Genomic DNA, 57,671 nt, shown 5'->3' on the forward strand with positions numbered 1-57,671 from the left:
TTTGATGACCGTTTCAATCATCGGTCTTGCTCTTGGAATCACGGCAGTTGGATACGGAGACAGGATAATATCATCAAAAACCGTGCCTATCCCTTCTGTAAAACTGCCTTTTAAATCATTTATAGCAGGAACAGGGATCGTAGAAGCAGAGAGTAAAAATATTACCGTTGGCTCTCCTGTTTCCGGTCTCATTCAGAAAGTCTATGTGCAAAGCGGAGACAAGATACAGAAGGGAACACTTCTTTTTGAAATAGACGATACGCTTCTTCAAAGCAGAATAATGGTTTCCAAAGCCGAAATAAAAGCTGCCAGGGCAAAGCTGACACGTATAAAACACCACTTCGAACTGATAGAAAACTTCAAAAAAGTCTCTCCTCAAATGGTTACGAAAGAGCAATACATACAGGCACAGGACCGCTACAAAGAGGCACAAGAGATGTTTGAAATCTCAAAAGTGAAACTATCCGCCTTGCAGGAACAATTAAAACGCTATAAGATCTACAGTCCTATAGATGGCACAGTATTAAGGTCTAAGATCAGCAAGGGAGACTTTTTTGACAACCGAAGCAACGCACTTATTATCGGTAGCGATAATGTGAATGTACGCGTTAGCATCAATGAATATGATATTTCAAAGTTCAAACCGGGTACAAAAGCAGTGGCATATATGCGGGGCAACCATAAAGAGAAGATCGAATTAAGCTATAGATATACGATCCCTTACGTTATGCCCAAAACCAACTTGACAGGGAGAAGTACAGAGCGTACCGATACACGTGTGCTTCAAGTCGTCTACGCTGTAAAAAGAGCAACAACCTTCCCTCTTTATGTGGGGGAACAACTGGATATCTTTATCCAAACCCCCAGGCAGGGAAACTAAAACATGTTTGAAGTAGCGGTCAAAATGCTGATGCATGACAGAACCAAATTTCTTGGACTTTTTACAGGTATTGGCTTTACTGCATTTTTAGTGACATTTGCCATGGCATATTTTGCAGGATTTATGACAAGAGGTTTTGCACTGGTGAGTGAAAATCCCTCTGGCAATGTCTGGGTAATGGACCCTGCTGTCAACTCAACAGAAGCAACGATCAACATGAGTGATGCGTCTCTGGGACTTGTTCGCAGTGTCAAAGGGGTAAACTATGCTGTCCCTTTCTATATAAGTAACGTAACAGCCAGGTTTCCAAATGGACATTTTCAGTCATTTCAGATGATCGGTGTAGATGACGCTACATTGAGCGGTACCCCAGAACCGGAAAACGGCTTAAATGCTGCCCTTCTGCATATGCCAGACAGCATCATTGTCGACAGTGGCGGAAGCAGTGGCAAGCTTCAGACACCACTGCATCAAAAAGATATATGGCCGTATGACGGGGCACACCTTGATGCACCTACACGAAAACTAAGATATGGAGACGAGTTGCTCATAAATGACAAAAGGGTGGTAATAAGAGGTCTCTCCTCAACTATTCCAAGATTTCCGCCAAGACCATTGATCTATACAACACAGTCAAACTTCAAGCGACTCAATCCCGGAGAAAACAGGTACATCACTTTTATTATGGTAAAGGGAGAAAAAAATATTTCAGCCAGTACTTTAGCCGATAATATCTCTAGGCAGACAGGACTAAAGGCCATTACCAGTGATGCATTCAAAAGAGAGACCGTCCTGTGGTTTCTTGTTAACTCCGAAGATGTAGGCGATATGATCAACATGATTATCCTTGCAATGCTTGTAGGTTTTGGAGTCACCGGTGTCATGCTCTATATGTTCACCTATGAAAATCTCAGACAATATGCTGTTCTAAAAGCGATGGGAGCATCCAGTAAGCAATTGGTGACTATGGTGTTCACACAGGCTTTTATAGGTGTAATAATCGGAAGCGGTACAGGTATAGGAGTATCTGCTTTATTAGGTGGGAGTGCAGCCAGTGCAGATTTTCCGTTTCGCATGATGTGGTTTGCCCCTTTGCTTGGCTTTTTGGGCGTTCTGATCGTAAGTATTACTGCAGCTTTTATCAGTGTAAGAGCGATTCTGCACATGGAACCGGGTATTGTATTTTCCCAAAGATAATAGATCACTATTAGCCTGTATCTTTGGAATACTTGTCTCTTCCACCTTTCCAAATAATCTTGTTATTATCCTGAATACCGATAAATGACAGAATCATAATCATATTTGTCTCTAACTCTCTGTATCATTATTCGTCAGCTGTACTTCCTTCTGGTGGTGTATAGGTCTATGATTCTTTAATTCGTCTAAACGATCATTATCACCATTTTCTTTAGCCTCTTTAATCTCTTCACGCCAGGACTTCATCTTTTCATGATACACTTTGTTAGCTTCTCTTTTAGCCTGACGTTCAGAAAGACGCTTTTCTTTTTTCTCCTTTTGTTCATAGTAACGCTCCAAAGCTTCAGAGCCGCGTTCTCGTGCTAATGCTTCTTTATGTGCCTCTGCTCTTTCCAGAAAATCTTCTTTGGAATCATCTTTTTTATCCATATCAGACAATATAGCATATTCGTCATTTTTTAAAACAGGCATGGCAGGTTTTAGAGATTTTTCTTTGGGCTTAGGAGTCTGTATCTTCTGTTTGCTGTCAGTTTCTGTAATCTCATTTTGTACGACGGTCTTTTTTGTTGCAGCAAGCTCTTCCTTTTTGTCCGATAGTGATATAAAAACAGCTAAAGCTGCGATAAAAAGAAAAACTCCTGCAATACGCCCTATACGTGTATTCATTTTTCACATACCCTCTATTTCGTAATATTTTTTCAATATTCTGATCAATACTATATTATTTGTTTAGAACTGATCAGAATATGAAGTAGAAAGAGACAGATAATCCGTCTCTTTCAGCAACATCGTTTTTTTAATTAAGTATGCCGCTGATCGGCGTTACATTGACAAAATCAAAGTAGATATCGCCGACATTACCCACTGTTCCGCTTCCACCGATTCCTGCAGAAACATCAATCACAGATGCCGTATTGGTCGTATAGGTGATTTCAGACAGAAGATCTACGTATCCACCATCACTGTTATCTGCTGTACCATTGGAAGCACCGCCATTAAAGTAGAGATCTCCACTGTTAGTTACTTTGCCTCCTGCATACACATACAGGTAACCAGAGTCATCACCTTGAGCATTAAGCCCCGTACCGTTACCGCCGGTTGCTATAATAGCACCACTGTTAAGTATATCATAGCTGGAGTACATTTCTATAGAGTCATCAGCCCCTTGACCGGCAGTAGAAGTACTTCCTTCAGCATCTCCACCCAGTGCAATAATTTCACCACTGTTCTCAACCGCATCATGACCGTAGAAGTAAAGACCACCACTGTTTCCTCCATCCAGACCAAGTCCTCCGGAGATATCAATGGCTCCACTGTTAAGTACTTTGGTCGTACCAACATAGAATTCACCTTCTGCCTCAAACTCTATATAACCTCCTCTACCGCCGGTCCCGTTTTCAGCATAACCACCTCTTGCGATGATCTGTACTTCATTAATAATGGAGCCAACCGGAACAGCAGTATAGTCATCTCCTGTCCACGCATCTTCTGTATAAGCTTCCACATTTCCTGCATGCCCACCGCTGATATTGCCGTCACCTCCAGAAACATCAAATGAACTGTAGCCAAGAAACTGAATTTTACCGACAGGAGGAAAATCTATATCTGAATAAGATGTTTCAACCTCTACATTACCCCCGTAACCACCATTAGTGTCACCATCACCACCATTCACTTCAATATTGCCGCTGATCTGTACAACTCCTGAAGCAACCTCTTCACCGTATCCATAATCATCTCCTTCACCATCGAGATATACATACACATCACCGGCATCTCCTCCATTTCCAGATACACTTAGGAGTATTCCACTGTTCGCAGGAATAATACCGGAGCTTTTGGCATTTCCACCATTGGCATAGATATTACCGGAGGTTCTGGTACTTCCACCTCCATTAAGATAAAGATATACAGTCGATCCGTTTCCGGCATTTCCGTTTCCGGCATCACCCCCATTAGCATAGATATTACCTGAGTTAAGCAGCTCTCCCACATAGCTTCCCTCTCCGGGATAGAAATCAATGTCACCGGCATCTCCCCCATTGGTACTTCCGTCACCTCCGCTGGTATTGATATCTGCAGAGTTATAAATGCTTGCCACATAAGATTCTATGTATATATAACCACCTTGTCCGCCATTACCTGCAGAACCATTACCTCCTATGGCTAAAATTGGAGCGGTATTGTAAAAACCTGTTTCTGATTCAAGAGAAAGCTGACCAGCATTTCCACCTATAGCACCATTTCCTCCACTTGCATTGATCGCTTGACTTCCGGTATGAATAAACACACCATCATACGCACTTATATACACGTGACCATAACCACTCCCTGGTTCTACAGCAGCATTTCCGCCATCTCCGCTTCCAACACCATTTCCGCCACTGGCATCAATAGCACCATTTACTTGAACCAAAGCATAATACACATTGATTCTTACATAACCACCATCTCCACCACGTTCATTTCCACTGCTTCCATTATCTCCGGATGTATCGACTGAACCATTGGCTCCAATGATCACTGAATTGTCATTAGGAAGATAAAGGTATAAAGCACCTTTGTCCCTTACTGTCGCAGGAGCACTATGTCTCGTATCAATTGTACCACCTGCTGTTGTCAATGCTGCAGTTTTAAGTGTCCCGTTTATGATCAAGTCACCATATAATTTAAAACGGGCCTGATCCTGACCTGTAGAATCATCATTGTCAGCATCACTGTTATCATCATCAACATTAAGCCCCAATACTACTGTTACTCCTTCATCAATTTTAAGGCCTGTGACACGATTTGTAATGTTATTATCACAGGTATCACCACTGTTTACAGCCTCACAAAGATATTGAGTATTTCCATTTATCAAATAAAGAGTACCTGCTGTTGTCGGTTCATTTCCACTATCTACTGTGGTGATATTGGTATCAACTGAAATTATCTTACCGTTAGTGCCCAAGTTATCTTCATGCGGATAGCTCGGAACAGTGAATGCAGTATCAACAGTACCACTTGTAAGAAATTCTACATTCATATATCCATCAGCATAGATTGCAGAACTATCAGCATTGCCACCGCTACCACTCATTCCATTCCCCCCTTTTGCCTGAATAGTAAATTCCCCGACTGTAACAACACTACTACTGTCACTGCTGCTACCGCCACCACACGCAGTTAATGCCAATACTGCCGCTGTAGCTGCGAATAGTGCTATCGGGTTTCTGCTTCCCTTTAAAAAATAACTCTTCATCTTTTTCTCCTTTTAAACTTCAATGTTTATTAACCTTTCGGCACAATATTTATCCTCTTATCAAAAGTATAGACTTTAAAAGTGACTTATAAATTAATTTTCATTATAAAATTTATTTTTATTTATATTTTAAGTTTTTTAGTTATTATGGATTATAGTGACGTACAGAGTGAAGGAAACTACATAGATGAAAATCCTGATCATTAATCATGAATACCAGTCGAATACAGAGATTGAAAAAGAATTAAAGCACAGAAGTTTTTCTACAAATTATCAAATTTTTGCTACCTTTAACAAAAATAAAACAGATATGTCAAGTTATGACCTTGTCTTGCTGGATGTACCTCTTATGAGTGATGAGAGCTATATGATCATAAAAAAAATAAGAGCTTCAGACAAACATATTCCCATTATTGTACTCAGTCCTTTCTATCAGATAAGAAATATAGAAAAGTGCTTTATTTTTGGGTGTAATGACTATCTTAAAAAACCTGTTGTCATAGATGAACTGATCTTCAAACTAAACTTTTGGCTCAATTTTAAAACATATCAGAATACTCAGACAATCCGTTTAAAGAATGGATTTTCCTATGATCCCGGACATCATGAACTGCTAAAAGATAAAATACCCATTTCTTTAACTGCCAAAGAAAAACTCTTTATAGAGATATTGGTCAAGAATAGAGGATGGTTCGTCCCTACTCCTACTATCATCCGGTATCTATGGGACAATTATGCTGCCCCTAACCAGTTAAGGGTCCTTGTATACAAATTACGTCAAAAAGCAGGTAAAGAACTGATCACTTCTATGAAGGGGATAGGCTATAAGATAGATCCGGAGAGTGTAAAAAAAACCATCTGGAGAGCAGAGCGAAGAAAACGTTCTGCTGCAGTGTTTCCGCATAAAAGATAACTGAACTATCTATCAAAAGCAGAAAACGCAACTTCATTCCAGTCAACATTAACGGGCTATTCCAATGCAGAGTGTGCCTCTTTTACCGGAGCTGTCTCCCGGGGGGGGAGGAGTATTTAGAGTTTTTTCAGAAACTCCGTTTTCAGAAAGATCATCGTACCGTTGACCTTTCCCTGAATGTGTGTCGGATCATCCGCTACCATTCTGATGTTCTTCACTGTTGTTCCCTGCTTCGCGGTAAAACCGGCACCTTTGACAGGAAGGTCTTTTATGATGCTGACCGAATCACCTTCGTTCAGTACAGTCCCGTTACTGTCACGTACAACCGGTACATCTGCACTGACCAGTCCAGCCTCAGCCCACTCTCTGATATCATCTTCAAGATACATCATATCAAGCTGATCCTGTGCACCGAGTCTGGTAAGCAGTCTGTATGCTACCACCTGTACAGCGGGTTCTGTACTCCACATACTCTCATGCAGACAGTTCCAGTGTTTCTCATTTTGTGCAGGATCTTCAATACTCGCTGCACAGGTGCTGCAGATCGTAATGGTCTCATCTTTGGGAGCTACAGTATATTCAACCAAGCCTTCCGTACTGTTACAAAGATCACATTGTGTACTCATAATCATCCTTTAGAAAAATTACCGTATTTTACTCTATTAGTTTTAATCTACCCAAAAGTCCTGCTGTGGTGGTATAGCCTACCTCAGCAAACCTCAGCTTCCCTTCTGCATCATAGATAAAGGTAGTAGGGAAAACCCGTATATGAAACTGTTTCGCCCAACTTCCGTTCTCATCGTTCAATACCCTGAAATGCAGACCGTTCTTTTCCATATAGGCATTGACCGCCGCATTCTCTCCGGAATTCACCGCAACAGTCAAGACTTCATACTCTTTGGAAAGGGTCTCAATATTGGACGCTTCGATCTGACACACCCTGCACCATGTTGCCCAAAAATGCAGAAGAACAGGCTTCCCTCTTTTCAACGTGTACAGACTGCCGTCAAGGAGTGTCACAGTTACCGGAGGAAGTTGTTCAGAGGAGAGGTCCGGCTTTCGAAGATAACTTATAATATTAGATAATATAAATAGAACTGTCATGCCTATTGCGATCTCTCTGAATATTTTTTTCAGTTTCAATTCTCTGACCCTACACCTTCAACGTTTTCAGACACTGTTCCAGTGCTCCGACATAAGAGCTGCCGTAAAATGCAGCATACACCAGCAAAGAATAGATCTGATAAAGCGGTATTTTCACGTCCTCAAAAGCCTTGCTGAGGAAATACACTCCGGTACAGTATTCAAAAAAGACCTCTCCAAAGGACCCCGTGAGACTGTAGTCTGTTAAATTCTATTTTTATATTTTGTTCCATCTTGGAAGTTTACTACAGAACCTCTGAATAACCCAAGGAGCCTGTTTTCTTCCTTTTTGGATTTTGATATACTGTTGTCAGCACTGTAGCAAGTAGCTAAAATAAAAATTATTGATTTAATATTGATATACAATACCATCGGCTCCCCATCGCTTATCATCTTGATTCTAAAGTCTTTTTCGGTTAAAATTTTGAAGGTTTAGCATCGTAATATGGTGAAGTATTGCACTTGTACTTATATCTTTATCCATGATTCACAAGAGCTTTCAACATCCAACTTGAACCCTCTAATCAACTCCAGGAGTTTATCGGACCCATGCTCAATTGACTATAAAAATCCATCTTTTAGATATCTTTGTGTATTTTTTCATTAAATAGCCATAACTATTGACCCTCAAAGTCCAAAAACTACCTAAAAATCTGGATTTTTCGCATCAACCAGATAAGTTCAACAAACTCCCAAACATCCAGAGAGTTCAGATTAGCAAAAAAGGACATAACTCATGAAAAAACTTCTCCTCTACGCAACTATAGCTGTCGCGACATCTATACTTTGGGGACGCGCTGAGCCTGCTGCACACCACAACTCACTTATCTCAAGCATCTTTCATCTCAATAACAGCCTTCGGGACAGCAAGGGTGTTATCTCTGACCTAAAACTGAGCGGCTCTGCCAGCTTTGATGACAGTAATCTGGACTGGATGAACAACCCTTCTGGTTCCGCACTGAAATTTAATGGTGTGAATGACCAGGCCGATGTCATCTTCAGAGTTGACCCCTACCTTACAGAAGGCTGGAGTGACAAGGATATTGCCGAAGTAAGCCTCGAAGGCTGGTTCTATTTTGACGCCATTGACCCTAAAGATGACAACAAACTGGAACTTTTATATATGCGCCAAGGTTGGGAATATGGTTTTGAAATCATCCGTCACCCATGGACAAACAAACTAAGTGTTTATTTGGGAAGCCATGAAGATTCCGGAGAGACGGTTAATAATGCCCTTAGTCTCAGACAGTGGCATCACATCAAAATCATCCACAACCGCACATACTATCTGCTTTATATAGATGGGAAAGAACTCCTCAAGGTAGCACATGGACGAGAAAAGTTAAATCTTTATAATGCCCAGCAAGATATCCGTCTAAGTTTTGGTGATTTTCACGGATGGGCAGACGAGATCCGTTTTAATCTGGATTTTGACACTGACAATGATGGTATCCCCAACAAGCGTGACCCAGACGATGACGGCGATGGGGTCAACGATAAGCAGGATGCTTTCCCACTCGACAGCAGTGAGTGGTCAGATAACGATAATGATGGTATTGGTGACAATGCAGATCATGATGACGACAACGACGGTATCGCCGATGAACGGGATTTGCAGCCGCTGAATGCAAGCAATGCCAATGCCGATACGGACGGTGATGGTTTTAGTGACCTTGTAGAGTATCAGAGTGGCTCTCTGCCAAATGACGCAAGCTCTTCCCCGGAAAGTACTCTTCCGGACAGAGGAGTCTCCCCGGTACTAAGTGACAGGCAGCATCGATCCCTGGAGTCTCTAATTCAAATGCAGAAGCCGGGTGAAGTGCGTATACATGCTGTTTCCAAAGAGTGGCTACGCTTGACCCTGGTCCCGGAACGAAATGAAAACAGTACAGAATTTATCCGCCAACCGGTTGACATCACCAAGGCAGAAGACCCTGCCATGTTTACTGTCAAAGATGAACAGAACAATTCCCTGTCCATAGATAAAACCGGATTAAAGAGACGCACTTTTTACGCTCCGCGTCGAGTAGGCGACCTACGGATTGCCGAGAACATCTTCATTCATCTAAACCAGCCACTTATAGCAGGGCAGCCATATACATTGAATGTCGATACCAACCTCACAGGAACTTCTATTCATACCACTTTCCGCTTTGAACCGGAATCCCAACTGAGTGACCTGTTACATGTAGACCCTTACGGATTTCGTCCTGCAGACAAAAAGAAAGGTTACCTTGGACTGATGATGGGTAGCGCCGGCGAATATGAACCCACCGATCTAAATTTTGAAGTAGTGCGCAGCAGTGACAATCAAGTGGTTTTCCAGGGTACAGGTACACTGGAAATCTCAGAAGGCTGGCGTGATACCTTTACGAACCATCCCTATCACAAAGTTTATCAGCTGGACTTTTCGGAACTGACTACAGCAGGTGAGTATTACCTGCGCCACAGTACCGGGATCAGCCAGCCATTTGTCATTCACAGCAACGTCTATCGCAATTGCATGAATACACTGGCACTGGGCATGTATCACCAGCGGAGAGGTGAAGCATTGGTTGAGCCCTTTACCCGCTTCACCCACAAAGCAACCATCGAAGATCAAACCTATGTCTACGACAGCAGTGACCTCGATCCTTTTCTGACCAGCTTGCGTAACTGGGGAGACGGCATCAAATACCCTACTACACTGGAGGGTCAACATATCGATATCAGTGGTGGTCATATGGATGCAGGAGACTATTCGCCCTATACCTGGAACAGCTCCATGACAGCATGGACACTCATTACTACACTTGATGTATATGGTGAGCGGGTTCAGCATGACAATCTGGGTATACCGGAATCTGGTGATGGCATCCCTGACCTGCTACAGGAATTCCTCATCGAGATCAACTGGCTCAAGGATATGCAGGACCCTGTAGATGGTGGTGTATTTGGCATGAGTAAGCCCAAAGGTATGAGCTACCAATACACCATGCCGGGCGAGATGGAGGATCTGACCCGTTATCTATCACCAAAGGACACTACCGTTACCGGTGGCTATGCAGCAGCATTAGCAAGAGCAGCCCGTAGTCCGATATTGAAGCAATACGATCCAGCACTGGCGGAACTACTCAAGAAACGTGCTATTAAAGCATGGGAGTGGCTTGAAGCCAACCCGGGGATGCATGGCTACCACCACTACGGTATCGCTTCTGCCAGTGAAGGTGATGAGGGGCATGAACATGCTCGCGCATGGGCAGCCATTGAACTGTATGCATTGACCGGGGACGAACGTTACCACAATGCTTTTATGGAATATCACAAACCCCTGTTACGTGATGATGGTGTCTATTTAATGAATAAAGGCTATGGCTATGTCAACCGTACTTTAGCCTTATGGGAGCACGACCAGATCGCTTACCCAGTAGATGCTGATCTAAAACAGACTTCAGTGAATCGCTTTCGGGAAGCAGTGGATCAATATGTAAGTATAAGCAATAAAACTCCTTATGATTTGGCTGTCAACGATGTAGTCAAACGATGGAATATCATCGGCTGGTTCTTTCCAGTCAGTGATTTTGGCTGGGACCTTCTGCTTGCACATGAGCTCTATGGTGATCTGGATTACCTGGAAACAGCACAGGACCAGATTCATTTCACTCTGGGTGGCAATCCCTCTAATATGAGCTATATTACCGGTATGGGATACAAACGCTTACGCTCCATTGTAGATCAAGAGTCCTATTATGATGGTATTGAGGCACCTGTCACCGGCCTACCTGTTTCACCAATGGTCACTGGGTACACATGGAGCAACACTTACACACGGGATATTAGTCAATATTCCTGGCCGCTGGACAACCCGGACCGGAATAGTGAAAGTGAAGTTTATGGTCTTCTTGAAACCGCTTATGACGGCTGGAATATCAATGGGGAATTCACCATTGAAAAGATGGCAGGGATGTTGACAAGCATGGCCATATTAACCCCTCACAACAATAAGCAATATACTTACCCTGAGTTCACTCTCACTGTAGAATCATTGGCAAACGGACTGTTTCAGCCAAAACTGAACTTCAAAGACGGGGAACCACAAAACTACAGCATCCTCTGGAGTGAGAACGACCAACATGTCAGTGCCGATCCGAATTATCTACTGCAACAGGATTTCAGCAAGCCTGTATGGAAACTTTCCGCCGAGGTCGTCACCCATGAAGGGCGACGCTGGTATGCCGAAACTCGCATCAATACCCGTGATTATACGAATACAGATATCCCATTGGAAGCCTTTTCCAATGAGAGTGTTTCTACCCTTTTTCATCTAGACGGCAGCCTCAGTGACAGTAACAGTATCATGGCAGATCTGAACCTGATGGGCAATGCCCATTTTGACAACCATAACCTGTACTGGATGCAGACTCCTTCTGGTTCGGCACTAAGATTTGACGGCTTTGGTGATGAGGCGAAGACAACTTTTTATGTAGAAAACTACCTTTCTGAAGGGAAACGCTTTGAAGATATTGCCGAAGTGAGTATAGGCGGTCTCTTTTTCTTTGACACTCTAGGACCTGTAAACGAGAATGCCTTATTTCTTTTTAGTTTACAACAGTCTTGGGCTAACCGTACAGAACTGATACGCTATGCCTGGACCAAACAGATACTGGCAGCTCTAGGTAAAATACAAGATGAACGAGATGATATCAATGAGGCACTAAGTCTGCATAAATGGCACTATATCCAAATGATATATAACCGCACTCACTACATCCTAAAGGTCGATGGCAAAGAGATCGTCAAGGTTACACATGATAATGGAGAGAAACTCCTTGATCATCGTATTGTGGCTCTGAAATTCGGTAACTTCTACGGATGGGCAGATGAGATCTACTTTAGTATGAAGTTTGATGATGGAAGCATCATTACACCTTCCAACTAGAATATCAAGCATGGCATGAAACCCTTTTTGGTTTCATGCCAACTAACAAGTGACCAGATCAGTTTACACTGGTATGGAGAAGACGATATACAATGCGTTATCACTCTTGTGTACTTTATTGACCTATTTCCAGTTATGATTTTTCACTAAGAGCAAAATAACAAATTCACAGATAAGAATGAAGAAAAGATCATCAAGAACAATGAATACCCCGTCTTTATAGATTTCAATTTCCCTACCCTACACCTTCAACGCTTTCAGACGCTGCTCCAGTGCGCCGACATAAGAGCTGCCGTAAAGTGCAGCATGCACCAGCAAAGGATAGATCTGATAGAGCGGTACTTTCACATCCTCAAAATCCTTACTGAGGGAGTGTACCCTGGTATAGTATTCAAAAAAGGTATCTCCAAAGGTATCAAAAAGCAGAATGAATGCCAGCTCCATCTCCCTGTCTCCAAAATAGATCGCAGGATCGATCAGTACTGTATCTTTAATATTAAACAATATGTTTCCACTCCACAGATCTCCGTGAAGCAGTGAGGGAGTGATGGCGGAGATATCGATACGCTTGTAAAGATCCCGACATAAACCGTCAAGCCTATCTGTCATCTCCTTGGAGATCACCCCTTTCTCATAACATATCCTGACCATAGGCATGATACGCATCTGCCCAAGGAAAAGTGCCCAGTTGTACTGTGTCTGTTCATTGATCTGCCCAAACGGTCCTATTGTAGTATCGTAATAGTAGCCGTACATTCTGCTTTCATTTGTGATACTGTGAAGACGTGACAATACTTTTGCCGCTTCAACCTCCTGTGTACACCGGGGTACCCTGCTCTCTTCGATGAATTCCATCAGCAGGTGTTGTTCGGAAACATCAAAGAGTGTGGGAACCCGTATTTCATATTTGTTAATATCTGACAACATCTTTGCCTCTGTATAGAGTCTTGAGGTAGGTTCAGAGGTTTTTAGGAGATATTTATGCATGGAGGTTTGCAAAGTATAAACAGGACCTATCTGGCCCTGGGTCAAAAAATCTGTAGAGACTATCTTATCATTAAGAAGATCTTGAAAATATGCTGTATCTATCTGCACCTTTTACCTTTACACATCCTTTTGGTACGTTAGAGTAATCTGCACCCTGCTTCGTCTATCAAAGCGTTTCAAAGATGAGCGTACAGCCAAGCTCCACAATAGTACGCTTCACTTTTGATACTGGTTTTCAGCCTATGTCCAGGCCGTCCCAGAACTCATCATAATCCAAATTGGTCATCGAGGCATCCTCTTCGATCCCTTTTTCAATAAGCTTTTGCTGTTCTTCTTCAAAATAGCGCTGCAGTGCTTCCTCGAGCATCGTATTGATATCTTTCTTCAGAAGTTCAGAAAAGGCCTGAAGATTCTCTACTGTATCCGGTTTAAGTTCTATAGTGAAACTGTCCATTATCGTTTTGCCTTATTTAACATTTTTTCCCGTTCATCAGGTTCAAACCCTTCGGGTATCGGTACCTGTTCGAGAATAATATTGACGATATCATCTTTCGTCCTCTTATTGACCTGAGAGTGTTCACTTGCAATCATTCTGTGGCGAAACACATCATGGATGACTGCCTGAACATCCTTTATGTCTACTTCATCTCTGCCTTGCAGCCAGGCATGTGCCTTTGCACACTTTTGCAGAGCGATGGAACCGCGGGGACTTACACCGATCTCGATCATCACACTAAGCTGTTTACTGTAACGCATCGGATAGCGTGTTGCAAATACAAGTTCCACAATGTAGTGCCCCAGAGCATCATCTACTTTGACCCTGGCAACCTCTTTTTGTGCTGCAAAGATAAGTTCCTGCGGCAACTTTTCTTTGACGACGGAAGAGTGGTACTTCTCCTCCTGTACCAGTTTGAGGATTTTAAACTCCGATTCCATATCGACATACCCGATCTCTACATGCATCAGAAAACGGTCCTTCTGTGCTTCCGAGAGAGGGTAGGTCCCCTCCTGTTCAATAGGGTTCTGTGTTGCCATGACAATAAAAAGCTGAGGAAGCCTGATCGTCTGTCCTGCAACAGTGACCTGATGCTCCTCCATCGCTTCAAGCATTGCTGACTGAACTTTTGCCGGAGCCCGGTTGATCTCATCTGCCAATATAATATTTCCAAATATTGGACCTCTGTGGAAACGGAAGTGCTTTTTACCGTTTTCTTCGTAAAGACGCTCCTCCCCTATAATATCTGAAGGTGAGAGGTCCGGCGTGAACTGTATGCGTGAGAATTTCGCATCGATCACATTGGCCATTGAACGCACTATCCTTGTTTTTGCAAGTCCTGGAAGTCCTTCTACCAACAGGTTCCCGTCAGCAAGCAGACCAATGATAAAACGGTCGACAATATGCTTTTGCCCTATTACCGCATCATTCATGCGTTCCCGCAAAAGCTGTATACCTTCTCTTGCTGTCATACTACTCCTTCTAAAAGTAAAGATATTGTAACATAAATCACAATACACTACTGCAATAAATCGCTTCTCTTTACAGGCTTCTGCTCTTCATTCCCACTCGTTCCATATCTCCCGATATGGAACGCATATCAATATCCAAACTACCAAAATCTTTCCACTTCGATCAACCCTGCTATGCCTTTATAATCCCTTGCAGAACTATATCGCCAATGTACCGCTTCGTCGACATATCCCCTTTTGACTGGATTTTGATGAATATACGCTATCTTGGATATCATCATGGCATCTGTCTGTATCAGTTTTGGCTGATATCCCTCTTCCCATACTTGATAATTTGTTGCTTTATGATGTGCTTTTTTATAAAACTGAAATTGCTCTAAAATAGTTTTGGCATTCTCTTTTTTCAATAGCTCCAAAAGTGCTTTTGCTGTATATTGTTTGAACGATTTCATACTTTTTTCGACATCATCACTTTGTATTACATAAGCATAGAGTTTTAAGTGATCTTTTTTTTGTAAAAACCGAAGAGAATCTATGACGATTTGTACACTCTCTTTGCGTGTAAAAAGTGGCAACCAATGAAGCACTGTACATGTCACAAAATGTGGATGCGTCGGTTCATATACTTTGTATCTGCTTCTTCCCATGATTTTATTCTATCGATATTGGGCTTATTGGTTTATTGAATTTGAGGTATGCATTCCATATCGGGAGATATGGAACGAGTAAAACTTGACACACCTGTATCCTTTTGGATACAATTATCCCATGTATGAAGTCAAAATGACAAAGACCTTTTCAAAGTGGTTGAGCAAACTCAAGGATATGAAAGGGCGTATCGCAGTAGCCCGTCGCATAGAGAGAATGAGTCACGGGAACTTTGGTGATGTCAAATCTGTTGGCACATCTATCTCCGAGCTCAGGATCACGACAGGTCCGGGATACAGAGTCTACTTTGCACAAAAAAATGGTCGGATTATCATTTTATTGGTAGGCGGAGACAAGTCTACCCAGACAAAAGATATAGAAAAAGCAGAAGCACTGCTAAAGGAGTACAACGATGAATAAAGAATTGATCCCTTTTGATCTAGTAGAATATTTGGACAATGAAGAAGCAATGGCAGAATATCTTTCCCAAGTACTCGAAGATGGAGATAATGATGAGTTTCTAAGAGCTATAGGGTATCTCGCCAAAGCCAAAGGCATGGCGCAAATTGCCAAAGAGACAGGCATGGGGAGAGAAAGCCTATATAAGGCGTTTCGTCCCAACGCCAAGCCACGCTTTGATACAGTCATGAAAGTACTTCATGCTTTGAAGCTCCAGTTGACAGCAGCACCACAGTTGCATCAATAGCGTATCTCTATCTCACTCGTTACTCGTTCCATATCTCCCGATATGGAACGAGTAAAGTGATCTTTTTTTTGTAAAAACCGAAGAGAATCTATGACGATTTGTACACTCTCTTTGCGTGTAAAAAGTGGCAACCAATGAAGCACTGTACATGTCACAAAATGTGGATGCGTCGGTTCATATACTTTGTATCTGCTTCTTCCCATGATTTTATTCTAGCGATATTGGGCTTATTGGTTTATTGAATTTGAGGTATGCATTCCATATCGGGAGATATGGAACGAGTAAACCAACTATTATAAATATTACGAAATAAAGTATCATTAATTATATGTATTTAATTTTTCATATAAAGTAAATTAATGAAATCATCTAAAACTCTATATCCATTAGCCTCTGATATTTCACCACCAGTGTTTATCATTGAGGCAATATTTGAGTCAATAGTAAGATTAACTGCAACTACAATTCCAAGATTATATATGCCTTGAATATGTTGTGGATTATTATATGTATAGTTTTGAACATCTTTAATAACCATATCAATGTATACATTAGACCAACTTAACTTATCTTTCATATATAGTTTTTGTAGACCTAATGCTTTATTTTCAATATCATTTAAATCTTTATTATAATGATGTCCAAGTTCATATTGATAAGTTAGAATATAAAATAACCCATTCAAAAATACAAAAGTTATAATTTTTTGTTCTCTATCTAGCTGTGTACCGGAATAAAAAAACTTTTTAATGTCTCTATATTGTAGTACATTAGATACTTTATTATGTATAAAATCATATCTATTTCTAGCATTACCATTAAATGCATTAGCTAAATCTCCAAAGAATCCCATTTAGATATCCTTACTAATTGGATTAAGAATATCCAATAATTTCATTGGAGCAAAACTATCTCCATTAGCCCATGCACTAATTGCATTCCCTCCTATAACCATGTATTCCATATAATACTCATTAGTTGTATTATCCATGAGTTCATTAGCTATGTAACGCACTTTATCAGATGGAACGTTTAATTCGTTCATTAAAAATGCTTTTAGTATTGCTATTGTTTCTGAATCACTGATGTTGTTATGTTGAGCAACATAATCTATAACACCAAAAAAATACATATACATTTTCATCTTGTTATCATCTGACTTAATTAAATCTTTAGTAACCATTGCTAAAGATGCATCTTTGAATATTGTTATATATTCAAGAACTTTTTGATCATAACTTACTTTTGCTTTGTTACTAAATAAACTACTAAAAAATCCCATCAATTCTCCTTTTAGAATAGTGTATCTTCATTAAGTGTCAATTTAAATCATATAACAAGAAATAAACAAGGTAATTACTATAGAATATCTACTTAATATTCAAATATAACTTAAATAGCTATAGCTAGTCGAGACCTGCCCAAGTCTTCAAACCAAATTCAAAGTTAGACCTTGATTCTACATAAGGCTACATTTTGTCTGCCTGAGTACGCAGTCAGAGGTTAATATTCAAGTGAACTATGCAGTTTTTCTTGTCCCAAAGCTTCAGCTTGGGATGTATATATGTCTGATGCATCTCCAAAAATCTCATAATGAAATAAAAAGATGATACACTTCTCCTATAGAAAGAAATAGATATACGTATTTCATCCTCAGCTGATGCAAACAGATGCCATAATGACAAAATGCCCCTTGAGGGTATAAATAAGATACAATATATACATGAAAACCCTGTAAAAAGAGGGTATGTCAATGAAGTTTAACATTGGAGATATAGTTCTTTCAGGGACTATGAAGGTGTTCAGCGCTTACTTAAAATAGAGAGGTTCTGGTGATGAAAGAATCAAGTATGCATCCCCAAGCTGGAGCCTGGGGACGAGAAAAGCTAATAATAAGAGAGCATAATGAGAATATTTTTAGTGACATTATTATTTATGACAAGTTTATTTAGTAAAAGTATTGATTACGATAGTGATTGGGTTAAAGACTTACCTAAAAATGAACAAATTTGTGTAGTTATGGATTTATCAAAAAGAGTTAATGAAAATTTAAATACTTTAGATAAACCAAAAACAAGTGAAGACTTTATGTGGAATCTTAAAACAGAGGTGTATTCTAAAGGGTATATATCTAAATTAATAACAAAAGATATTCACTTAAAAAAAATATTTGATATGAACATTGATTTATTGGTTCAATTTATTAGGGGTAATATTGATTCAAAATCGCTTCAGTCAGCAATGGAAAAAAACACTTTGAAACTTATAGAGTATTTAAAGGGTAACTATAAAGTTGAAAACTGTCGAAGGTATCAAAGTTTTTATAAAAATAAAATTGAGGAATCTTTTAAAATTTTAATGGGATATGCAAAGCTTGCAGCCCTAGATAATAATCAAAAACAACGAAATAAAAAGAAGGTTGAAATAAAAAAGCTCTCAGAAGAACAAATGAATCTTATTAAAGTCGTAATAAATACAGAGGGTTTTATTAATGAAGACTTATATAATGAATTCTGGAAAGGTATTAAAACTTACAAACTAAATCAAGAATCAAGGAAACTAATAGAAGAAGAAATGATATTTGTTCAACAAATTCAATTTGAAATTTGGAACTCGGCTTTGGAATCTATAAAACAAAAAAAAGTTTATAAAACTGAAAAACTAAAAAAATTAATCCAAAAAGCATATACTTTATTTTCAAAAAACCCAACATATGATTATAAACAAATACAATCATCAATTGATAAAATAGATATTTTACTGAATTCAGCAGTTGATCAAACGCCATATTATGCAAATGGTAATGTTATCTATATTACACAAGATTTAGTCAATCAGGTATTGTCAGGACTTGATGCATCAATAGAAAGAATTAAAATGTTAATTGAACCAAATTGGAATCCTATTGTAAAAGAAAGATATTTAAATGATTATGCTAATGTACTTTGGCATTTACCGTTAACAAAAAGCTTTGAAATAATAAAAATAGATGGTGTTGATAAAAAATTTATTAGTTATTCCTCAATAATGGATTTTAATAGTGTGGTTAGCATTTCATTTATTGAATCAAAAATATCTAATACAAGAGCTTGTATAAAAGGAATAGCCAATCGTTTAGGAGAAGATACCCCTATTATATTAGATAAATATTTTAATGGTTTTTCAGCATCAGAAGCATCATTTAATATAAATGATACAAATGGCAAGGTATATATAAATGCACAATGTATCGCAACCAAGAATCATCAGTACTCTATACTCTCAATTTCAAATAACAATGTAGATAGTCTAAATTATTATAATGAACTGTTAAAAAAATTAATCATTAAGAAATAAAAAATTCACAATCATTTTTTTGATATTCATTTAGTTAAAGTATCACTATGATTATGTCGAACTAAATTGAGAGGCGGTTAAATATGAGTTTATTAACTCTTAATCAATATTGAATTCTTTTTTTAATTCATTGATTCTTTGAGCTTTCCCAATTGAATCATATCGCATATCAGATTTATCAACAAATACAGCATATATTATATATATAATCAATATAATTCCAATTGGAGGAAAAACTACCGTACCCAAAACAAGTATAAACCCTATAACATTCTTCATATTTGATTTTTTTTGATACATTTTTAATTCATTTTCATATATTTTCTCTATATCTTTGTTAGTCATTACTTCTCCTTGAATTTTGAAGTTGTCATGGTAATCCTCCCATTTCCCAACCCCTCCAAAAGTAGAGACTAAGCTGCAAGAGCCAACTTCTGTTTGGGAGTGATCCCGCCTATTGCCATGTTAGGGCGTTCGTTATTATATACCCAAAGCCATTTGGTTGCAAATTCTCTTACCTCCTCGATTGTGTTAAAGATGTATTGATTAAGCCAATCATATCGAACAGTACGGTTGTAGCGTTCGATATAGGCATTCTGCTGCGGTTTGCCTGGTTGGATATACTCCAGCTTGATCTTTTGCTTTTTAGCCCAATTTTGTAATGCTGTAGAGATATATTCCGGACCATTATCACACCGTATGATCTTAGGCTTACCTCTCCATTCAATAATTCTCTTCAAAGATCTTATAACTCTTTGTGAAGGCAATGAGAAGTCTGCTTCAATTTCCAATCCTTCACGATTATAGTCATCAATCACATTAAAGAGCCTGAAGCTTCTACCGTCACTGAGATTATCATGCATGAAATCCATTGACCATACTTCATTGGGTGCAGTTGGTACACTCAGAGGCTCTGGTGCTTCCCTTTTGATACGTTTTTTAGGCTTGATCCTGAGATTGAGCTCCAGTTCTTTGTAGATGCGGTAAACTCGCTTATGGTTCCACTTATACCCTTTGACATTTCTCAAATATAAAAAGCACAATCCAAAGCCCCAGTTTCGCTGGTTATGCGTTAAGCGTATCAGCCAATCGGCTATAATCTCATTTTCCTCATTGAGTTTAGCTTCATACCTGTAACAGTATTCACTGATTCTAAAGGCTTTACAGGCTAAACGGACAGTTACTTGTTTTTCTTGAACAGCCCTCATAGCCATCTTCTTACGCAAAGATGGCTTTACCACTTTTTTTCCAAAGCCTCCTGTACGATCTCTGCTTTTAAACGCTCTTCTGCATACATCTTTTTTAGACGACGGTTTTCCTCTTCAAGCTCTTTGAGCCGCTTCATCAAGGAAGCATCCATACCTCCATACTTAGATCGCCAGTTATAAAAGGTCGCACTACTTATACCATGCTCTCTACAAATTTCAGGAACCGGTATTCCGCTTTCTGCCTGTTTTAAAATTGATAGTATCTGTGTATCACTAAATCGTGACTTCTTCATAGAAAATCTCCTTATAATATTTTACTGGAATTTTCTACTTTTGGGAAGATTGGGTTTTTGGGAGGATTACCTCATCATCATAGAAACTAGTGGTCGAAGTTCCTTTGTTCTGAAATTAATATATAATTTTTGTTGTACCTCAAAATATATAATGCTGATATAAGGGTAGCATTTTTTTAGATATAATTAAATGAAGATAATGGAAAAGGAAAAAGGAATGGGATTATTTTCTAATATATTATTGGGTTCAGGGATGAATCATTAAGCTAATGAATTTTCTCGTTCCACCTCTTGGCTATACAAGTTTGGATATAAGGAAAAGATAAAAAATACATGAAACAATAAATAGTTTCCCTTACAGCGAAACTATTGCTCACGACAAATATAAGGCGATAAAAACATGAAAGCACGAACACTAACAGTTATAACTATGTTGCTTGACTTGAAAGCGGCAGCATTAAAGCTTTTGCGTTCAGATCACAGAAACCCCGCATTACTTAATTTTTATACGCTTATAGATATTTGTGCAAGCCTTTCTAATGAAAATAAACAACAAAGTCGTGAAATATTTGAAACATTCTTGTCTAATTTTGCTGAAATGACCACATGGGAATTTTATTCCACATATGACCTTTGGTCTGCACGTTGCTCACTTGTGCATACATATTCACCATTTGGGTATCATACAAATAAACAAAACAATGGTGCACGCCCAATATTTTATTATTCTTGGGCAGAAGAAGAGCCAAAGATTAGGGCTGCATTAGAAAAACGAGGCTATTCAGACTTTATTCTTTTAGACACGGAAGAAATTAAAACTATTGCAATTGATGCATTTAACACCATGTACAAAAAGATAACTGAAGACCCAGAATTTGAAAAGTTATTTATTAAAAATGCAAAACATTTATTGCCTAGCCTTCAAAATATGAGGTTTGAAGATGAGTTATCAAAAATTATATAATAATTAATAAAATAAGGGTCAAAATAAGGGTCAGGCGTTGAATATACACTTTTTTTCCTCGTCCCCAAGCTGGAGTTTGGGGACGAAAAATTTACCTCTTATAATTTATTATGCCTATTTATGACAAATAACCTGCACTATACTTTTTTTTGCCTCATCTGCAATATCAACAACCTCTATTTTACTAATATTCATATCTAAGTTATAACTAACATCATTTGCATCTAAAAACATTCTTGCCACATTATCTTTAATTGCGAGATTAACATTTTGTGCTATTGAATTCTTTAATCCTGCATAAATAACACCTACTACATTTCCATGATTATCCAGTAAAGGCCCTCCACTATTACCATGCTGTACTGGTGCTGTTAGTTGTAATTTAGTAGAGTCATTTAACAAACCATTTAATGAGCTAATATTTCCTAAAGTAAGTTTAATATTTGTACCTAATAAATCCCCTAATGGATATCCCATTGCAATAATACTTTCACCTATCCTAACTCCTTTACCTCCTCTAAATTTTAGAAAAGACTTATTCGGTGTATCTGAAACAAGTACTGCTAAATCGTTTGTTTTATCAAAAGATTTTATTTTTGCTTTTGCTTGATATCCATTTCTAACAATTTCTATATTTTTACATTCTTCTACAACATGTTGATTTGTTATGAGAATATTATCATTAATAAAAAAACCTGTTCCAGTCACAGTCTGCTTTTTATAATCTTCTTCTACAGGCTTCTTAATAGTAGTATTCTTCTTTATAGTTCTTTTTTTATATATAGGAATTGATAATTGTCTAACAGAATATCCTTGCTGATCTTTGGCAAAACTTACAGATGGTATTGCTAACTCTTTTCTATTAGATTTTTTCTTACCGAAAACTAGTACACCCCTTACATTTACAAGTAAATGACTTATTCCTGAAGGAACTTTTAATTCTATAAAAAACTGTTTTTCAACTCCCCTATTCCACTTTTTTTCCCAACCTTCGACCATATAGTATTTACTTTTAATATTTCTCTTTGTTATACCACTATATATTTTATCAGGAGGGCTATAGCTTGAAATACTATCAAATGTGTTTTTAGCATAAGTTCCGTTTGTGTATCTAATTTGAGGGAAAGAAAGTGTTAAACCACCCATAACTGCATTTTTATATCTATTTTTCATTATCCCCATAAGATGAATACTCTCACCTTGAACTATTTTATCAGGATATATAATTATAATTTCCACTTCATTATCTTCAATCACAAAAGTCTTAACTTCACTATTGGTTTTAGCAAATGACATTGCAGTAAAAATACAAACCACAAAGAATATTTTTTGTATCATTTTATATCTACTCCCCCTTATTATCATAAAATATTCTACATGATTAATATTAAATTATGAAGTTATTCTCCAAACAGATAGATCAGCTCAGGAAACATCACAATGATCCCCAATGCCAATACTTGCAGCAGGATAAACGGAACTACACCCCTGTAAATAGCTCCCGTACTCACCTTGTTCCCTGCTGCACCTTTAAGATAGAACAGTGCAAAGCCAAAAGGTGGGGTGAGGAAGGAGGCTTGCAGGTTCATTGCTATGAGAATAGCAAACCAGACAGGATCTATACCGAACGATGCCACAATAGGCACCAAGATGGGTACAACCACAAAAGCGATCTCAATAAAGTCAATAAAGAATCCAAGCAGGAAGATAACCAGCATTGCTATGAGAATGAAGGTCCACTTGTCTCCCAGATCACCGGTAAAGAACTGCAATGCCATATCGCCGCCACCAAGTTCGTTGAAAACCAGAGAAAATGCAGTCGCACCTATAAGGATCATGAAGATCATTGCCGTAAGCTTTACCGTCTCTATCGCCGCATAACGCAAAAGCTCAAAACTGAATACCCTGTTGTATACCGCCAGTACCATTCCGCCAAGTACTCCTATGGCAGCGGACTCGGTTGGAGAAGCAATACCGGCAAATATGCTCCCCAGTACCACTCCGATAAGCAGCAGCGGCGGGACAATGGCTTTAACGGCTTCTTTGACCACTTTAGCGTATGGCTCGTCTGAGACAATGGCCGGTGCAACTTCTTTATTGAAATATGCAATGAGTACAATATAAATAATGTAGAGGATAATAAGCAGCAGTCCCGGTACGACTGCCGCTTTGAAAAGGTCACCCACACTCAGGTGCATCTGGTCACCCAGAACGATAAGGACGATGGACGGCGGGATAAGCTGTCCGAGTGTTCCACTCGCTGCAATACTCCCTGAAGCCAATGCAGGTGAGTAATGGTGTTTCAGCATCAAAGGTAGAGCGATAAGGCTCATCATCACCACTGAAGCCCCTACTATACCTGTACTCGCCGCCAAAATAGCCCCTACAAGCACCACAGAGACAGCCAAACCGCCCCTTACCTGCCCAAAAAGTTTCCCCATAGAACTAAGCAGGTTCTCTGCCATCTTGGACTTTTCAAGAATGAGCCCCATGAAGATAAAGAGTGGGACTGCCATGAGTGTGACATTGCCCATGATGCCGTAGGTCCTGTAAGGAAGCATCTCAAGTACTCCCAGCCCTACCTCATCGGTAATAAGTGCAAAAAAGAGTGCCACTCCTGCAAAGACAAAAGCTACCTGGAAGCCTGCCATGAGTAAAACCAAAGCCAAGCCGAACATGAGGAATACCGGATCAAACCAAAATGCCATACGGTTAAACCACGCTATGTAAACAAGGGCAGCCACCAGGGCTACCCCTACAAGAGTTTTGATGAGAGCTGTTTTGTTCTCTATTCTATGATACGCTTTAAACACTTCACTCACAGCCTGAAGAAGCAACAGCACAAAAGCCACCACCAACATAGCCTTAATGAGCCAACGATGCGTCAATCCCCCAGGATCAGAAGAGACTTCATGTTGCATATAACTCTGATAGGTCATGTCAAACGCATCATTCAGGAACAAAAGCGAAAAAGGCACAACAAGTAGAAGCATAGAGAGTATCTGTACTATGGATCTTGTATCAGGACTGTAACGCTCAAAGAAAATATCTACTCTTACATGTTTGTCATGTTTAAGCGCATAGGTAAGCCCAAGTAAAAAGATCACATCAAAAAGATGCCACTCTACTTCCTGCAAAGCAATAGATCCGGCAGAGAACAGGTAACGCATCCCTGCATCGTAGGCTACTAAAAGTGAGAGGATGACTACCAGGATGGCTGCTGTATATCCGCTGTATTTTGAGATTCGGTCCAAATAATAAGAAAATTGCAACTCCATCTACTCACTTCTTGCTTTTAGATTATCATATATACTATTGTTCTCTCTTTTTCCTGAAACCAGAACCAACACGATTACCTCTTCATCTTTTACTTCATAGGCTAATCTATAGCCAACACTTCGTAATTTTATTTTATAGATATTTTCATACCCTTTAAGCCTGTCTTTTACAACTTTTGGTTGTTCCAATCGTTCTTTTAGCTTTTTTTTAAATTGCTCTTTTACACTATGATTAAGTTTTTTCCACTCTTTAAGTGCTTTAGGTTTAAAATGAAGCTCATAGCTCATCTATATTGACCTTGATAGGCTTTTGTCCATCATTTAATCTCTCTTCTACCTCTTTCATTAGATAGTAATCATCCAGAATATCCATCATATTCTCATATACATCACTGGGAACCAAATAGGCACTGGGCTTATTATGGTTCAAAATAGCCACCGTCTCACCATTTGCCTCTTCTATGACAGAAGAGGGACTTTTTTTCAGTTCAGAGATACTTGCTGTATAGTTTGCTAAAATTTGTGTCATTTTTTATATCCTTTTTAGTATCTTATTTAGTACTATTTTAGCTACTTACAGAGAAATTGTCAAGATTACTTCCAATAGGTATCGAGTCTGGAGTTCCACCCTCTTCTCCAGCGCTCTTCCCCGCGTGCAGGCGGTGAGTTCCTGATACGTCGGGAGAGCATCGCTTTAGCTGAATCCGAAAATGCTTTGTACTTGTTCGGGTTCTTCTCATCCATATGTTCCAGTACCTGCATCAATCCCCATCCCTGGCCATGATAACGTTCACTCTTAAGTGTCCCCTCGCCTTTGAAGTTGGTATAGTCAATGAGAATGTAAAGTCCTCTCTCATCCACACTGCCGTCCTTTTTATAAAGAATATGGTTAAAACGGCGTTCAATCATTGCAGCCTTCTCTGCATCATTAATATTCTCAAGCATTTGCGGCAATGCCTTCATCATCCTCTCCGCCATGAACTCAGCCTGATAGGACATGGTACGCTTGAGAAAAGCAAAAAGCTCCATATAGCGCTTGGTTTTGGCTTTTTTTGCAGTAAAAAACTCTTTTTTGGTCTGCCATGGAAAATCGGTGTCATGGTTAAGCCAGTGCGGCATCCTGACATCCTTCTTTTCCATATATGCTACCACCATAGGGAATACTTCTCTAAAGCGCTCGGTATGCTCTTTGGGAAACCAGATAAAATGCCCTATGCCCAAGGAAGCAAAATCCTCTCCCTTGTTCCACCAGATAAGATATTTGTCTTTACCGAACCCCTCATTCTGCCACACCTTTTTTGCAATATAGTCCGCCTGCTTCTGTGTGATGTTCAACTCTCCAGCCTGCAAGATCAATATTCCTGTCAGTATGAAGAGTAAAAAAAATCGGTTCATACATCCTCCATTAATTATCCAAATGTATAGTTGCATTGATTATACACTCTATAGACTAAAACGAGGAAACTTCAATGCAAAAGAGAAGAGATTTCATGCTCTCCTTACTTTTGGGAGCACAAACCCTCCTGCAGGCTGAAAGTGTCAACCTTCAACAGCTGGAAGGTGACTGGCACCTGCGTGTGATGGATGGCAAGGAGGTACGCAAAGCCAGAGCAATTCTTGACTTTAAACCCGAAAAGATGTTACTTGAAGGATTTGACGGGTGCAACCGTATCTCAGGCAAGCTTATAGCTGTTGGCAACGGTACTTACAAAAGCAAGCTCATGACTACCCGGATGGCCTGTAGGGAAACGATACACCAGTATGTAAGCAGCAGACTTCATGAGACCATCAGAGAGGGATTCACCATTGAAAAAGGGAAGCGTTACGGGATCATCGGGATCACCCTCAAAGGTAAAAAACATAAGCTTTTTTTTAAGAGAATGGGGAAGTAGAGTTAAGAGTTAAGAGTTAAGAACAATATCTGTGCCTCCCTTTCTTAGACCTTAATCCTTAGCACTTACCCCTCTATACAAATGACGGAGCATCGTTGGCGAACAAAATCAAATCTCCCGGAGCTGTTTGTTCTACCAACATCGCTTCCATCTCAGCTTTGGATGCAAGCTTCACAAGCTTCTTGGCATCTACAAACCTCTTAAATATCTCATAATTCAGATCTCCTGTAACCACCACTACATCAAAGACCTCATTGGCTCTCTTGGCTACCTCCGCATTGAGTGCATCATCTACCTCAACCAGTCCCGGAGTGATGATGACCTTTCTGCCCTGGTAAGTGGATGCAAGATCAAACGATGCCATCATACCGTCTATGTTCCCGTTAAAAGAGTCATCAAGAATCACTTTGCCCCCTGCATCGATACGCTGAAGTCTATGCTCGACCGGTTTGAGGGTTGAAAGTCCTTTTTGAATCTCTTCATCACTCAGGCCCATAGCTTTGGCTGTCAGAACACTTGCCGCAAGATTCATGGCATTGAACGCACCCAGAATGTTTGCTGTATAGCGTATGCCGTTGAGAGTAAAGCTTGTTCCCTCCAATGTCGCTTCAATATCTTCAATGAGAAACTCAGGTGCAGGCAACTCAGGGTTCTTTTTCGCCATCTCTCCCGTACCATAGACATGAATATGCGCTTCAGGCTTGACCATTGCACTCTCATGCACCCACGCCTCTTTGAGACGTTTGCTCTGCATGATCTCCATCTTGGTATTGCGGATGTTCTCCATACTCTTGAAGTACTCGATGTGTGCCGGGCCTATCTTCCCTACTACCACATAGTGCGGATTGACAAACGTGGTGATCTCGGCAATATCTCCTTCCCCTCTCGCACCCATCTCAACAACATACACCTGTGTATCATCAGGAAGATCTTCATTAATATCCTTCATTACTCCGCCCAGCGTATTGACTGAGCGCGGTGTCGCATAGGTACTGTACTTTGCCTTCAGAAGATGGGTAACAAAGTTCTTGATGCTTGTCTTACCGTAGCTTGCGGTAACACCTACTACGGTCAGGTCCTTCATCGATCCTATCTTTGCTTCTGCTTTACGCTTGAAACCGTTAAAAAGCATCTTCTCAATAAACAGTGAGATGAAATATGCCAGGAAGATAGGGATGATCACCGTAAAATGATTGAATGTCAATGCAATGAAAACAGCAAAAAGAAGCATTGCAGCATAAAAACGCTTGACACGTCCTGTCCATACAAGCGGTTTGTCCAATCCTCTGTACCACTGATACAAAAGTCCCAGATAGACAATAGCTGCCACAAATGCATAATCTCCGGAGAAATCCGCCAGCATATAGAGCCCGTAAGGAATTAAAAAGTAAACAAAATGCCACCATGCTTTCGTATGATGAAATATGACACGTTCAAGCTTGTAGCTGTACCACTGAAGATTGGTGATGGCGTAATACCCCATCCCCATCAAAAAGAGAAAATAAAAAATAAGATTGACGATTTGCATCAGTTCGTTTCCTTGTATTGGTCTTTTATACTTTGTGTGATCAACGGTGCATGGTTCAAAAAGAAATAGTGGTCACCCTCAAGCGGATAGAGCGTAGCATCGGGGATCATCTCCGCTATCTTCTCTGCAGTCCAGAGTGGTGTAGCCGTATCGGCTTTCCCCCAAAAAAGCAGTGCCTTTCCTGTGACATTGAAAAAGTGATGTTCAAACCTCTCATTGACAACATTCTTGAACGTCTCATACATCTCATGGCTCATTCCCTTGGCATCGTCACTGACAAAAAGACTTTTAAGCATATTGAGTTTCAGGGGTTTAAGCAGTTTAAAAAGAGAGATCTTTACCCGTACACTGAAAGGTTTTGGTACCAGAATACCCGAAGAGGAAAGAAGCACCAGACAATGCGGATCCAAAAGTGTAGCGACCTTCCCTCCAAAAGAGTGCCCCATCACTATCTTTGGATCGAGTGACGACTTTTCAAGAAAAAGCTGTACGATATTGGCATAGTCGCGGGTCGTCAGCACCATATCATTACTGCTTTTTCCAAACCCGGGCATATCCAGATAGATATGTCTATACTCAGGCATGTATGTGCCAAATGCCTGCTTCATGATCTCTTTATTGCTGCCCCACCCATGCAGTACCAGCAGTACCTCTTTTTGGGAAGGGTTTACCATCTCATAGGAGAGTGTAAAAGGTTGTTCTTTATAGATGATCTCTTTGGATGCCATTGGTCTCTACTCTTTTCTCATTTGATCAGGTTTATTTTAGCATAAAGCCTCTATTCTCTCGCTTCAGAAATGATATACTCACCATTTATGACATCAACATACGGCGGTACCTCTTCAGCTTCAAAGTAGTCATATCCCTCTTTGAGCTTCATCCAGAAGTCATACCACCTGTAGTGACTGTACTCTGCCATGGTCTCCTCTTCCATTTTAAAAGGAAAAATATGAACAGGCACATACTTCTGTTCATTTTTGAGAGCTGACTCTACCAAGCCGTATATCTCTTCTATCTTCTCATCTGTCATTGCATAACACCCGACAGAGACACAGTTTCCGTGTACCATCAGGTATGATCCGTTACGCTTATGTGCTCTGTCATAGGCGTTGGGATAGCCCAGGTTGAAAGCAAGGTGGAATTTACTGTGGGGATTGAGCTGTTTTGGATAGACACGGTAGAACCCCTCAGGTGCCTGCCTGTCTCCCTCCTTAAGTTTGGGTCCTAAACGGCCGGAATAGGCACAGATAGTATAGTCTTTCAGATGGACATACTTTTCATCCTTTCTGATCCACACTTCAAGCAGAGACTCTTTTTTGAAAATACGGATAAATATCGGGTCACCCTGTTTTGCATCCACAGCTTTGAGACGTTCTTCCAAAGTACTGTAGATATATTTACTCCGTTCCAGATACTCTCTCATAGCTACCTCCTGTGATAAGCGCATGACCTCTTCCAGACTCATGACCGTACTCCTGTTCACCTCTGTTGTATTGAACTCATTGAGTAACGTCAGCGTTACATTTTCTTCCCGGAGCAAAGGTATGCTTTTGTTACTTTCAGTACGGATTGATACGGTATGCATTTGCTGTTTTACTGCCGGTTGCTGTACCGGTGGCGCATAAGCAGGAGGATAGAGAAAAAAAAGGATGAAGGAAAAAAGAAGAAAGAGTATGACAAAGAAGTCAGCCACTATCAGCCACGTCCTTGTCATCATCTCTCAAACCTTAGAATTTGAGTTTCTGGATCTCGTCATATCTATAGATATCCTTAAAGATCTTTAATTTTCCGTCATCATCGACATATGTCGTCAAATAGGCCGTGTGGACCGGCAATCTTTTGGTTATGGCAATATAGTGTGTTTTAAAACTCTCATACATTTCCTGTGTCTCTTCCCATGATGTAGAAGTATAGTGTGTAATAATATACTTCAGCATCTTATGTGGTCTCTCAAGACGTACACAACCATGACTGTAGGTACGCACTTTACGCTTGAAAAGATACTTGGACTGGGTATCGTGCATATAAACAGAGTGATCATTCGGGAAAAGGAATTTTACACGACCAAGGCCATTTTTTGTTGAAGGAGGTTCAATAAACTTGAACGGTACCGGTCCCTTCCCTCCGTTGTATGCAGTGAGATTAACATCTGTGGCACAGAGCAATGGTGACTCCAGGTTGTAATCTCTGCGAATTACCAGACGCTGTTTTTTAAGATAGTCCGGATCTTTCAGAAGTTTTGGTATCACTTCATTTCTTGCAATAGAGTCAGGGACATTCCACTGCGGGTTTACAACAATATATTTCAAGTCTTCTCCGAAGACCGGAGTCTGCATATGCTTTTTCCCGACAACAACACCCATATTAACCACTGTCTTGCCGTCTTCAATAATGCGGACTCTGAATTCCGGAATATTTACAAGAGCATAGTTCCTGCTTCTTTCCGGTTTCATCAACTTGACCCTTTCGATATTCAACCGTATCTTATGCAGCGTAGATGCTTCCATATTCCCCTGTGCCTGTAATGTTCTATACATCATCAGGAGTCTTTCAAACTCCCTGTAGGTCGGCACATACGGCTGGAGTATCTTCTCTATGCTCTCTCCTGCCTGAAGCTGCATTTTAATACGCTTTGAATCAACTTCCTCTTCATATATCTCAAAATGTGTTTTAAACTTTTCTGATCTTCTTGCCTCCTGCGCTTTCTTGAAAGCAGGAATATCAATACAGCTGTTGGCAAGATTATTCGTATAGGATAGAAGCAGTTTACTCATAAGTTTCGAGTCTTCACTCTCCTTGACTTTCTGATACAAAGCTTTCTGATCACAAAGCGAAGCATATCTATCATTCTCCAGGATATCCAGGAATTCATCTTTCTGAGAGCTGTGCCACCCTTCACTGTCGGGTGTATCCACACACCCGTTCAAAAGCAGAGCCGACACCATTACAACCAAAACACTTATCTTCATCTATTTACTTCCTTGTTTTTAAACTTTGTGCACAGACATAGGCACTTGAAAATGCCCACTGGAAGTTGTAGCCTCCAAGCCTGCCTGTTACATCCTGTACTTCCCCTATAAAATAAAGCCCCTTCACCTTCTTGCTCCCCATCGTTCTTTCATCAATCTCATCTGTTGACACTCCCCCTTTGGTTACTTCGGCTTTGCTATAGCCGAAAGTCCCTGCAGGTGCAAAAGTGTATTCATTCAAGTGTTTAAGTTTTTGGAGTTCGTCCGGTAAAAGTGTAGTCCCCGCTTTATCTTCAATGTTAAATTGTAGCAAAAATGCCTTAGTTACACGTTTTGGCATCGGAAAAAGAGAACTGATCTGTTTTTTACTCCTCTGCAGTATTCGCCAGTCAAACCCTGGAAGAAAATCAATCACGATCTTCCCTTTTTCCCAGAAAAGAGAAGCATCAAGTACTGCAGGACCGCTAATGCCTTTATGGGCAAAGAGCAGAGAACCTTGACATATTTTTTCCCCTGCTTTTATGGTTACCTCCGTTGAAACCCCGCTTAGCTCCTTAAAAAAAAACTGCTCTTTCTGTACTGTAAAACCTACCAGTGCCGGAGCGGTCTTTCTAATGGTATGGCCAAAGTGCTCTGCAATCTCATAACCTATCCCGCTGGCACCCAGTCTGGGAAAACTCAGACCTCCGGACGCGACAACTACTCGAGGAGCCGTAACGGTCCGTTTATTGGTTTTCACATAGAAGATCTCTCCTCGTTTACGTACACCAAGAACCTGTTCATTGAGCAGGAACTTCTGTCTGCGGCTCTCTTTGAGCAGAATATCGAGCAGCTCTTCTGAAGAGTTTTGGCAAAAATACTGGCTCTCTTTGCGCAGTACAGGATGCAAACCTTGTCGTTCAAGCCATCGCAGCAGTGCCTGTTCGTCAAAATGTTTCAATACTTCTTTGACAAAATCAAACTCTCCAAAATAGAATGATGCATCCATCCTTGCATTGGTGATATTGCATTTCCCTCCGCCTGAAATGCGTATCTTGGCACCCGGTCTGGGGTTGACATCGATGAGAAGAGCGCTGTTTTTTGGAAGCAGTGAAGCCAGCATTAATGCACTTGCTCCACAGCCAATAATAATAAGTTGATGATCCATGCGTGTATTATATCTTTTTTATACCATTCAAACTGTATAGTTATAGAGTGATCCTCTTTCAGTCTGTCTGTTAGCTTTTTCTGGTTAAATATTTTTTTAGCAAAAAGATCATATCTATGATCCTGTCAGACTTTCTCTTCGGTTCCTGCAGTGTAAATTCACAAAACGTAAACATGCTACACGAACAATCCACACACTTTTATGTATAATATAGCCAAACAGAAATGCAAAGGTATATCTATGAAAAAACTACTGGTGACCACCCTGCTCTTCTATAGCACAGCAACACTCTCTTTTAGTGCAGAAAAATATGATACACAAGCCTTCAGAACCGTAACCAAACTCTGTACTCCCTGTCATGGTACTCCATTCTATATGGCAAAACAGATCGATGAAGATGACTGGGATTTCTTTTTTGAAACACCCGGTATGCTGGAAAAGATACATAAAGGTAAACCCAAAGGACTCTCCTCTCTCAAAAACGCACTCTTTCAAAAACGTAAAAAACGTATACTCAAATTTTTTGTCAACAACTCAAAATTCTCAGGCAAGGTTAACGGTTGTGATGCAAACTTTTGCGGCACAAACCACTGAGTTATGAAGCCTGAGCAGTTTTGCTTTCTCAAAACCTAAAATATATGTTTCTGTTCTTTTTTTGTCAATAGTCTTATGGGCACCTCTAATAACCCCATACGCCCATAATGGGTTTTGCAGATGTGAGATTTTGCAAGAGGCTTTCAAGTCCTAGCCAAAGCTAAGACGATGGAAGCATCTTGTGAAAGATCGCGTCTGCAAAGCCCACCCCTTTGGGCAATGCCGGCTTTGCCCTATGCGGCGTTACACTTTTTCGACTTAGCTACGGCTAGGTCTGTAAAGTGTGCCTTGCCTAGAACAAAGCCGGCAATGTTATGAGCATATGGGGTTATTAGAGGTGCCCTTATGATAAAATAAGGATATGAAGTTCTATAGACTCTCACTCCTATTTATACCGTTTGCCGTGTATGCGGCAAATCTTTTTGTCATCACTGACAAAAAAGGCGTTATTGTACAGGAAAAAATACTTGAACACTCGGAAAATGAGTACCTCAACCAGGATGCCAGGGAGTTCTCTCTGCAGGCTATGTATGACCAGCTGCACAGAGAAGAGAATCTTGCCCGTGCAGCCCAGGCAGCCAAAGAAGCGGCTGAGCGTATTGCCCAGGCCGATACCGCTGCGAAAAAAGAGGGAACAACCTATCAACTGACTACAGCTGACAGAGAAGCTCTGCTCAGGTACGCCCGCTACTTCAAGGGTGGGAAATATGTATGGGGTGGTACAACTCCCGAAGGCTTTGACTGTTCAGGATATGTGCAGTACCTTTACAAAAAACAGGGGATCGATCTACCGCGCACTGCATGGTCACAGTCAAAGAAAGGAAGGACTGTCACTCTTGACGAACTACAAAAAGGTGATCTTCTCTTTTTCCTGACAGACAGAAAACGGGGCATCCCTGTGACCCATGTGGGCATCTATGTCGGTAACGGTGAATTCATCCATGCCGCTTCCAGAAAACAGGGTATTATCATCTCCCCGATCACACACGGAAAATACAGAAACTGTTTTGTTTCGGCACGAAGGATCATCCCTCAAAACGGGTAGTTCTGTGCTATAATTCGCAAAAACAGAAAGCCGTACACCATGCATATCAAACCAGACTGTATCACCTGCATTATGAACCAGACACTCAAAGTGTGCAAACTGCTGGAGCTCGATGACAAAAGCAGCAAAAAACTTCTGGATTCTACAGCACAGATCCTCTTAGAGCATGATCTTGATCATACACCGCCACAGATCGCAAAAGAGACTTATGAGAAGATCGCTGAACTGACAGGAGAGTATGATCCGGTCGCAAAGGCCAAAGAGAGCGCTACAAAAATGGCACTCTCTGTCGATACCTCTTTTGTCAAGAGTCTGCACGATGCGGTAAAATTTGCCGTCATAGGCAATGTCATCGACTTTGGATCACAAAAAGCACTCGATCTTGAAGAGACCATACAAACACACTTTCACAAAACCTTTGGTATCGATGATTTCAAGAGCTTTGAAGATGAGCTCTCCCGCGCCAAAACAATGGTCTATATCGGTGACAATACCGGAGAACACATCTTTGACAAACTCCTTATAGAAACCATCAAAGTACACTACAACATAAAGGTGTACTACTTTACCAGAGGCAAACCAATCATTAACGATGTAACTGCCAAAGAAGCAGATATCCTCCGCAGTGTCGCGGATATAGTCGATACCGGTGTTCCCACGCCCGGCTACGATCTTGGCTATGCCAATACCGAATCTCAAATACTTTTCAAGGAAGCCGATATTGTGCTGGCAAAAGGAATGGGCAACTACGAAAGCCTTTACGACATCACTGACCGTGTACTATACTACCTCTTTATCGTCAAATGCAGTGTTGTCTCACAGGCCATTGGACAAGAGGTTGGAGAGCTGATCTTTATACGACATTAACATATCAATACAAAGCATAACAGACTGATACAACCTCTATCAGCACTAAATGTATTTCCAATCTTTAAGCAAAAACTTATATCTTTCTTTGCCGCAAATCATGCGGCAAAAACATTTTTAAAAACTATATGTGATACCGAAGTTAAATGTATCGGAAGTAATATCTGCAAACACATCTCCATTGTACCATACCTGGATCGTATCATCATAGAGTCTCACATAATCCACAAAGACAGCAAGCGAATCATTGATGGCATAGGATGCTCCCACTCCGTAAGAGAAAGCCGTATCAGAAAAATTCCGATGTGCATCCGGTTCACCATTATAATATTCAGTCAGGTCATAATTCATAAGAGCAAACCCAAGCAATCCGTACACATCAAGTCCATCCATGACAGGATACATTGGTTTAAGGTAAAGTCCCATTGCATCAAACTCTGTTGTAAAAGAAGAGTTTTCTCCCCAATTCACCGGATCTGACCAATCCTCCTCTCCTGCGATCCAATAACGTGTCTCTACTGCCAGGTATTGGTTGAACTTGTATCCGACCTGAAGCATCCCGCCTAAATGGTCTGTATTTCCTACTGCATATGTATCTTCTTCACCATTATATACACCATAGGTTCTAAAATCATTTTGAACAGCACTGATGGCACCTCCCACGTAGAAGCCGCTCTTGACTGCCGGTACTACTGTTTCTACTACCGGTTCAACCACCGGTTCTATATTTCCACCCGCTATTGCAAGTGTACTCATTGCCAAACTCGCTACTACAGAAAATGTAAACTTTTTCATCTTAAATTCCTCCTATTCACCTTTAAGATAATAAATTATATCTATTATCTTCTTAAAAAATATTTAATTATTTTGAACATAAAAGGTCTGTTTAACAACAAGAATACTGCATCTACAATCTCTGTAATTTCTTTAATCCTTCCTTCACCAACGTACTCGTATCACCGGAAGATCCGGCAAGTGCTTTCAGAATAGCCTCTTTTTTAAAGCCAAGACTCTCCAACGCCATCACCGCTTCACCCATCGCACCTGAACTGCTGTCCTCTTCACTGCCATCGACAATAAAGTCTGCCAGCTCCACCAAAATGCGACTGGCTGCCTTGGGGCCGATACCGGGTACACGTTTAAGCATCCCGACATCTTTGCCCGTTACTACTCTGGCAAAGGTTTCCGGTGTAAAGGTCGAGCAGACTGCCAATCCTACTTTTGGCCCTACACCATTTATCTTGATGAGTGTATCGAACATCTTCTTCTCATTCATCTCCTTAAATCCGAAAAGTAGATTGGCATCTTCCCGTATCACCTGCGTGACATAGAGTTTCACCCTGCTCTCCTGTATGGCATTGGAAGTATTGATGGAGACTTGCACCTCATAGATAAGCCCGTTAACATTTATATGCACATATGTCGGATCTTTCTTCTCTACGATCCCTTCAATTCCCACGATCATTTTTCTGTCCTCTGTTTGAATTACCAGAGTATAACAATTCTTCAACAGCAAAGAGTAAAAATATGTCAAATTGTTATGTTTTTATTTCAAATCAACATTACGCTAAAATACATCTATCTGATAATCCAAAGAGAATCATGCGACTTAAATCGATCTTCACCAACAGTTTTGGCATCCTGCTTTCACGCATTACCGGTCTTGGAAGAGATATCCTTATGGCGTCGGCACTGGGGGCTTCAGTATGGTCGGATATGTTCTTTGTAGCCTTCAAACTGCCCAACCTTTTCAGACGTATCTTTGCCGAGGGGGCCTTCACGCAGGCGTTCATGCCCTCTTTCATTGCATCCAGACACAAAGGAGTCTTCGCAACAGCGATCTTTTTGCGCTTTTTACTCTTTTTAATCTCTTTTTCGCTTCTTATTACCATTTTCCCGGATCCTGTAACAAAACTTCTTGCATGGGGATGGGAATGGGAGCTTATTGAGCAGACCGCACCTTTGACTGCCATCAACTTCTGGTACCTTGACCTCATCTTTGTCGTCACATTTTTGGCAACCCTTTTACAGTACAAAGAGCACTTTGCCACAACCGCTATGTCTACCGCACTGCTTAACATCTCTATGATTTGTGCACTGTGGATCTTCATGAAGGATGATCCCAAAACAGTTGCCTATGCACTCAGTTTTGCCGTACTCATCGGCGGATTACTGCAGGTAGCTGTACACCTTGTCACCCTCAAACATTTCAAACTGGACAGGCTGCTGCTTGGAGGGTGGAAATACCGTAATACAAAAGAGGTCAAGAGAGAAGAAGAACACTTTAAATCCCTTTTTCTTCCCGGAATACTTGGAAACTCCACCCCACAGATATCTGCCTTTGTCGATACCATTCTGGCTACTTTTCTGATGACCGGTTCTGTCTCTTTTCTTTTTTACGCAAACCGTATTTTTCAGCTACCGCTTGCTATTATTGCCATCGCTACGGCAACCGTACTCTTTCCTACAGTTTCAAAAGCTCTGAAGAATGGTCAGGAAGAGAAAGCCTACCAAAATCTTACCCAGGCATTCTGGCTGCTTGCCTTTCTTCTGGGTGCAGCCATGATCGGCGGTATACTGCTTGCCGAACCGATCATCTGGCTGCTCTTTGAGAGAGGAAAGTTCACACAGGCTGAAACCTTTGAAACTATGCGCGTACTTCAAATGTATATGATAGGACTGCTCCCATTCGGTATGGCAAAACTCTTCTCACTCTTTCTCTATGCTTCACACAGACACAGAAAAGCAGCAAAAGTTGCTATCTACTCACTGTTCACATCCGTCTCTTTTTCACTCTTGCTGATGCATCCCATGGGAGCTTCCGGACTGGCACTGGCAGGAAGCATAGGGGGGTGGGTACTGTTTGTCTTTACAGTTAAAGAGGTTGGATTCAACACATTGAAACGTATCCTTAAAAACAGACGTTCACTCTATTTTCTTACCGTAATGCCGCCTTTTGCACTACTTATATATGAACTTAACCGCTGGCTGCTGACACTTATCCGGTAAGTTTTGCCATTGTCAAACATTTTACGCTATATCTCACAGATCATCAATACCATCCCGGTATTTGCTCAAGCCTACAGATGATCTTGCAATTGACAACGGCTGTCAGGATTCAGGGGAAAGCTCAGCTATGATACCCGATACCCAATAAGGTTTTGGCTATAACGAATTTTTGGCTATAATCACTTTTCCAATTCTACACACAAGGTCAATACAGCCATGTTCATCTTCGACAGTGTCACCAAAACAAAACGCCCTTTTGAACCCATCAAACCGGGAGAAGCCAGTATCTATGTCTGCGGTCCTACTGTCTATGATGATGCACATCTTGGACATGCACGCAGTTCCCTTGCCTTTGACCTGCTTTCACGTACCCTAAAAGTACTGGGATACAAGGTAACAATGGGAAAAAACTTTACAGACATCGATGACAAGATCATCAAAAAGGTTGAAGAGACAGGCAAAAGTATGCAGGAGATAACTTCCTACTACATAGAACGCTATCTTGAAGAGATGGGTCAGCTTGGTATACAGCGTGCAGATATCGAACCAAAGGCAACTGAATCACTCCAGGCCATTGAAGATATGATACAGACACTCATTGATAAAGGGTTTGCCTATATCGTCTCCAGCGGTGATGTCTATTTTGATACGGCAAAAGACAGCCATTACGGTGATATATCGCACAAAGTCAGTGATGATGACACACAAAGCCGTGTCGAACACAGTTCAGAGAAACGAAACCCCAAAGACTTTGCTCTGTGGAAAGCCTGCAAAGGTAAAGAGGATATCTGTTTCGAAGCACCCTTTTCCTCCGGCCGTCCGGGCTGGCACATTGAATGTTCCGCGATGATAGAGAAACATTTCAAAGGCAACGGCCAGTACAGCATCGATATTCATGGCGGAGGTGCGGATCTTCTCTTCCCGCACCATGAAAATGAAGCAGCCCAGAGCCGCTGTGCAACGGGCCATGAACTTGCCAAGTACTGGATGCACAACGGCTTTGTACAGATAGACGGAGAGAAGATGAGCAAAAGTCTTGGTAACAGTTTTTTCCTCAAGGATGCGCTCAAGGTCTATGATGGAGAAATACTGCGCTACTATCTCAATTCGGTGCATTACCGAAACGACTTCAATTTCAATGAAGAAGACCTGCATACGGCAAAAAAACGCCTCGACAAACTCTACCGTCTTAAAAAACGGGTGCTCCCAGGGAAAGCCTCTGCTGTCAACAAGGAGTTCAAAAAAGCACTGCTCGATGCCATGGCAGATGACCTGAATATCTCTGTCGCACTCTCTGTCATCGATGAAATGGTAGCAGCAGCCAATGAAAAACTTGATGCCAATCCCAAGGACAAGGCACTCAAAAAAGAGACCATTGCCAATATCGAATTCATCGATACTCTATTGGGGTTTGGCGGGAAAGAACCTTTCTCCTATTTCCAAATCGGTGTTGATGAAGCGCTTAAAGAAAAGATCGAAGCACTCCTCGCAAAACGTACCGAAGCTAAAAAATGCAGAGATTTCACTACCTCCGATGCCATCCGTGATGAACTTACCGCTATGGGTATTGTCATTATGGACACGCCTGAAGGTACAGTATGGGAGAGGGGCTGATACAGACCCTACTTTTATTGAGATTTAGGTATAATCTCTCATTAATTCCCCATGGAGAACCCCATGTCACTTTGTTCTTATGAAACCCTCAAAAAACTGCTTTTCAAACTTGATCCTGAAACCGCGCATACCCTGGCAGGTTTTGGTCTGAAAAGTGTTGTGCACTTTCCTGTACTGCTTCGCTACTTTGCCAAAAAGAATTTTGTTACAGATCCGATGCTTGAACAGAAACTCTTTGGACGCAGATTCAAAAATCCGGTCGGACTGGGAGCAGGATTTGACAAAGACGGAGAGTATATCACTGCCATGCCTACCATGGGCTTTGGTTTTACCGAGATAGGTACGGTCACACCAAAACCGCAGGACGGGAACCCCAAACCAAGACTCTTCAGGCTTATCCAGGAACAATCTATCCAAAATGCCATGGGCTTCAATAACAAAGGCAAAGAGTATATGCTCAAACAGCTTGACAAGCTCTACTTCTTCGACTACCCTGTTGGCATCAATATCGGAAAAAACAAAATGACTCCCGAAAAGGAGGCACTGAATGATTATGAGATACTCTTCAACGCATTCAAAGCGTATGGTGACTATATCGTTATCAACATCTCTTCCCCAAACACTCCAGGACTAAGGGATCTTCAGAATGAACAGTTCATCAAAGATATCTTTGCAATGGCAAAACGTATCACTGATCAGCCTGTACTGCTCAAGATCGCACCTGACATGACACCGGAGGATGCCATCGCTTTATGTCATACAGCCGTTGAAGCCGGTGCTGCCGGCATCATTGCAACAAATACTACTGTCGACTACTCTCTCACCCCAAATGCAAAAGATTTTGGAGGTATATCCGGTGCACTGCTGACCCAAAAAAGCTATGAACTCTTCAAGGCGATCGGAAAAGAGCTTTACGGCAAAACCCTGCTCATTTCTGTAGGCGGCATCGACTCGGCTGAAGAAGCCTATAAGCGAATCAAAGCCGGTGCATCCCTCATACAGATCTACAGTATGCTTATCTACAGAGGTCCTGCGCTTATTAAAGAGATCAATGAAGGACTCATTGATCTGTTAAAGAAAGACGGGTATAGTCACATCAGTGAAGCGATAGGCGCTGATCACCGGTAATCGGTAATCAAATGAGGAACAAGGAGTTGAGAATGAGGAACTGTAGTACGCTTTTTTTAAAAAAGCGCTTATTTGGAAGCAAAAGCATTGCAAAGCATTGCATACCCCTACTCATCACTCACTACTCATCACTTATCACTAAAAAAATAGTACTGACACTATTTTTGATCTCAGGAGTATCAATGGCCAATTCATTGCCAAAACATTTTACAAAAACACTTAATAACGGACTGGAAGTAGTCGTAATCCCTATGGATAATGACTCAGGTGTTATCACAACAGATATTTACTACAAAGTAGGAAGCCGAAATGAAATACTGGGTAAAAGCGGTATGGCACATATGCTCGAACATCTCAGTTTCAAATCGACAGAAAAGCTCAAAGAAGGGGAGTTCGATGTGATTGTCAAAGGACATGGCGGAGTCAACAATGCCTCAACCGGTTTTGACAAGACGCACTACTTTATCAAAACTGCCAGCAAGAACCTGGGTATGACATTCGAACTCTTTGCAGAACTGATGCACAATCTCAAACTTACCGATGAAGAGTTTCAGAAAGAACGTGATGTGGTTGCAGAGGAGCGTAGGTTAAGAACAGATAACAACCCTATGGGCTATCTTTATTTCAGACTCTTCAATACCCATTATGTCTACCATCCTTATCACTGGCTTCCCATCGGCTTTATGGAAGATATTCTAGAATGGAAGATCGAAGATATAAGAACTTTCTACCGCCAGTATTACCAGCCTGAAAATGCCATTTTAGTCGTTGCCGGAGACATAGACCCGGAAACTGTCTTTAAGGAGGCACAAAAACAGTTCGGAAATATCAAAAACGAACACAAAATACCTGTTGTCAAAGCAGTTGAGCCCAAAATAGATGGTGCAAAACGAGTCACTCTCCATAAAGAGAGCAACCGGGTCGATACACTTGCCATTGCCTATGCCATTCCAAACTATGAACATGAAGACCAGGTAGTACTTTCAGCAATCAGCCATATTCTCAGTGCAGGCAAGAGTTCACGCTTTGAGAAGAAACTGGTACACGAAAAACATCTGGTCAATCAGATATACGGCTACAATATGGAAATGAAAGATCCGGGGGTCTTTCTTATAATGGCGATGATTAACCCGGGTGTGAAGATAGAAGATGTTGAAAAAGAGATCCTCTCCGAACTTGAAAAACTCAAGAAGGGAAATGTTACCCAGGCAGAACTTGACAAAGTCAAGATCAATACAAAAGCTGAATTCATCTATTCTTTAGAGAGCTCAAACTCTGTTGCAAGCCTTTACGGAGACTACCTGGCTAAAGGAAATCTTGAACCTTTACTTGAATATGAAGAGAAATTGGATAAAATAACACTCAAAGATATTAGTCGAGTGGCTAAGAAATATTTCGACCATAATTTTTCTACAACCGTCATTCTTAAGAAAGAAGAAGAAAAATAAGTAACATATTATTCTGAACAGATCCAGAATAATACCATTGACAAAATATTTATAGAAACAAAGAAGTAGGAACAGATATGAACAACTACATTACCGGTGCAACTACTGCACTCATCACACCATTGAAAAACGGCCAGCTTGATGAAGCTACCTATGCCAGACTTATTCAGCGACAGATAGATAACAACATCGATGCTGTCTGCCCTGTGGGTACAACAGGGGAGAGTGCCACACTCAGCCATGATGAGCACAAACGATGTATCGAAATCGCAGTTGAAGTATGCAAAGGCACCGATACGAAAGTACTTGCCGGTGCCGGGAGCAATGCAACCCATGAAGCTATAGATATTGCAAAGCATGCAGCAGACTGCGGTGTCGATGCACTCTTCTCTGTCAGTCCCTACTACAACAAGCCTAGTCAGGAAGGACTCTATCAGCACTACAAAGCGATCGCAAGTGCCGTCGAAGTACCTTTCATGCTCTATAACGTACCCGGACGTACAGGTGTGGATATTCTCCCTGACACAGTCAAAAGACTTTTTGATGACGTCCCCAATATCATGGGAATCAAAGAAGCCACAGGTTCCATCGAAAGAACCGTTGAGCTGTTGGCAAAAATACCGGACCTTTATGTTTTCAGCGGTGATGATGCGATCGATTTCCCTATCTTGGCAAGCGGCGGGAAAGGTGTAACCTCGGTAACATCCAATCTCCTTCCGGATATGAAAGCGAAGTTGGTCCATGCTGCACTTGCAGGAGACTTTAAAACAGCCAAAGCGATCAACGATGATCTTTTTGCTATCAATAAAGTACTCTTCTGTGAGAGTAACCCTATTCCTATTAAAGCTGCAATGTACATTGCAGGTTTGACAGAGACACTTGAATACAGGCTGCCTCTCGTTCCGCCAAGCAGCGAAAACATGAAGAAGATCGAAGAGATCATGAAAAAATATACTATTGCAGGAGCAGCATAATGTCAGAAATGAAAGGCAAAACCGTCGTTATCACAGGTGCAACGAAAGGCATCGGGAAAGCAGTTGCAGAGAAATTTGCCCAGAATGGAGTCAATGTGGCATTTACCTACAACTCCAACAAAGAAGCAGCTGATGAGATCGCCGATACACTCAGCAGTACATATGGTATCAAAGCAAAAGCATACCCTCTTAACATTATGGACACCGATGAATTCAAACCGCTTTTTGAAGCGATAGACCAGGACTTTGACAGAGTCGATTTCTTTGTCAGCAATGCCATGATCTACGGCCGTCCGGTTGTCGGAGGATACGGTAAATTTATGAAACTCCGCCCCAAAAAAGGTTTGACAAACATCTATACTGCAACAGTAGGTGCATTCGTAGCAGGTTCGCAGGAAGCTGCCAAACGTATGGAGAAAGTAGGTGGCGGGTCCATCGTAACACTCTCCTCTACAGGTAATCTCATCTATATTGAAAACTATGCGGGCCATGGTACCAATAAAGCAGCGGTAGAAGCCATGGCTCGCTATGCAGCCGTCGAACTTGGAGAAATGGGTATCAGAGTCAACGCTGTCTCAGGTGGTCCAATCGACACAGATGCACTCAAAGCCTTTACCAACTATGAAGAGGTCAAAGCTGAAACCATCAAGCGTTCTGCACTTAACAGAATGGGCACTCCCGAAGATCTTGCAGGAGCGATCTATTTCCTCTGTACAGACGATGCCGGCTGGATCACAGGACAGACCATCGTAGTGGATGGGGGAACAACATTCCGCTAGCGTTAATAGTTAAGAGTTAAGAACAACCGTATAGTTATTTTAAAGGAGCAGGATACATGGCAAAATCACAGATATTCAATATCCCCAACATCCTAGCCTTCATCCGTCTGCTCCTTGCACCGCTCATGTTCCTTTTTCTTGTCAACCAAGATGCTTCTTTCTTTCATGGAGTTCACCCTACCTGGCTCAACTACTTTGCTGCCTTCATCTTTGTAGTCGCTTCTGCCACTGACTTCTTTGACGGTTATATTGCACGAACATTCGATCAGATCACTGTTTTGGGCTCCATACTAGACCCTTTGGCAGACAAAATGCTTACACTTGCAGGTTTTCTTGGACTAATGATGCAGGATATGGCATCACCATGGGCGATCTTTCTCATTCTTACCCGTGAACTCTTTATTACAGGACTTCGGGTTTCTGCCGTTTCTCAGGGACTTGACATTTCAGCTTCATGGATGGGAAAGATCAAAACTGTTGCCCAGATGATCGCTATAGGTTTTTTACTGATGCACTGGCCCGGAGGAGAACTTCTTCTATGGATCTCCGTTATTTTAACCCTCTATTCCGGATATGAGTATGTACGTGACTTCTTTAAACATACTTCCCTGACATAACTGACACTGCATACTCTATATTAAATAGAGCCGTCTATTTACAAAAATCCAGATATTGATTAAAAATTAATCATATTAGATTAACCTATTCGTTTATAATCTGTTAATATTAGGCTCTATAAAACAAAACAAGGATATTACATGAAATTGACAAAACTTAGTTTAGTAGCGGCTCTTGCTATCAGCACTGCAGTTGCCGGTGGAGACATTGCACCAGTAGAACCGGTTGTTGAAGCACCTGCGGCAGAGGCATGCAATGCAAATACAACTATCAATGGTAAAGCACAGCTTTACTATTATACTGATGACAGTATTGATCTTTTTGACAAAGACAGTAGTGAACTCGGTGCGGCAGTTACCCTCGATATCACACATAAAATCAATGAAAACATCAGTGCCAACTTTACAGCTGTTGGATACACCAATCTTATTGATGAGAACTATCCAATGGAAGGTCAGACAACTGGTGCCTATCTTAATGTAGCAAACATCACTGCAAGCTATGAGAATACAACTTTCATCCTCGGTCGTCAGCTGCTTGACACACCAATGCTTGGAGGTTTTGACTGGTTGCTTGCTCCAGGTAGCTTCGAAGCATATACCGTAGCAAACAGCTCTATTGAAAACATTACATTGGTTGGTTCATATGTAAAAGCCTGGAGACCAAATAACTCAGGTAATGACTTCATTGACCTTACAAATATTGGTGATGGAAACAACTGGACAGTTGGTGCAGCATATGACAACAAAACACTTAACGGAAGCATCTGGTACTACAATGTAGATGCAGCAGCTTATACACAGGTTTATGTTGATGCAGGCTATAACTTCGCAAGTGTACAGCTGGCAGCACAATATGTTAATACTGACTACGATACTGCTATAGATTCCGATCTTTTTGGTGTAAAAATTGCTGGGGAACTTGCAGGATTCTCACTCATGGCGGCATATGCTAATGTTTCTGACAATATTGCAGGGTATGTCGGAAGAGATACAATATATACAAGTTCATGGAACACATTTACTTCCAACTCTGTAGGTGATGCTTTCAAAGTTGAAGCAGCAAATGAGTTTAACGGACTCTCTGCAACTGCCAGTTATGCATATTATGAGTATGAGCAAAGTACTGATAATGGACATGAATTTGACCTGATCCTTGGTTATGGACTGACTAACTGTATCTCTGCAGACCTTGTCTATTCCAATACAAACTATGGTAGTGCTGATGACATCAATGCACTTGAGATCATAGCTACATACAAGTTTTAGTCTGTAACTTTAAATCTCCAAAATTTTTGAATACATCACTCTCCTTTATGGGAGAGTGTCCGAAGCACTTCTTCTCATAAACATCTTTCTCACTTCTATTAAAAATCTCTTATTCCAAATAAAAAAGTTTTTTTGATAACCGATGTCAATTTTAACTTTTCTTAAGTAAAATAGGAGTACATTACCTCTAATTGAAACTAAATGATAACTATTTTCATTTTACTTTTAAAAGATTATAAGGATTCCTAATTTATGGAAAAGATCATCGTAGCACTCGCAGGGCAACCCAATGTAGGAAAATCTTCTCTTATCAATGCGATCTCCAATGCAAAACTTAAAGTCGGGAACTTTTCAGGAGTTACTGTTGACAAGACAGAAGTTATTTTTAACCTTTGTGATGAAGTCTCGTGCAGAGACTATGAAGTGCATATTATTGATCTTCCCGGAGCATACTCTCTTACTGAATATACCATAGAAGAAAAGGTCACCAAAAGCTTTTTACAGAGTGATGAATACGATCTTATCGTCAATGTTGTCGACTCAACCAATCTTCAGCGTAACCTCCTCTTTACCACTCAACTGCTTGAAACCGGCAAAAAAGTTATCGTAGCACTTAACATGAGTGACGAAGCCGAAAAAGAAGGTATCGAAATAGATGAAAAACAGCTCTCTGCTATTTTGGGAGTGCCATGCATTAAAACTTCCGCTAATACAAAAGAGGGCATCGAAGAACTCAAACATGCCATTGTAGAGGTGTATGAAAAATCAGAAACCACTGCCAAAATAATCTACTCTGATCCTATAGAAGAAGAGATAGCACATATTGTAGCTTTTCTCAAGGAGAAAAACTACAAAAGCAACCTTCCCTATCGACACCTCGCAGTAAAACTCCTGCAGGAAGATACCGATGTTTACAAAAAAATGCATGATGAACCTATCTGGATAGAGCTGCTTCCTATCATACGAGAAGCACTTCAGCATATCTATCTGCATATGGGGACAAAAAACCTGGAAGAGATCTTTGCAGATGAACATTTTGCTTTTGCAAAAGGTGCAAAAATGGAAGTAATGTCTGTCAAATCCATGAGAGCAAAAAACCTGACACAAAAGATCGATAACCTGCTTATCAACAAATGGCTTGGAATTCCTCTCTTTCTCTTTTTCATGTGGACGCTTTTCCAACTCACCTTTGAACTTGGTTCGATTCCTGTTGACTATATAGATGCCGCATTTACCTGGTTTGGAGAGCAGGCAAAGGGCATACTTGGTGATGGGGAACTTGGATCACTCGTAGCTGACGGAATGATCGCCGGTGTAGGTGCTGTCATTATGTTTCTTCCTAATATTGTCATTCTCTTTCTTGGGATCGCCCTGCTTGAAACTACAGGGTACATGAGCCGTGTTGCTTTTCTACTTGACGGATTCTTCCATAAATTCGGACTGCACGGAAAAAGCTTTATCCCCCTTGTTACCGGTTTTGGATGTTCCGTACCGGCATATATGGCGGCACGTACACTGAAGAATGAAAAAGACAGGCTCATTACTCTTTTTATCATCGGTTTTATGAGCTGTGGAGCCAGACTGCCCATATATGTACTCTTTGCAGCTGCTTTCTTTTCAGAGGAGAAAGCAGGTAATATCCTTTTTATAATCTATATTTCCGGTGCAATACTGGGGCTTATCATGGCAAAAGTACTTAAAACTTTTGTCTTTAAAGGTGATGATGAACCTTTTGTTATGGAGATGCCAAAATACCGTATGCCCTCAGCCAAGCTTATATGGCACACTGTGTACGGACAGGCAAAAAGTTATCTAAAAAAGGCCGGTACCTTTATTTTGGCAGCTTCCATCCTTGTCTGGTTTGCAAGCAACTATCCTAAGAATCTGGCACTTGAAGCAGAGTATACTGCCAAGATCGAACAGGTACAAACTTCTGATGAGAAACAGAGACTTTCCAACGAACTGACAGCAAAACTGCTTGAAGAGAGTTATCTTGGTAAAATCGGTCATCTTTCAGAGCCTTTCTTCGCTCCTTTAGGATTTGACTGGCGTATGGCTGTTGCACTGGAGACTGGACTTGCTGCCAAGGAAGTTGTTGTTTCAACACTGGGGGTACTCTATTCTCTTGGAAACGAGGTCGATGAGAGTAACCAGGGTCTTGTAGCACAGATTCAAGCCAATATACCGTTTGCCTCTGCCATTGCCTTTATTGTTTTTGTTATGATCTACCTTCCGTGTCTGGCCGCATCTATGGTCTTTGCCCGTGAAGCCGGAGGGTGGAAATACCTCGTTTATCTATTCTTTATGACAACACTTAGTGCATGGGTACTGAGCTTCATTGCATACAGAGTCACACTAATAATTACAGGAGGCTGATATGAGACTACATGAGCTACACAAAGGCGACAGAGGTGAGATCATTCAGATACATGCAGACAAGGCACTCAAAGACCGTCTCAACTCTTTTGGTGTGATGCGTGGTGAAGAACTTACAGTCAAGGGCTGTTCTCTTGCAAAACAGACAATGGAGATAGAAGTAGGCGGAACCCACATTGCTCTGCGTGCTGAAGAAGCAGAAAAGATAGAAGTCGAAAAAATCTGATTTATCAAAGATAAGCTTGAAACCGATTTTGAAGTTTTCATATATCATCACTGTTATATAACAGTAACAAAAAGGTTACAGTATGGAGATAACACACTTCTTTGGAGCACTCTGGCAACTGAGCATTGCCATGGCTCCTTACATTCTTTCTGGTCTTCTCTTTGCTGGGATACTGCATGAGATCATACCAAACAGTATCGTCACAAGGCATCTGGGCAAGGACAATATCACTTCGGTAGTTAAATCCACCCTTTTTGGTATCCCCCTTCCAGTCTGCTCCTGTGGAGTTGTCCCGCTGGCTACATCTATCAAAAAATCAGGTGCAAGCAAAGGTGCAACACTCTCTTTTCTGATCTCGACACCTATTACTGGCGTAGACTCCATTCTGGCAACTTACGGGATCTTTGGATGGATCTTTACGATCTACCGGGTCATAACGTCGATGATCATCGCTACAGCGGCAGGCATTCTTGCCAATCTTTTCGATAAAGAGAGTAAAAGAGAAACAGAAGAAATACAAAAAGAGAACTATTTCAAGGCAGCACACTGGGCTGCAGCACCCATCTTCACTACAGAAACATTGCACAATGTCACTGATCATCGCTCCTTACTCTCCACCCCTTATCCCTCACCAGGTTTCTCCTCCTGTAACACTGGCAGGACAAAAAAATTCTCATTTACATCCGTAATAAGATATGCCTTTATTACTCTGCCTGAAGACATTGCCAAAGCACTTTTTTGGGGACTTGTTATCGGTGCCCTTATAACCGTTACTATCCCGGATAATCTAAGCGAAATACTTGAAACCAACAATTGGCTAAGCTACCTCATCGTCATTGCCATTGCTGTACCGATGTATGTATGTGCAACAGCATCACTCCCTATCGCTGCAGGCCTAATGTTAAGCGGTGTAAGTGCTGGAGCTGCTTTCGTTTTCCTCTCTGCAGGACCGGCTACAAATACGGTAACCATCGGTGTGGTTAAAAAGATGCTTGGGAGCCGTTCGCTTACCATCTACCTGGGAACTATTGTCATTGGGAGTATTCTTTTCGGACTGGGGATGGATTATGTGTTTGATGCTTCCAATATCGATCCTGCTTCACTCATTCAGATGGATGAAGATGGAGGTATCATCGCCATACTCAGTTCCATTATTCTCTGGGTACTGATACTCTATTTTGTACTACAACCGTACTTTGTAAAGAAAAAGAACTGCAGCGGAGGATCCTGCTGTCCATAGTCAACAGATCTTTACTGCCTAAAAATAGATATCATATCACTTTAGAAAGAGAAATACAGGGAATAGACTTACCAGCCTCGTCTTGTCGGTAAGACTTGTCTCCTATGAAGAGAGGAGACAAACTCCTAGTAGCACCTGTCAAGGAAATTTTGCAGTTTGGATTTGGCACTGTGCAGGAAGAGTGTACTTTTCCCTGAAAGCTTTCCATCTTCAGACATTGATGTTGTTATAAAGTTTTTAACAGCTTTTACCAGGGTATCGGTTTCATTCATCTCAAAACGTGATTTTTCGTGATACTCCGGGATCTCCTCTTTGATACCTTCAATATGCAAAATTCTTTTCAGTTTTCCATTTTGCTCCTGCAACACTACCTGATAGGTTTTCAGTATCTTGATTGCATCATTCATGTGCGCATCGACTCTGTCCATCTCCTCTTTACAGTTACCTTTCACTTTTGCATACTCCTGAGCCTCCTCAAGCTGCTTCTTGGCAAACTGCAGATTACTGCTTGCCCGCATTGAGGTACGGACACTATAAATGATCCCCATTACAACCAATACGACGATAACAACAAAACCTCCACCCAGAAACATATCCGGTTTGGCACCAAACAGTGTTGCATACCATCCCAATACCTGCTTGGCTGTATCCACAGACGGAACCTTGCTCATATCCAGCGTAATGCCGACTTTTTCTGCTGCAAGAAAGATAAGCCCGGCAAATATAAGGACTCCTGCAATAAGAGACAAAAGAAAACTGCTGAATTTACCACTGGATATATTCTTAACAATGAAAGGAGGCAACTCTTCTTTGGGTTTGAATGCCACTTCATCCTCGTGAGTTGACTCCTCTTCCTCTTTTCCATACCCAAGTTCATCCAGCAGTGACTCACTCTCATTCAGTGCCCCGGCCTTCAACTCTTCTTTGGCTTCTTCATAACTTTTAAGATCTTCCTGGAGCAATAATTTACATGCATCCAACTGTTTTTCTGTATCATCTACAATATGATACGTTTTTTTGATCAATAAAATAGCGGCATCGTGTTTGTTCATATTCTCTATCTGGGAAAGCGCCTCCTCATCCAGTACTCCCGCTGATTCACTACTCTCTTCCTGAACAGACCCTTCTTTGCTTTCAGACGATTTTCTTCCTGACTCTGCTGCCTCATCTTCGTTCAAGGAAGATTTTTCCATTACACCCTCTTCATTCGCAACAGTTTCTTCTGTTTTTTTAGGAGACTCCTCTATATTTTCAACACTCCCTTCATGTTCTTTCATACCCGCTCCTTTTCAAAATATTGTGATAATTTTTCTATTTTATCAAAAAAAAACCATAATTGATTAATCTACATCAATTTTTTACTACTCTTGGATATAATTTTGTACTTTTTAACTATAGGAATATTATGGGTATAATCGTTGCACTTCTGGTTCTTTCTGTTCTGATCTTCTTTCATGAACTCGGTCACTTTACAGCAGCACGCTTTTTCGGTGTACAAGTCGATATTTTCAGCATAGGTTTTGGTAAACGCCTTTGGACCAAAAAGATAGGAAAGACTGAATGGAGCCTCTCAGCTATTCCTCTTGGCGGTTATATCAAGATGAAAGGTCAGGATGATATTGATCCGACACTGAAAAGTTTTGATGAAGACAGTTACAATGCGAAGAAACCATGGCAACGCATTATCATTCTGCTTGCCGGTCCTTTTGCGAACTTTCTCTTGGCCTTTCTTCTCTACCTTGCCATTGCCTATATGGGTGTCCCGAAACTGCTTCCTTATGTGGGTGACGTCACCCAAGACTCCCCTGCCTACCAGGCAGGCTTGCAAAAAGAAGACAAAATCCTTCAGATAAACGGTGTTACTATCAAATACTGGGAAGAGATCGGCGAGCAGATCAATGCTTCAAAAGGAGAGATCACACTGACCATAGAAAGAGAGAGACACTCCAAAACGCTTATACTTGTTCCTAAAGTGATCGAAGACAAAAATATTTTCGGAGAAAAGATCACACGCAGGATCATCGGTATATCCCCGATGCCCAAACAGACAGAAGTCGTTTACGGTTTTACGGAGGGGTTCAAATATGCCTGGGATGAAACTGTAAAATCAAGTACGTTGATCTTTCAAAGTGTCCAGAAACTGCTTACCGGTGTGGTAGGGGCAGACAAACTTGGTGGTATCATTACCATTGTCGATGTCACAGCTCAGGCAAGTCATGCCGGTATTCTTGCGCTCTTTTTCTTTACCGCACTTATTTCCGTCAATCTTGGTGTACTTAATCTGCTGCCCATTCCTGCACTGGATGGTGGACACATCATGTTCAATCTTTATGAGATTGTTCGAGGCAAAGCACCCAGTGACAATGCCATGTACTATACTACTTTGGCAGGATGGGCAATACTTATCGGGTTAATGATGCTGGGACTTTATAATGATATAAACCGGCTGATGGGATAAACCCTACTTTGTTCGAAATTAAGAATTAAAAATTAAAAATTTTGGTATGCTTTTCCTACAAAAAGCTTTTAAATACAGGGTGCTGTCTTACCACGGCACTACATAAAGGGAACGTAAAAAATGATACTTGACAAAGAACAATTGAGGAAAAACCTGGATGAAGTGATCTGGAACATAGAAGAGGCACGCATCACCGTAAGCGAACACCACATTGTAAAACTGGTCATAGTAAGCAAGTACACTGAAGTTGAAAATATCGCTACCTTGTATGAACTGGGGCAGAGAGCATTCGGAGAAAATCAGGTCCAGCAGCTCAAAGAGCGTATCAATACCCTTGACGACCTACCTCTTGAATGGCACATGATCGGCACACTCCAGAAGAACAAGATCAACAATCTCATAGACCTTCGCCCTGTACTCATGCACTCACTCGACAGTATTGAACTGGCACAGGAACTTAACAAAAAACTTGAAGCAAAATCCAGTAATATAAGCTGCCTGCTCCAGATCAATGCAGCAAGAGAAGAGACAAAGTCCGGTGTCGCGCCCGAAAAGGCAAAGGACATCTATCATGAGATCAGGGAACGCTTTAAGAACATCACCCTGAAAGGAGTCATGACCATTGGAGCCCATACAGATGACACAAAAGTCATTCAGGAAAGTTTTGAAACCACACGCAAAATCTATGAAAACCTTAAAAAAGATGGTGCTAGCATCTGCTCCATGGGAATGAGCGGAGACTACGAACTGGCGATCAAATGCGGATCGAATATGGTAAGGATCGGATCGGCACTGTTTAAATAAAGTTTAGGAGAGATTGTCTGTACAATCTTTTCAATCTCTGATCCTTGGTAGTTACTTCATATGATCAGGAAGCTTTTTGAATTTGACAGACTTTACAGACCCCATAAAGGTTCACCTGTCGTTTATTGAGCCTGAAATGCTCCTGCTGGCTCAGTTGATGAAAAATTTTGTCAGTGATATCAAGGCACATCTTGTCTTCCACATCACCACACTCTGTACATATCAAATGTATATGATCAACTTTTGACAATTCATACTTTGGCTTTTTACCAACAATCGGAACTTCTACCAATACACCTTTTTCTTTCATAAGAATAATATTTTTGTAAATGGTAGCCAGAGAAAGAGAGGGGTGGACTTTGATGACCTCTTCGTAAATATCTTCTACAGACATGTGACCGTTCTTATCTACGACTCCAAGAATGTTCATACGCTGAAATGTCGCTTTAAGGCTGCTCTCCTTAAGAAGCTGTGCATAATCTGTCATTTTAATCCTTTTAATACATATAAAAGTCTACGATATTATAAATTTTTATATGCATTTGATAATAAAAGGCAGGAGACCCCACCTTTCATAAAAAAGCTTACAGCTCCTCTGCGTGTTTTGCAAGATATTCTGCAACACCTTCTGCATCAGGCTTCATTGCCTCATCACCTTTTTGCCAACCTGCAGGACATACTTCGCCATACTCGTTAGTAAATTGCATTGCATCGATCATTCTAAGCATTTCATCTACATTTCTACCGAGTGGAAGATCGTTGATAACTGCATGTCTTACTGTTCCGTCTGTATCGATAAGGAAAGAACCTCTCAGTGCAACAGCCTCATCAAGAAGTACATCGAAATCTCTTGATATTTGTTTTGTAAGGTCAGCAACCAATGGGAAGTTGATACGACCGATACCCCCCTTCTCTACCGGAGTCTCTCTCCATGCAAAGTGAGAGAACTGACTGTCTACAGAGACACCGATAACATTTACGCCTCTCTCCTGGAACTCATTGTATCTGTGAGAAAAAGCAATGATCTCAGATGGACATACGAATGTAAAATCAAGCGGATAGAAGAAAACTACTGTACCCTTTTCTCCAAAGTTTTGGTAAAGGTTGAAGTCTTCTACGATTGATCCGTCAGCGAGTACTGCTGTTGCTGTAAAATCCGGTGCTTTGTTTGTTACTAACATGTTTTTCCTTAATGATAATTTTTATTACTTGAAAATTTTATCACAATATCTTTAAACTCTTATTAATAATGAAGGGAAATCAGGTACAAAAAGCCTTTTTTATCGTCACTACTATTCTGTACCTGCTGTTTAACCCTGTATAACCGGACTAAAACGGCAATAGACCAAACTTTTTTATAAAAGTTTCATCTATATCAATCAACCCTTTTTGCTGCAGTCTGTCAAGCACCTCTTTCGTACAAAACGTATCACCTGGCCATTCACGTTTATATCCATCCATTGAATTCTTGTTTGTCGCATCGATCGCAATAAAGCCTTTGAGCTTAACATCACGCTGGGCATCAATATTATTTACTACACGCCAAATAAGCATATAGGGGTCTGTAATATCATTATTGGCTTGATCTACAATAACAAGTACTTTGAGATGGGATTTGAGAACTTTAAGTTCTTTTATGAGCTCACGCATAGAACGCTCTTTTTTCACAGCAATGACACAGACAGGGTTTCTGGTATGAATCATATACTGTTTAAGCGCAACGATATTACTGTCTATTTGCTGCATCTTTGCTAAAAGCTCAGAATCATCAAGCAGAGCTTCCATCCCGCTTTCTACTTCATCACCTGTTGCATCGATACCCAGTTTTCCACCAACAAACTGCTTTTTGGATGAGTGGTCCAAATGATCGACGATCCCCTGGGTAATAAGTATTTTACTTTTATCCAGTCTATTCAGAATATATTTGACAAGCTCTTCAAAATCTTCCAGTTCAGGTGCATCTTCTGCTACAAAAACTGCATGCTTGACAAAGCTCATCTGTCCTACACCCCAGAATGCATGCATGAACTGCTGAGCATGCCCCGGATAGAGTGTTTTCATCTTGGCAAGAATAAGGTTGTGAAAAACACCGTTTTCCGGCATATTGTAATCGATAAGATCAGGAGCCATCGGTTTTAGCATCGGCAGAAATACCCGTTCGGTCGCCCACCCCATATATTTATCCTCAAGCGGTGGCTTCCCTACAACTGTTGCGGCAAAGACCGGCTCTTTTTTCATGGTAATGGTCTCTACTTCCATAACGGGGAACGGCTCTTTGAGTGTATAGTACCCGGTATGATCACCGAACGGTCCTTCTATCTCCATCTTTTCCGGATCAACAAAACCTTCAATAACAATATCTACATCTCTTGGAATGTAAATATCGTTGGTGATCGACTTGACAAGCTGAGCATTTTTGTTCCTTACGAAACCATAAAGAAGCATTTCAAACATTCCATGCGGCATCGGTGCCTGCCCACACCAAATATAGAGCGGATCTCCACCGATAGCAACGGTCACAGGCATCTTCTTGCCGGCTCTTTGGTACTGGTCAAAAAAGTGTGAGGCATCTTTATGGATCTGCCAGTGCATTCCCAGTCTGTTACTGTCATACTGCTGCAAACGGTACATACCGAGGTTCTGCATTGAACCATCCAGACTCTGGGTATAGACCTGTCCCATTGTAATGAATGGGCCTCCATCCTCTTCCCATGTTTTTAGAACAGGCAATCTGTCAAGATCAACCTCTTCTTTTGGAATAATGATCTCCTGACACTCTCCTCTGAACTTCAAACGTTTGGGAAAGACATTTTTGAGTGAAAAGAGTTTGGGAACCATAGCAAGTTTCGCTTTGAAAGTCTTAGGCGGTTTCAGCTTGAGAAGTTCACCAATCCCTTCTGCCACCTCATCAGGATGTTTGTCAAAGATCTTCTCTGTGATCTCCTTGTTGGCAAAGATATTCATGAGTACAGGCATATCATACTCTATGCCTTTTGCTTTGTTGACCGGTTTTGTAAACAATATTGGCCGTGAATCTTCTTTTTTGACCTCTATGTACGCCACATGCGGAATCTCAAGCTCCACATCGAGCGCTTCGTCAATGATCTTTAAATTGCCGTTGTCTTTGAGCCACTGGATGACATCCTGCATACTGTTCCCCTGTATAAATATAGGGAAGATTATAGCGAAAAAGGAGTTATAGACTTATGGGCACCTCTAATAACCCCATACGCCCATAATGGGTTTTGCAGATGTGAGATTTTGCAAGAGGCTTTCAAGTCCTAGCCAAAGCTAAGACGATGGAAGCATCTTGTGAAAGATCGCGTCTGCAAAGCCCACCCTTTGGGCAATGCCGGCTTTGCCCTATACGGCGTTACACTTTTTCGACTTAGCTACGGCTAGGTCTGTAAAGTGTGCCTTGCCTAGAACAAAGCCGGCAATGTTATGAGCATATGGGGTTATTAGAGGTGCCCTTATACTGATCCTTGAAAAACAGATACGATACAGCTATACTTTACTCTGCGGTAAAGTATTACAGCCTCTCCGGCATCTCATCTTTAAAGGCACTCTTCTCAGCATTTTCAAGAATATCAAGCGCACCTTTTTCTATCATGTTCTGGGCCAGCTGGTCACCGATAATATCAGCTTCATCAAGCGGTGCAGTAAGATATTCATGGAGAATGTGCGTACCGTCAGGATAGCCGATCATCGCTCTGACAGAAAGAGTCTGAGCCTCCTCATCGATAGTAGCATTAACAGCAACCGGTGCGGAACAGCCTGCTCCAATAACAGAGATGAAGTCACGCTCTACTTTGGTACAGATAAAAGTCGGCTCATGGTTCAAGCTCATAGCGATCTCTCTAACTCTGTCGTTGTTCGCCACTATCTCTATGCCAAGTGCCGCCTGTCCCATTGGTGGGATGAAAAAATCAAGCTTTTCTGTATACGGAATATCTTTTAGCAGATCAAGTCTTTTAAGACCTATATAGGCAAGAATAATCGCATCATACTGTCCCTCTTTCAGTTTTCGCAAACGCGTATTGACATTGCCTCTGAGGTCTTTAACCTTAAGATCAGGGCGCTTCTCAAGCAGTTGCATACGGCGTCTGAGACTTGTTGTTCCTACTACTGCACCTTCAGGAAGTTCATCGAGGCTTTTATAGGTATGGGATAAAAAAACATCACTCTGGTCCTGACGCTCTGTAATGGCACAAAGTTCCAACCCTTCAGGGATGTAAGTCGGTACATCTTTAAGTGAGTGTACTGCCAGATGTGCATTTCCCGCAAGCATCTCATCTTCAAGTTCTTTTGTAAAGTGCCCTTTACCTCCAACCAGTGCCAGCGGTCTGTCAAGGATCCTGTCCCCTTTTGAAGTGATCTCATTAAGCTTAACCGTAATCTCCGGGAAATCTCTCTCTATTCTCTCTTTAATGTGATACGCCTGCCAGAGTGCCAATGCACTCGCGCGTGTTGCAATGATCAGTGTTTCCAACAATATTCTCCCT

55 protein-coding genes (1 of these 55 running past the window's edge) are annotated in these 57,671 nt (G+C 41.1%); 25 read left to right on the plus strand and 30 right to left on the minus strand.

Going from position 1 to position 57,671, the window contains the following annotated elements; all coding sequences use genetic code 11:
- Positions 1 to 880, plus strand: the 3' portion of a protein-coding gene (locus tag IMZ28_RS07435) for an efflux RND transporter periplasmic adaptor subunit (protein ID WP_197547954.1). It extends 17 nt beyond the left edge of the window; 880 of the gene's 897 nt are visible here — the last part of the coding sequence; the start codon falls outside the window, past its left edge; the stop codon is at positions 878 to 880.
- Positions 881 to 883: 3 nt separating this feature from the next.
- The gene (locus IMZ28_RS07440) at positions 884 to 2,077 is read left to right on the plus strand and encodes an ABC transporter permease (protein ID WP_197547955.1); all 1,194 of its coding nucleotides are present in this window, start codon (positions 884 to 886) and stop codon (positions 2,075 to 2,077) included.
- Between the two features lie 111 nt (positions 2,078 to 2,188).
- On the opposite strand, the gene IMZ28_RS07445 is transcribed toward IMZ28_RS07440, so the two are convergent.
- Together IMZ28_RS07445 and IMZ28_RS07450 are read right to left on the minus strand one after the other, a co-directional pair.
- Entirely contained in the window at positions 2,189 to 2,743 is a 555-nt protein-coding gene (locus IMZ28_RS07445) for a hypothetical protein (protein WP_197547956.1), read from the minus strand.
- 130 nt (positions 2,744 to 2,873) lie between these two features.
- Entirely contained in the window at positions 2,874 to 5,321 is a 2,448-nt protein-coding gene (locus tag IMZ28_RS07450) for a beta strand repeat-containing protein (RefSeq protein WP_197547957.1), read from the minus strand.
- 187 nt (positions 5,322 to 5,508) lie between these two features.
- Here IMZ28_RS07450 and IMZ28_RS07455 point away from each other — a divergent pair, with 187 nt between their 5' ends.
- A complete protein-coding gene (locus IMZ28_RS07455) occupies positions 5,509 to 6,234 on the plus strand; it encodes a response regulator transcription factor (protein WP_197547958.1) in 726 nt (241 codons plus the stop codon).
- 116 nt (positions 6,235 to 6,350) lie between these two features.
- On the opposite strand, the gene IMZ28_RS07460 is transcribed toward IMZ28_RS07455, so the two are convergent.
- Positions 6,351 to 6,860 (minus strand): PhnA domain-containing protein, encoded by a 510-nt coding sequence (locus IMZ28_RS07460; protein WP_232087441.1) that lies wholly within the window; start codon positions 6,858 to 6,860, stop codon positions 6,351 to 6,353.
- A gap of 28 nt (positions 6,861 to 6,888) precedes the next feature.
- Positions 6,889 to 7,377, minus strand: a complete 489-nt coding sequence (locus IMZ28_RS07465) for a protein disulfide oxidoreductase (RefSeq protein ID WP_197547960.1) — start codon at positions 7,375 to 7,377, stop codon at positions 6,889 to 6,891.
- 736 nt (positions 7,378 to 8,113) lie between these two features.
- Here IMZ28_RS07465 and IMZ28_RS07475 point away from each other — a divergent pair.
- A complete protein-coding gene (locus IMZ28_RS07475) occupies positions 8,114 to 12,295 on the plus strand; it encodes a glycoside hydrolase family 9 protein (protein ID WP_197547961.1) in 4,182 nt (1,393 codons plus the stop codon).
- Positions 12,296 to 12,535: 240 nt separating this feature from the next.
- On the opposite strand, the gene IMZ28_RS07480 is transcribed toward IMZ28_RS07475, so the two are convergent.
- The 4 genes from IMZ28_RS07480 to IMZ28_RS07495 form a co-directional block, all read right to left on the minus strand.
- Positions 12,536 to 13,390, minus strand: coding sequence for a fructosamine kinase family protein (locus IMZ28_RS07480; RefSeq protein ID WP_197547962.1), 855 nt, complete (start codon positions 13,388 to 13,390; stop codon positions 12,536 to 12,538).
- A gap of 127 nt (positions 13,391 to 13,517) precedes the next feature.
- Positions 13,518 to 13,736, minus strand: coding sequence for a hypothetical protein (locus IMZ28_RS07485; protein WP_197547963.1), 219 nt, complete (start codon positions 13,734 to 13,736; stop codon positions 13,518 to 13,520).
- Positions 13,736 to 14,749, minus strand: coding sequence for an AAA family ATPase (locus tag IMZ28_RS07490; RefSeq protein ID WP_197547964.1), 1,014 nt, complete (start codon positions 14,747 to 14,749; stop codon positions 13,736 to 13,738). The genes IMZ28_RS07485 and IMZ28_RS07490 overlap by 1 nt, the downstream gene beginning before the upstream one ends.
- 140 nt (positions 14,750 to 14,889) lie before the next feature.
- A complete protein-coding gene (locus tag IMZ28_RS07495; RefSeq protein WP_197547965.1) occupies positions 14,890 to 15,396 on the minus strand; it encodes a transposase in 507 nt (168 codons plus the stop codon).
- 121 nt (positions 15,397 to 15,517) lie between these two features.
- Here IMZ28_RS07495 and IMZ28_RS07500 point away from each other — a divergent pair, with 121 nt between their 5' ends.
- Together IMZ28_RS07500 and IMZ28_RS07505 are read left to right on the plus strand one after the other, a co-directional pair.
- A complete protein-coding gene (locus IMZ28_RS07500) occupies positions 15,518 to 15,817 on the plus strand; it encodes a type II toxin-antitoxin system RelE/ParE family toxin (RefSeq protein ID WP_197547966.1) in 300 nt (99 codons plus the stop codon).
- On the plus strand, positions 15,810 to 16,103 hold the full coding sequence (locus IMZ28_RS07505) for an addiction module antidote protein (protein ID WP_197547967.1): 294 nt from the start codon (positions 15,810 to 15,812) through the stop codon (positions 16,101 to 16,103). The genes IMZ28_RS07500 and IMZ28_RS07505 overlap by 8 nt, the downstream gene beginning before the upstream one ends.
- Here IMZ28_RS07505 and IMZ28_RS07510 read toward each other — a convergent pair.
- The 3 genes from IMZ28_RS07510 to IMZ28_RS07520 all read right to left on the minus strand — a co-directional run bounded on the left by IMZ28_RS07510 (position 16,097) and on the right by IMZ28_RS07520 (position 17,385).
- The gene (locus tag IMZ28_RS07510; protein ID WP_232087443.1) at positions 16,097 to 16,306 is read right to left on the minus strand and encodes a hypothetical protein; all 210 of its coding nucleotides are present in this window, start codon (positions 16,304 to 16,306) and stop codon (positions 16,097 to 16,099) included. The two genes, IMZ28_RS07505 and IMZ28_RS07510, sit on opposite strands and share 7 nt — an antisense overlap.
- A 131-nt stretch (positions 16,307 to 16,437) precedes the next feature.
- Entirely contained in the window at positions 16,438 to 16,956 is a 519-nt protein-coding gene (locus IMZ28_RS07515) for a hypothetical protein (RefSeq protein WP_197547968.1), read from the minus strand.
- Positions 16,957 to 17,385: a hypothetical protein gene (locus IMZ28_RS07520; RefSeq protein WP_197547969.1), complete on the minus strand. Its 429-nt coding sequence runs from the start codon at positions 17,383 to 17,385 to the stop codon at positions 16,957 to 16,959.
- 623 nt (positions 17,386 to 18,008) lie between these two features.
- Here IMZ28_RS07520 and IMZ28_RS07525 point away from each other — a divergent pair.
- Positions 18,009 to 19,439: a hypothetical protein gene (locus tag IMZ28_RS07525; protein WP_197547970.1), complete on the plus strand. Its 1,431-nt coding sequence runs from the start codon at positions 18,009 to 18,011 to the stop codon at positions 19,437 to 19,439.
- Positions 19,440 to 19,538: 99 nt separating this feature from the next.
- Here the strand turns inward: IMZ28_RS07525 and IMZ28_RS07530 are convergent, their stop codons facing one another.
- Positions 19,539 to 19,784 carry a hypothetical protein gene (locus tag IMZ28_RS07530; RefSeq protein WP_197547971.1) on the minus strand — a complete coding sequence of 82 codons (246 nt, stop codon included), beginning with the start codon at positions 19,782 to 19,784 and terminating at the stop codon, positions 19,539 to 19,541.
- 68 nt (positions 19,785 to 19,852) lie between these two features.
- A protein-coding gene (locus IMZ28_RS07535) for an IS3 family transposase (RefSeq protein ID WP_197547972.1) occupies positions 19,853 to 20,940 on the minus strand; the annotation gives its coding sequence in 2 pieces (ribosomal slippage) (positions 19,853 to 20,688 and positions 20,688 to 20,940; 1,089 coding nt in all).
- 400 nt (positions 20,941 to 21,340) lie between these two features.
- On the opposite strand from IMZ28_RS07535, the gene IMZ28_RS07540 reads away from it, so the two are divergent.
- Complete coding sequence (locus IMZ28_RS07540) at positions 21,341 to 21,904, plus strand: hypothetical protein (protein WP_197547973.1); 564 nt, start codon at positions 21,341 to 21,343, stop codon at positions 21,902 to 21,904.
- 114 nt (positions 21,905 to 22,018) lie between these two features.
- Here the strand turns inward: IMZ28_RS07540 and IMZ28_RS07545 are convergent, their stop codons facing one another.
- The 5 genes from IMZ28_RS07545 to IMZ28_RS07565 form a co-directional block, all read right to left on the minus strand.
- Positions 22,019 to 23,242: a S1C family serine protease gene (locus IMZ28_RS07545; RefSeq protein WP_197547974.1), complete on the minus strand. Its 1,224-nt coding sequence runs from the start codon at positions 23,240 to 23,242 to the stop codon at positions 22,019 to 22,021.
- Between the two features lie 62 nt (positions 23,243 to 23,304).
- A complete protein-coding gene (locus IMZ28_RS07550) occupies positions 23,305 to 25,182 on the minus strand; it encodes a TRAP transporter large permease subunit (protein ID WP_197547975.1) in 1,878 nt (625 codons plus the stop codon).
- On the minus strand, positions 25,183 to 25,470 hold the full coding sequence (locus IMZ28_RS07555; protein ID WP_197547976.1) for a type II toxin-antitoxin system RelE family toxin: 288 nt from the start codon (positions 25,468 to 25,470) through the stop codon (positions 25,183 to 25,185).
- Positions 25,460 to 25,711 carry a type II toxin-antitoxin system Phd/YefM family antitoxin gene (locus tag IMZ28_RS07560; RefSeq protein WP_197547977.1) on the minus strand — a complete coding sequence of 84 codons (252 nt, stop codon included), beginning with the start codon at positions 25,709 to 25,711 and terminating at the stop codon, positions 25,460 to 25,462. Before IMZ28_RS07560 ends, IMZ28_RS07555 begins: the two co-directional genes overlap by 11 nt.
- A gap of 65 nt (positions 25,712 to 25,776) precedes the next feature.
- Complete coding sequence (locus tag IMZ28_RS07565) at positions 25,777 to 26,577, minus strand: hypothetical protein (protein ID WP_197547978.1); 801 nt, start codon at positions 26,575 to 26,577, stop codon at positions 25,777 to 25,779.
- A gap of 74 nt (positions 26,578 to 26,651) precedes the next feature.
- Between IMZ28_RS07565 and IMZ28_RS07570 the strand changes: the two genes are divergently transcribed.
- Positions 26,652 to 27,074 carry an META domain-containing protein gene (locus IMZ28_RS07570; protein ID WP_197547979.1) on the plus strand — a complete coding sequence of 141 codons (423 nt, stop codon included), beginning with the start codon at positions 26,652 to 26,654 and terminating at the stop codon, positions 27,072 to 27,074.
- 73 nt (positions 27,075 to 27,147) lie between these two features.
- Here IMZ28_RS07570 and IMZ28_RS07575 read toward each other — a convergent pair whose 3' ends face one another.
- Genes IMZ28_RS07575 through IMZ28_RS07595 form a run of 5 tightly spaced genes read right to left on the minus strand, consistent with a single transcriptional unit; the run spans position 27,148 to position 32,718 of the window.
- Positions 27,148 to 28,602 carry a Mur ligase family protein gene (locus tag IMZ28_RS07575; RefSeq protein WP_197547980.1) on the minus strand — a complete coding sequence of 485 codons (1,455 nt, stop codon included), beginning with the start codon at positions 28,600 to 28,602 and terminating at the stop codon, positions 27,148 to 27,150.
- A complete protein-coding gene (locus IMZ28_RS07580) occupies positions 28,602 to 29,330 on the minus strand; it encodes an alpha/beta fold hydrolase (RefSeq protein ID WP_197547981.1) in 729 nt (242 codons plus the stop codon). The genes IMZ28_RS07575 and IMZ28_RS07580 overlap by 1 nt, the downstream gene beginning before the upstream one ends.
- Before the next feature lie 50 nt (positions 29,331 to 29,380).
- Complete coding sequence (locus IMZ28_RS07585) at positions 29,381 to 30,319, minus strand: L,D-transpeptidase family protein (RefSeq protein ID WP_197547982.1); 939 nt, start codon at positions 30,317 to 30,319, stop codon at positions 29,381 to 29,383.
- Between the two features lie 10 nt (positions 30,320 to 30,329).
- Positions 30,330 to 31,571, minus strand: a complete 1,242-nt coding sequence (locus tag IMZ28_RS07590) for a L,D-transpeptidase family protein (RefSeq protein ID WP_197547983.1) — start codon at positions 31,569 to 31,571, stop codon at positions 30,330 to 30,332.
- Positions 31,572 to 31,575: 4 nt separating this feature from the next.
- The gene (locus IMZ28_RS07595; protein ID WP_197547984.1) at positions 31,576 to 32,718 is read right to left on the minus strand and encodes a BaiN/RdsA family NAD(P)/FAD-dependent oxidoreductase; all 1,143 of its coding nucleotides are present in this window, start codon (positions 32,716 to 32,718) and stop codon (positions 31,576 to 31,578) included.
- A gap of 240 nt (positions 32,719 to 32,958) precedes the next feature.
- On the opposite strand from IMZ28_RS07595, the gene IMZ28_RS07600 reads away from it, so the two are divergent.
- From IMZ28_RS07600 to IMZ28_RS07610, 3 genes are all read left to right on the plus strand, one after another.
- Positions 32,959 to 33,312 (plus strand): hypothetical protein, encoded by a 354-nt coding sequence (locus tag IMZ28_RS07600; protein WP_197547985.1) that lies wholly within the window; start codon positions 32,959 to 32,961, stop codon positions 33,310 to 33,312.
- A 361-nt stretch (positions 33,313 to 33,673) separates the two neighbouring features.
- The gene (locus tag IMZ28_RS07605) at positions 33,674 to 34,357 is read left to right on the plus strand and encodes a C40 family peptidase (RefSeq protein WP_197547986.1); all 684 of its coding nucleotides are present in this window, start codon (positions 33,674 to 33,676) and stop codon (positions 34,355 to 34,357) included.
- 39 nt (positions 34,358 to 34,396) lie between these two features.
- Positions 34,397 to 35,224 carry a damage-control phosphatase ARMT1 family protein gene (locus IMZ28_RS07610; RefSeq protein ID WP_197547987.1) on the plus strand — a complete coding sequence of 276 codons (828 nt, stop codon included), beginning with the start codon at positions 34,397 to 34,399 and terminating at the stop codon, positions 35,222 to 35,224.
- 117 nt (positions 35,225 to 35,341) lie between these two features.
- Here IMZ28_RS07610 and IMZ28_RS07615 read toward each other — a convergent pair whose 3' ends face one another.
- Positions 35,342 to 36,019 carry an outer membrane protein gene (locus IMZ28_RS07615; protein WP_197547988.1) on the minus strand — a complete coding sequence of 226 codons (678 nt, stop codon included), beginning with the start codon at positions 36,017 to 36,019 and terminating at the stop codon, positions 35,342 to 35,344.
- A gap of 112 nt (positions 36,020 to 36,131) precedes the next feature.
- A complete protein-coding gene (ruvA, locus tag IMZ28_RS07620; protein ID WP_197547989.1) occupies positions 36,132 to 36,689 on the minus strand; it encodes a Holliday junction branch migration protein RuvA in 558 nt (185 codons plus the stop codon).
- A 137-nt stretch (positions 36,690 to 36,826) separates the two neighbouring features.
- On the opposite strand from ruvA, the gene murJ reads away from it, so the two are divergent.
- The 11 genes from murJ to IMZ28_RS07675 all read left to right on the plus strand — a co-directional run bounded on the left by murJ (position 36,827) and on the right by IMZ28_RS07675 (position 49,904).
- On the plus strand, positions 36,827 to 38,233 hold the full coding sequence (gene murJ, locus IMZ28_RS07625) for a murein biosynthesis integral membrane protein MurJ (protein ID WP_197547990.1): 1,407 nt from the start codon (positions 36,827 to 36,829) through the stop codon (positions 38,231 to 38,233).
- Positions 38,234 to 38,449: 216 nt separating this feature from the next.
- The gene (gene cysS, locus IMZ28_RS07630; RefSeq protein WP_197547991.1) at positions 38,450 to 39,847 is read left to right on the plus strand and encodes a cysteine--tRNA ligase; all 1,398 of its coding nucleotides are present in this window, start codon (positions 38,450 to 38,452) and stop codon (positions 39,845 to 39,847) included.
- A 63-nt stretch (positions 39,848 to 39,910) separates the two neighbouring features.
- Positions 39,911 to 40,975: a quinone-dependent dihydroorotate dehydrogenase gene (locus tag IMZ28_RS07635; RefSeq protein WP_197547992.1), complete on the plus strand. Its 1,065-nt coding sequence runs from the start codon at positions 39,911 to 39,913 to the stop codon at positions 40,973 to 40,975.
- 113 nt (positions 40,976 to 41,088) lie between these two features.
- Positions 41,089 to 42,423 carry a M16 family metallopeptidase gene (locus IMZ28_RS07640; RefSeq protein ID WP_408646983.1) on the plus strand — a complete coding sequence of 445 codons (1,335 nt, stop codon included), beginning with the start codon at positions 41,089 to 41,091 and terminating at the stop codon, positions 42,421 to 42,423.
- Positions 42,424 to 42,500: 77 nt separating this feature from the next.
- Positions 42,501 to 43,397, plus strand: a complete 897-nt coding sequence (gene dapA / locus IMZ28_RS07645) for a 4-hydroxy-tetrahydrodipicolinate synthase (protein WP_197547994.1) — start codon at positions 42,501 to 42,503, stop codon at positions 43,395 to 43,397.
- Positions 43,397 to 44,176 carry an enoyl-ACP reductase gene (locus IMZ28_RS07650; RefSeq protein WP_197547995.1) on the plus strand — a complete coding sequence of 260 codons (780 nt, stop codon included), beginning with the start codon at positions 43,397 to 43,399 and terminating at the stop codon, positions 44,174 to 44,176. Before dapA ends, IMZ28_RS07650 begins: the two co-directional genes overlap by 1 nt.
- Before the next feature lie 56 nt (positions 44,177 to 44,232).
- Positions 44,233 to 44,793: a CDP-diacylglycerol--glycerol-3-phosphate 3-phosphatidyltransferase gene (gene pgsA, locus IMZ28_RS07655; protein WP_197547996.1), complete on the plus strand. Its 561-nt coding sequence runs from the start codon at positions 44,233 to 44,235 to the stop codon at positions 44,791 to 44,793.
- A gap of 141 nt (positions 44,794 to 44,934) precedes the next feature.
- Complete coding sequence (locus IMZ28_RS07660) at positions 44,935 to 46,062, plus strand: OprD family outer membrane porin (RefSeq protein ID WP_197547997.1); 1,128 nt, start codon at positions 44,935 to 44,937, stop codon at positions 46,060 to 46,062.
- A 252-nt stretch (positions 46,063 to 46,314) separates the two neighbouring features.
- Complete coding sequence (gene feoB / locus IMZ28_RS07665) at positions 46,315 to 48,438, plus strand: ferrous iron transport protein B (RefSeq protein WP_197547998.1); 2,124 nt, start codon at positions 46,315 to 46,317, stop codon at positions 48,436 to 48,438.
- Position 48,439: 1 nt separating this feature from the next.
- Complete coding sequence (locus tag IMZ28_RS07670) at positions 48,440 to 48,664, plus strand: FeoA family protein (protein WP_197547999.1); 225 nt, start codon at positions 48,440 to 48,442, stop codon at positions 48,662 to 48,664.
- 82 nt (positions 48,665 to 48,746) lie between these two features.
- A complete protein-coding gene (locus IMZ28_RS07675; RefSeq protein WP_197548000.1) occupies positions 48,747 to 49,904 on the plus strand; it encodes an SO_0444 family Cu/Zn efflux transporter in 1,158 nt (385 codons plus the stop codon).
- Between the two features lie 125 nt (positions 49,905 to 50,029).
- Here the strand turns inward: IMZ28_RS07675 and IMZ28_RS07680 are convergent, their stop codons facing one another.
- Complete coding sequence (locus IMZ28_RS07680) at positions 50,030 to 51,181, minus strand: hypothetical protein (RefSeq protein WP_197548001.1); 1,152 nt, start codon at positions 51,179 to 51,181, stop codon at positions 50,030 to 50,032.
- Positions 51,182 to 51,309: 128 nt separating this feature from the next.
- Between IMZ28_RS07680 and rseP the strand changes: the two genes are divergently transcribed.
- Both rseP and IMZ28_RS07690 read left to right on the plus strand, forming a co-directional pair.
- Positions 51,310 to 52,362 carry an RIP metalloprotease RseP gene (gene rseP / locus IMZ28_RS07685; protein WP_197548002.1) on the plus strand — a complete coding sequence of 351 codons (1,053 nt, stop codon included), beginning with the start codon at positions 51,310 to 51,312 and terminating at the stop codon, positions 52,360 to 52,362.
- 120 nt (positions 52,363 to 52,482) lie between these two features.
- The gene (locus IMZ28_RS07690) at positions 52,483 to 53,166 is read left to right on the plus strand and encodes a YggS family pyridoxal phosphate-dependent enzyme (protein ID WP_197548003.1); all 684 of its coding nucleotides are present in this window, start codon (positions 52,483 to 52,485) and stop codon (positions 53,164 to 53,166) included.
- 64 nt (positions 53,167 to 53,230) lie between these two features.
- Here the strand turns inward: IMZ28_RS07690 and IMZ28_RS07695 are convergent, their stop codons facing one another.
- The 4 genes from IMZ28_RS07695 to hemC form a co-directional block, all read right to left on the minus strand.
- Positions 53,231 to 53,653 (minus strand): Fur family transcriptional regulator, encoded by a 423-nt coding sequence (locus IMZ28_RS07695; protein ID WP_197548004.1) that lies wholly within the window; start codon positions 53,651 to 53,653, stop codon positions 53,231 to 53,233.
- Positions 53,654 to 53,750: 97 nt separating this feature from the next.
- Complete coding sequence (locus IMZ28_RS07700) at positions 53,751 to 54,347, minus strand: peroxiredoxin (protein WP_197548005.1); 597 nt, start codon at positions 54,345 to 54,347, stop codon at positions 53,751 to 53,753.
- 148 nt (positions 54,348 to 54,495) lie between these two features.
- Complete coding sequence (locus IMZ28_RS07705) at positions 54,496 to 56,316, minus strand: menaquinone biosynthesis decarboxylase (RefSeq protein ID WP_197548006.1); 1,821 nt, start codon at positions 56,314 to 56,316, stop codon at positions 54,496 to 54,498.
- A 382-nt stretch (positions 56,317 to 56,698) separates the two neighbouring features.
- A complete protein-coding gene (gene hemC, locus IMZ28_RS07710; protein WP_197548007.1) occupies positions 56,699 to 57,658 on the minus strand; it encodes a hydroxymethylbilane synthase in 960 nt (319 codons plus the stop codon).
- Positions 57,659 to 57,671: the final 13 nt, after the last annotated feature.

The sequence above is a fragment of the Sulfurovum indicum genome (assembly GCF_014931715.1).
GTDB classification, from domain to species: Bacteria; Campylobacterota; Campylobacteria; order Campylobacterales; family Sulfurovaceae; genus Sulfurovum; species Sulfurovum indicum.

Excerpts from the sequence above, each read along its gene's own strand:
- IMZ28_RS07475 (WP_197547961.1), top strand. The coding sequence starts at position 8,114 with ATGAAAAAACTTCTCCTCTACGCAACTATAGCTGTCGCGACATCTATA.
- IMZ28_RS07585 (WP_197547982.1), bottom strand. The coding sequence starts at position 30,319 with ATGATGACAAGGACGTGGCTGATAGTGGCTGACTTCTTTGTCATACTC.
- IMZ28_RS07680 (WP_197548001.1), bottom strand. The coding sequence starts at position 51,181 with ATGAAAGAACATGAAGGGAGTGTTGAAAATATAGAGGAGTCTCCTAAA.
- IMZ28_RS07635 (WP_197547992.1), top strand. The coding sequence starts at position 39,911 with ATGTCACTTTGTTCTTATGAAACCCTCAAAAAACTGCTTTTCAAACTT.
- IMZ28_RS07500 (WP_197547966.1), top strand. The coding sequence starts at position 15,518 with ATGTATGAAGTCAAAATGACAAAGACCTTTTCAAAGTGGTTGAGCAAA.
- IMZ28_RS07570 (WP_197547979.1), top strand. The coding sequence starts at position 26,652 with ATGCAAAAGAGAAGAGATTTCATGCTCTCCTTACTTTTGGGAGCACAA.
- pgsA (WP_197547996.1), top strand. The coding sequence starts at position 44,233 with ATGGCAAAATCACAGATATTCAATATCCCCAACATCCTAGCCTTCATC.
- IMZ28_RS07575 (WP_197547980.1), bottom strand. The coding sequence starts at position 28,602 with ATGCAAATCGTCAATCTTATTTTTTATTTTCTCTTTTTGATGGGGATG.
- IMZ28_RS07450 (WP_197547957.1), bottom strand. The coding sequence starts at position 5,321 with ATGAAGAGTTATTTTTTAAAGGGAAGCAGAAACCCGATAGCACTATTC.
- IMZ28_RS07600 (WP_197547985.1), top strand. The coding sequence starts at position 32,959 with ATGAAAAAACTACTGGTGACCACCCTGCTCTTCTATAGCACAGCAACA.
- IMZ28_RS07445 (WP_197547956.1), bottom strand. The coding sequence starts at position 2,743 with ATGAATACACGTATAGGGCGTATTGCAGGAGTTTTTCTTTTTATCGCA.
- IMZ28_RS07515 (WP_197547968.1), bottom strand. The coding sequence starts at position 16,956 with ATGGGATTCTTTGGAGATTTAGCTAATGCATTTAATGGTAATGCTAGA.
- ruvA (WP_197547989.1), bottom strand. The coding sequence starts at position 36,689 with ATGATCGTGGGAATTGAAGGGATCGTAGAGAAGAAAGATCCGACATAT.
- IMZ28_RS07700 (WP_197548005.1), bottom strand. The coding sequence starts at position 54,347 with ATGTTAGTAACAAACAAAGCACCGGATTTTACAGCAACAGCAGTACTC.
- IMZ28_RS07560 (WP_197547977.1), bottom strand. The coding sequence starts at position 25,711 with ATGACACAAATTTTAGCAAACTATACAGCAAGTATCTCTGAACTGAAA.
- cysS (WP_197547991.1), top strand. The coding sequence starts at position 38,450 with ATGTTCATCTTCGACAGTGTCACCAAAACAAAACGCCCTTTTGAACCC.
- IMZ28_RS07605 (WP_197547986.1), top strand. The coding sequence starts at position 33,674 with ATGAAGTTCTATAGACTCTCACTCCTATTTATACCGTTTGCCGTGTAT.
- IMZ28_RS07545 (WP_197547974.1), bottom strand. The coding sequence starts at position 23,242 with ATGATACAAAAAATATTCTTTGTGGTTTGTATTTTTACTGCAATGTCA.
- IMZ28_RS07595 (WP_197547984.1), bottom strand. The coding sequence starts at position 32,718 with ATGGATCATCAACTTATTATTATTGGCTGTGGAGCAAGTGCATTAATG.
- IMZ28_RS07555 (WP_197547976.1), bottom strand. The coding sequence starts at position 25,470 with ATGAGCTATGAGCTTCATTTTAAACCTAAAGCACTTAAAGAGTGGAAA.
- IMZ28_RS07490 (WP_197547964.1), bottom strand. The coding sequence starts at position 14,749 with ATGACAGCAAGAGAAGGTATACAGCTTTTGCGGGAACGCATGAATGAT.
- IMZ28_RS07615 (WP_197547988.1), bottom strand. The coding sequence starts at position 36,019 with ATGAAAAAGTTTACATTTTCTGTAGTAGCGAGTTTGGCAATGAGTACA.
- IMZ28_RS07705 (WP_197548006.1), bottom strand. The coding sequence starts at position 56,316 with ATGCAGGATGTCATCCAGTGGCTCAAAGACAACGGCAATTTAAAGATC.
- IMZ28_RS07505 (WP_197547967.1), top strand. The coding sequence starts at position 15,810 with ATGAATAAAGAATTGATCCCTTTTGATCTAGTAGAATATTTGGACAAT.
- IMZ28_RS07690 (WP_197548003.1), top strand. The coding sequence starts at position 52,483 with ATGATACTTGACAAAGAACAATTGAGGAAAAACCTGGATGAAGTGATC.
- IMZ28_RS07580 (WP_197547981.1), bottom strand. The coding sequence starts at position 29,330 with ATGGCATCCAAAGAGATCATCTATAAAGAACAACCTTTTACACTCTCC.
- rseP (WP_197548002.1), top strand. The coding sequence starts at position 51,310 with ATGGGTATAATCGTTGCACTTCTGGTTCTTTCTGTTCTGATCTTCTTT.
- IMZ28_RS07495 (WP_197547965.1), bottom strand. The coding sequence starts at position 15,396 with ATGGGAAGAAGCAGATACAAAGTATATGAACCGACGCATCCACATTTT.
- IMZ28_RS07525 (WP_197547970.1), top strand. The coding sequence starts at position 18,009 with ATGAGAATATTTTTAGTGACATTATTATTTATGACAAGTTTATTTAGT.
- IMZ28_RS07695 (WP_197548004.1), bottom strand. The coding sequence starts at position 53,653 with ATGACAGATTATGCACAGCTTCTTAAGGAGAGCAGCCTTAAAGCGACA.
- IMZ28_RS07590 (WP_197547983.1), bottom strand. The coding sequence starts at position 31,571 with ATGAAGATAAGTGTTTTGGTTGTAATGGTGTCGGCTCTGCTTTTGAAC.
- dapA (WP_197547994.1), top strand. The coding sequence starts at position 42,501 with ATGAACAACTACATTACCGGTGCAACTACTGCACTCATCACACCATTG.
- IMZ28_RS07540 (WP_197547973.1), top strand. The coding sequence starts at position 21,341 with ATGAAAGCACGAACACTAACAGTTATAACTATGTTGCTTGACTTGAAA.
- IMZ28_RS07455 (WP_197547958.1), top strand. The coding sequence starts at position 5,509 with ATGAAAATCCTGATCATTAATCATGAATACCAGTCGAATACAGAGATT.
- IMZ28_RS07675 (WP_197548000.1), top strand. The coding sequence starts at position 48,747 with ATGGAGATAACACACTTCTTTGGAGCACTCTGGCAACTGAGCATTGCC.
- feoB (WP_197547998.1), top strand. The coding sequence starts at position 46,315 with ATGGAAAAGATCATCGTAGCACTCGCAGGGCAACCCAATGTAGGAAAA.
- IMZ28_RS07485 (WP_197547963.1), bottom strand. The coding sequence starts at position 13,736 with ATGGACAGTTTCACTATAGAACTTAAACCGGATACAGTAGAGAATCTT.
- IMZ28_RS07530 (WP_197547971.1), bottom strand. The coding sequence starts at position 19,784 with ATGACTAACAAAGATATAGAGAAAATATATGAAAATGAATTAAAAATG.
- IMZ28_RS07550 (WP_197547975.1), bottom strand. The coding sequence starts at position 25,182 with ATGGAGTTGCAATTTTCTTATTATTTGGACCGAATCTCAAAATACAGC.
- IMZ28_RS07670 (WP_197547999.1), top strand. The coding sequence starts at position 48,440 with ATGAGACTACATGAGCTACACAAAGGCGACAGAGGTGAGATCATTCAG.
- IMZ28_RS07510 (WP_232087443.1), bottom strand. The coding sequence starts at position 16,306 with ATGGGAAGAAGCAGATACAAAGTATATGAACCGACGCATCCACATTTT.
- IMZ28_RS07650 (WP_197547995.1), top strand. The coding sequence starts at position 43,397 with ATGTCAGAAATGAAAGGCAAAACCGTCGTTATCACAGGTGCAACGAAA.
- IMZ28_RS07440 (WP_197547955.1), top strand. The coding sequence starts at position 884 with ATGTTTGAAGTAGCGGTCAAAATGCTGATGCATGACAGAACCAAATTT.
- IMZ28_RS07610 (WP_197547987.1), top strand. The coding sequence starts at position 34,397 with ATGCATATCAAACCAGACTGTATCACCTGCATTATGAACCAGACACTC.
- IMZ28_RS07520 (WP_197547969.1), bottom strand. The coding sequence starts at position 17,385 with ATGGGATTTTTTAGTAGTTTATTTAGTAACAAAGCAAAAGTAAGTTAT.
- murJ (WP_197547990.1), top strand. The coding sequence starts at position 36,827 with ATGCGACTTAAATCGATCTTCACCAACAGTTTTGGCATCCTGCTTTCA.
- IMZ28_RS07460 (WP_232087441.1), bottom strand. The coding sequence starts at position 6,860 with ATGAGTACACAATGTGATCTTTGTAACAGTACGGAAGGCTTGGTTGAA.
- IMZ28_RS07565 (WP_197547978.1), bottom strand. The coding sequence starts at position 26,577 with ATGAACCGATTTTTTTTACTCTTCATACTGACAGGAATATTGATCTTG.
- IMZ28_RS07660 (WP_197547997.1), top strand. The coding sequence starts at position 44,935 with ATGAAATTGACAAAACTTAGTTTAGTAGCGGCTCTTGCTATCAGCACT.